Source organism: Pseudomonas sp. 05N431 (assembly GCF_056397005.1).
In genome coordinates, this window is the sequence record NZ_JBFTMN010000019.1 from 1 (window position 1) to 57,003 (window position 57,003).

Annotated in this window: 53 protein-coding genes and 1 pseudogene; 30 read left to right on the forward strand and 24 right to left on the reverse strand. The window is 59.4% G+C overall.

The window, feature by feature from the left end:
• Positions 1–318 precede the first annotated feature (318 nt).
• The 6 genes from msrQ to AC1DIG_RS24685 all read right to left on the reverse strand — a co-directional run bounded on the left by msrQ (position 319) and on the right by AC1DIG_RS24685 (position 6,301).
• A complete protein-coding gene (gene msrQ, locus AC1DIG_RS24660; RefSeq protein ID WP_477769407.1) occupies positions 319–939 on the reverse strand; it encodes a protein-methionine-sulfoxide reductase heme-binding subunit MsrQ in 621 nt (206 codons plus the stop codon).
• Positions 939–1,952 (reverse strand): protein-methionine-sulfoxide reductase catalytic subunit MsrP, encoded by a 1,014-nt coding sequence (msrP, locus tag AC1DIG_RS24665; protein WP_477769408.1) that lies wholly within the window; start codon positions 1,950–1,952, stop codon positions 939–941. The genes msrQ and msrP overlap by 1 nt, the downstream gene beginning before the upstream one ends.
• Before the next feature lie 63 nt (positions 1,953–2,015).
• Complete coding sequence (gene pssA / locus AC1DIG_RS24670) at positions 2,016–2,873, reverse strand: CDP-diacylglycerol--serine O-phosphatidyltransferase (protein ID WP_054595577.1); 858 nt, start codon at positions 2,871–2,873, stop codon at positions 2,016–2,018.
• 144 nt (positions 2,874–3,017) lie between these two features.
• The gene (ilvC, locus tag AC1DIG_RS24675; protein ID WP_003185459.1) at positions 3,018–4,034 is read right to left on the reverse strand and encodes a ketol-acid reductoisomerase; all 1,017 of its coding nucleotides are present in this window, start codon (positions 4,032–4,034) and stop codon (positions 3,018–3,020) included.
• A gap of 48 nt (positions 4,035–4,082) precedes the next feature.
• Positions 4,083–4,574 carry an acetolactate synthase small subunit gene (ilvN, locus tag AC1DIG_RS24680; protein ID WP_003176102.1) on the reverse strand — a complete coding sequence of 164 codons (492 nt, stop codon included), beginning with the start codon at positions 4,572–4,574 and terminating at the stop codon, positions 4,083–4,085.
• Positions 4,575–4,576: 2 nt separating this feature from the next.
• A complete protein-coding gene (locus tag AC1DIG_RS24685) occupies positions 4,577–6,301 on the reverse strand; it encodes an acetolactate synthase 3 large subunit (protein ID WP_477769409.1) in 1,725 nt (574 codons plus the stop codon).
• Between the two features lie 399 nt (positions 6,302–6,700).
• Between AC1DIG_RS24685 and AC1DIG_RS24690 the strand changes: the two genes are divergently transcribed.
• A complete protein-coding gene (locus AC1DIG_RS24690) occupies positions 6,701–7,123 on the forward strand; it encodes a DUF4124 domain-containing protein (protein ID WP_477769410.1) in 423 nt (140 codons plus the stop codon).
• A gap of 18 nt (positions 7,124–7,141) precedes the next feature.
• Here AC1DIG_RS24690 and AC1DIG_RS24695 read toward each other — a convergent pair whose 3' ends face one another.
• The 3 genes from AC1DIG_RS24695 to mrcB are packed head-to-tail and all read right to left on the reverse strand — an operon-like array spanning position 7,142 to position 10,575.
• Positions 7,142–7,477 (reverse strand): YqcC family protein, encoded by a 336-nt coding sequence (locus AC1DIG_RS24695; RefSeq protein ID WP_477769411.1) that lies wholly within the window; start codon positions 7,475–7,477, stop codon positions 7,142–7,144.
• On the reverse strand, positions 7,477–8,235 hold the full coding sequence (locus AC1DIG_RS24700) for a tetratricopeptide repeat protein (RefSeq protein ID WP_477769412.1): 759 nt from the start codon (positions 8,233–8,235) through the stop codon (positions 7,477–7,479). Before AC1DIG_RS24700 ends, AC1DIG_RS24695 begins: the two co-directional genes overlap by 1 nt.
• A 15-nt stretch (positions 8,236–8,250) precedes the next feature.
• Positions 8,251–10,575, reverse strand: a complete 2,325-nt coding sequence (gene mrcB / locus AC1DIG_RS24705) for a penicillin-binding protein 1B (protein ID WP_477769413.1) — start codon at positions 10,573–10,575, stop codon at positions 8,251–8,253.
• A 117-nt stretch (positions 10,576–10,692) separates the two neighbouring features.
• Between mrcB and AC1DIG_RS24710 the strand changes: the two genes are divergently transcribed.
• From AC1DIG_RS24710 to AC1DIG_RS24720, 3 genes are all read left to right on the forward strand, one after another.
• On the forward strand, positions 10,693–12,249 hold the full coding sequence (locus tag AC1DIG_RS24710) for a bifunctional aminoglycoside phosphotransferase/ATP-binding protein (RefSeq protein ID WP_477769414.1): 1,557 nt from the start codon (positions 10,693–10,695) through the stop codon (positions 12,247–12,249).
• A gap of 92 nt (positions 12,250–12,341) precedes the next feature.
• Positions 12,342–12,686 carry a pentapeptide repeat-containing protein gene (locus tag AC1DIG_RS24715; protein ID WP_427534208.1) on the forward strand — a complete coding sequence of 115 codons (345 nt, stop codon included), beginning with the start codon at positions 12,342–12,344 and terminating at the stop codon, positions 12,684–12,686.
• A gap of 223 nt (positions 12,687–12,909) precedes the next feature.
• A complete protein-coding gene (locus AC1DIG_RS24720; RefSeq protein ID WP_019691679.1) occupies positions 12,910–13,182 on the forward strand; it encodes a TfoX/Sxy family protein in 273 nt (90 codons plus the stop codon).
• 255 nt (positions 13,183–13,437) lie between these two features.
• Here AC1DIG_RS24720 and AC1DIG_RS24725 read toward each other — a convergent pair whose 3' ends face one another.
• From AC1DIG_RS24725 to AC1DIG_RS24740, 4 genes are read right to left on the reverse strand one after another with little or no spacing between them, the layout of a single operon-like run.
• Complete coding sequence (locus AC1DIG_RS24725; RefSeq protein ID WP_477769415.1) at positions 13,438–14,289, reverse strand: ChaN family lipoprotein; 852 nt, start codon at positions 14,287–14,289, stop codon at positions 13,438–13,440.
• A 9-nt stretch (positions 14,290–14,298) separates the two neighbouring features.
• Positions 14,299–15,066 (reverse strand): heme ABC transporter ATP-binding protein, encoded by a 768-nt coding sequence (locus tag AC1DIG_RS24730; protein ID WP_477769416.1) that lies wholly within the window; start codon positions 15,064–15,066, stop codon positions 14,299–14,301.
• Positions 15,066–16,049, reverse strand: a complete 984-nt coding sequence (locus AC1DIG_RS24735; protein WP_427534221.1) for a FecCD family ABC transporter permease — start codon at positions 16,047–16,049, stop codon at positions 15,066–15,068. Before AC1DIG_RS24735 ends, AC1DIG_RS24730 begins: the two co-directional genes overlap by 1 nt.
• A 50-nt stretch (positions 16,050–16,099) precedes the next feature.
• On the reverse strand, positions 16,100–16,987 hold the full coding sequence (locus tag AC1DIG_RS24740; protein ID WP_477769417.1) for a heme/hemin ABC transporter substrate-binding protein: 888 nt from the start codon (positions 16,985–16,987) through the stop codon (positions 16,100–16,102).
• A 185-nt stretch (positions 16,988–17,172) separates the two neighbouring features.
• On the opposite strand from AC1DIG_RS24740, the gene AC1DIG_RS24745 reads away from it, so the two are divergent.
• The gene (locus tag AC1DIG_RS24745) at positions 17,173–17,490 is read left to right on the forward strand and encodes a Rieske (2Fe-2S) protein (protein ID WP_477769418.1); all 318 of its coding nucleotides are present in this window, start codon (positions 17,173–17,175) and stop codon (positions 17,488–17,490) included.
• A 2-nt stretch (positions 17,491–17,492) separates the two neighbouring features.
• Here AC1DIG_RS24745 and sfsA read toward each other — a convergent pair whose 3' ends face one another.
• Both sfsA and AC1DIG_RS24755 read right to left on the reverse strand, forming a co-directional pair.
• The gene (gene sfsA, locus AC1DIG_RS24750) at positions 17,493–18,206 is read right to left on the reverse strand and encodes a DNA/RNA nuclease SfsA (RefSeq protein WP_477769419.1); all 714 of its coding nucleotides are present in this window, start codon (positions 18,204–18,206) and stop codon (positions 17,493–17,495) included.
• On the reverse strand, positions 18,206–19,378 hold the full coding sequence (locus AC1DIG_RS24755) for a pyridoxal phosphate-dependent aminotransferase (RefSeq protein ID WP_477769420.1): 1,173 nt from the start codon (positions 19,376–19,378) through the stop codon (positions 18,206–18,208). The genes sfsA and AC1DIG_RS24755 overlap by 1 nt, the downstream gene beginning before the upstream one ends.
• Positions 19,379–19,709: 331 nt before the next feature.
• Between AC1DIG_RS24755 and dksA the strand changes: the two genes are divergently transcribed.
• The 16 genes from dksA (at position 19,710) to AC1DIG_RS24835 (ending at position 40,573) form a co-directional block, all read left to right on the forward strand.
• Positions 19,710–20,153 (forward strand): RNA polymerase-binding protein DksA, encoded by a 444-nt coding sequence (gene dksA / locus AC1DIG_RS24760; RefSeq protein WP_427534217.1) that lies wholly within the window; start codon positions 19,710–19,712, stop codon positions 20,151–20,153.
• A 99-nt stretch (positions 20,154–20,252) separates the two neighbouring features.
• On the forward strand, positions 20,253–21,149 hold the full coding sequence (gene gluQRS / locus AC1DIG_RS24765) for a tRNA glutamyl-Q(34) synthetase GluQRS (RefSeq protein WP_477769421.1): 897 nt from the start codon (positions 20,253–20,255) through the stop codon (positions 21,147–21,149).
• Positions 21,150–21,226: 77 nt separating this feature from the next.
• The gene (locus tag AC1DIG_RS24770) at positions 21,227–21,403 is read left to right on the forward strand and encodes a hypothetical protein (RefSeq protein ID WP_003176118.1); all 177 of its coding nucleotides are present in this window, start codon (positions 21,227–21,229) and stop codon (positions 21,401–21,403) included.
• Positions 21,387–24,341 (forward strand): sensor histidine kinase, encoded by a 2,955-nt coding sequence (locus AC1DIG_RS24775; protein WP_477769422.1) that lies wholly within the window; start codon positions 21,387–21,389, stop codon positions 24,339–24,341. Before AC1DIG_RS24770 ends, AC1DIG_RS24775 begins: the two co-directional genes overlap by 17 nt.
• A gap of 22 nt (positions 24,342–24,363) precedes the next feature.
• Positions 24,364–25,800, forward strand: a complete 1,437-nt coding sequence (locus AC1DIG_RS24780) for a sigma-54-dependent transcriptional regulator (protein ID WP_477769423.1) — start codon at positions 24,364–24,366, stop codon at positions 25,798–25,800.
• Between the two features lie 735 nt (positions 25,801–26,535).
• Positions 26,536–27,939 (forward strand): polynucleotide adenylyltransferase PcnB, encoded by a 1,404-nt coding sequence (locus tag AC1DIG_RS24785; protein ID WP_103320123.1) that lies wholly within the window; start codon positions 26,536–26,538, stop codon positions 27,937–27,939.
• Positions 27,940–27,943: 4 nt separating this feature from the next.
• Positions 27,944–28,429, forward strand: coding sequence for a 2-amino-4-hydroxy-6-hydroxymethyldihydropteridine diphosphokinase (folK, locus tag AC1DIG_RS24790; protein WP_477769424.1), 486 nt, complete (start codon positions 27,944–27,946; stop codon positions 28,427–28,429).
• Positions 28,430–28,791: 362 nt separating this feature from the next.
• Complete coding sequence (gene panB / locus AC1DIG_RS24795) at positions 28,792–29,592, forward strand: 3-methyl-2-oxobutanoate hydroxymethyltransferase (protein ID WP_054595557.1); 801 nt, start codon at positions 28,792–28,794, stop codon at positions 29,590–29,592.
• Complete coding sequence (panC, locus tag AC1DIG_RS24800) at positions 29,589–30,449, forward strand: pantoate--beta-alanine ligase (protein WP_477769425.1); 861 nt, start codon at positions 29,589–29,591, stop codon at positions 30,447–30,449. The genes panB and panC overlap by 4 nt, the downstream gene beginning before the upstream one ends.
• 214 nt (positions 30,450–30,663) lie before the next feature.
• The gene (gene panD / locus AC1DIG_RS24805) at positions 30,664–31,044 is read left to right on the forward strand and encodes an aspartate 1-decarboxylase (protein WP_003228271.1); all 381 of its coding nucleotides are present in this window, start codon (positions 30,664–30,666) and stop codon (positions 31,042–31,044) included.
• Between the two features lie 245 nt (positions 31,045–31,289).
• On the forward strand, positions 31,290–32,954 hold the full coding sequence (gene pgi / locus AC1DIG_RS24810) for a glucose-6-phosphate isomerase (RefSeq protein ID WP_477769426.1): 1,665 nt from the start codon (positions 31,290–31,292) through the stop codon (positions 32,952–32,954).
• A gap of 203 nt (positions 32,955–33,157) precedes the next feature.
• Complete coding sequence (gene acs, locus AC1DIG_RS24815; RefSeq protein ID WP_477769427.1) at positions 33,158–35,095, forward strand: acetate--CoA ligase; 1,938 nt, start codon at positions 33,158–33,160, stop codon at positions 35,093–35,095.
• Between the two features lie 63 nt (positions 35,096–35,158).
• Entirely contained in the window at positions 35,159–36,031 is an 873-nt protein-coding gene (locus AC1DIG_RS24820) for an oxygenase MpaB family protein (RefSeq protein ID WP_477769428.1), read from the forward strand.
• Positions 36,032–36,205: 174 nt separating this feature from the next.
• Positions 36,206–37,222, forward strand: coding sequence for a class I SAM-dependent rRNA methyltransferase (locus AC1DIG_RS24825; protein WP_477769429.1), 1,017 nt, complete (start codon positions 36,206–36,208; stop codon positions 37,220–37,222).
• A 106-nt stretch (positions 37,223–37,328) separates the two neighbouring features.
• Positions 37,329–40,271 carry a DUF748 domain-containing protein gene (locus AC1DIG_RS24830; RefSeq protein ID WP_477769430.1) on the forward strand — a complete coding sequence of 981 codons (2,943 nt, stop codon included), beginning with the start codon at positions 37,329–37,331 and terminating at the stop codon, positions 40,269–40,271.
• A 2-nt stretch (positions 40,272–40,273) separates the two neighbouring features.
• Positions 40,274–40,573: a DUF2845 domain-containing protein gene (locus tag AC1DIG_RS24835; protein ID WP_477769431.1), complete on the forward strand. Its 300-nt coding sequence runs from the start codon at positions 40,274–40,276 to the stop codon at positions 40,571–40,573.
• 185 nt (positions 40,574–40,758) lie between these two features.
• Here the strand turns inward: AC1DIG_RS24835 and AC1DIG_RS24840 are convergent, their stop codons facing one another.
• Both AC1DIG_RS24840 and AC1DIG_RS24845 read right to left on the reverse strand, forming a co-directional pair.
• Positions 40,759–41,115: a BON domain-containing protein gene (locus tag AC1DIG_RS24840; RefSeq protein ID WP_019691657.1), complete on the reverse strand. Its 357-nt coding sequence runs from the start codon at positions 41,113–41,115 to the stop codon at positions 40,759–40,761.
• Positions 41,116–41,389: 274 nt separating this feature from the next.
• Positions 41,390–41,806 carry a pilin gene (locus tag AC1DIG_RS24845; protein WP_477769432.1) on the reverse strand — a complete coding sequence of 139 codons (417 nt, stop codon included), beginning with the start codon at positions 41,804–41,806 and terminating at the stop codon, positions 41,390–41,392.
• Positions 41,807–42,032: 226 nt separating this feature from the next.
• Here AC1DIG_RS24845 and pilB point away from each other — a divergent pair, with 226 nt between their 5' ends.
• From pilB to yacG, 5 genes are read left to right on the forward strand one after another with little or no spacing between them, the layout of a single operon-like run.
• Positions 42,033–43,733 carry a type IV-A pilus assembly ATPase PilB gene (gene pilB, locus AC1DIG_RS24850; protein WP_477769433.1) on the forward strand — a complete coding sequence of 567 codons (1,701 nt, stop codon included), beginning with the start codon at positions 42,033–42,035 and terminating at the stop codon, positions 43,731–43,733.
• A gap of 3 nt (positions 43,734–43,736) precedes the next feature.
• On the forward strand, positions 43,737–44,954 hold the full coding sequence (locus tag AC1DIG_RS24855; protein ID WP_477769434.1) for a type II secretion system F family protein: 1,218 nt from the start codon (positions 43,737–43,739) through the stop codon (positions 44,952–44,954).
• Positions 44,955–44,956: 2 nt separating this feature from the next.
• Positions 44,957–45,829 carry a prepilin peptidase gene (locus AC1DIG_RS24860; RefSeq protein ID WP_477769435.1) on the forward strand — a complete coding sequence of 291 codons (873 nt, stop codon included), beginning with the start codon at positions 44,957–44,959 and terminating at the stop codon, positions 45,827–45,829.
• Entirely contained in the window at positions 45,826–46,449 is a 624-nt protein-coding gene (gene coaE, locus AC1DIG_RS24865; RefSeq protein ID WP_427532277.1) for a dephospho-CoA kinase, read from the forward strand. Before AC1DIG_RS24860 ends, coaE begins: the two co-directional genes overlap by 4 nt.
• Positions 46,446–46,646, forward strand: coding sequence for a DNA gyrase inhibitor YacG (yacG, locus tag AC1DIG_RS24870; RefSeq protein WP_477769436.1), 201 nt, complete (start codon positions 46,446–46,448; stop codon positions 46,644–46,646). The genes coaE and yacG overlap by 4 nt, the downstream gene beginning before the upstream one ends.
• Before the next feature lie 9 nt (positions 46,647–46,655).
• On the opposite strand, the gene AC1DIG_RS24875 is transcribed toward yacG, so the two are convergent.
• From AC1DIG_RS24875 to AC1DIG_RS24885, 3 genes are all read right to left on the reverse strand, one after another.
• Positions 46,656–46,871, reverse strand: a complete 216-nt coding sequence (locus AC1DIG_RS24875; protein ID WP_054595542.1) for a hypothetical protein — start codon at positions 46,869–46,871, stop codon at positions 46,656–46,658.
• A gap of 63 nt (positions 46,872–46,934) precedes the next feature.
• The gene (locus tag AC1DIG_RS24880; protein WP_477769437.1) at positions 46,935–47,621 is read right to left on the reverse strand and encodes an energy-coupling factor ABC transporter permease; all 687 of its coding nucleotides are present in this window, start codon (positions 47,619–47,621) and stop codon (positions 46,935–46,937) included.
• A gap of 130 nt (positions 47,622–47,751) precedes the next feature.
• A complete protein-coding gene (locus AC1DIG_RS24885) occupies positions 47,752–48,684 on the reverse strand; it encodes a LysR family transcriptional regulator (protein WP_477769438.1) in 933 nt (310 codons plus the stop codon).
• Between the two features lie 121 nt (positions 48,685–48,805).
• On the opposite strand from AC1DIG_RS24885, the gene AC1DIG_RS24890 reads away from it, so the two are divergent.
• Positions 48,806–49,045 (forward strand): DUF2790 domain-containing protein, encoded by a 240-nt coding sequence (locus AC1DIG_RS24890; protein ID WP_477769439.1) that lies wholly within the window; start codon positions 48,806–48,808, stop codon positions 49,043–49,045.
• Positions 49,046–49,065: 20 nt separating this feature from the next.
• On the opposite strand, the pseudogene AC1DIG_RS24895 reads toward AC1DIG_RS24890, so the two are convergent.
• From AC1DIG_RS24895 to AC1DIG_RS24905, 3 genes and pseudogenes are all read right to left on the reverse strand, one after another.
• Positions 49,066–49,458: pseudogene (locus AC1DIG_RS24895) on the reverse strand (methyl-accepting chemotaxis protein); the annotation flags it as partial.
• 494 nt (positions 49,459–49,952) lie between these two features.
• Positions 49,953–51,221: an OprD family porin gene (locus tag AC1DIG_RS24900; RefSeq protein ID WP_477769440.1), complete on the reverse strand. Its 1,269-nt coding sequence runs from the start codon at positions 51,219–51,221 to the stop codon at positions 49,953–49,955.
• 74 nt (positions 51,222–51,295) lie between these two features.
• Positions 51,296–52,639, reverse strand: coding sequence for an aromatic acid/H+ symport family MFS transporter (locus AC1DIG_RS24905; RefSeq protein ID WP_477769441.1), 1,344 nt, complete (start codon positions 52,637–52,639; stop codon positions 51,296–51,298).
• 250 nt (positions 52,640–52,889) lie between these two features.
• On the opposite strand from AC1DIG_RS24905, the gene AC1DIG_RS24910 reads away from it, so the two are divergent.
• The 3 genes from AC1DIG_RS24910 (at position 52,890) to AC1DIG_RS24920 (ending at position 55,125) form a co-directional block, all read left to right on the forward strand.
• Positions 52,890–53,516 (forward strand): DUF1780 domain-containing protein, encoded by a 627-nt coding sequence (locus tag AC1DIG_RS24910; RefSeq protein WP_477769442.1) that lies wholly within the window; start codon positions 52,890–52,892, stop codon positions 53,514–53,516.
• A gap of 76 nt (positions 53,517–53,592) precedes the next feature.
• A complete protein-coding gene (locus tag AC1DIG_RS24915; RefSeq protein ID WP_054595534.1) occupies positions 53,593–53,766 on the forward strand; it encodes a DUF3094 family protein in 174 nt (57 codons plus the stop codon).
• A gap of 60 nt (positions 53,767–53,826) precedes the next feature.
• Entirely contained in the window at positions 53,827–55,125 is a 1,299-nt protein-coding gene (locus AC1DIG_RS24920) for an NAD(P)/FAD-dependent oxidoreductase (protein ID WP_477769443.1), read from the forward strand.
• Positions 55,126–55,244: 119 nt separating this feature from the next.
• On the opposite strand, the gene AC1DIG_RS24925 is transcribed toward AC1DIG_RS24920, so the two are convergent.
• Positions 55,245–56,870, reverse strand: coding sequence for a methyl-accepting chemotaxis protein (locus AC1DIG_RS24925; protein WP_477769444.1), 1,626 nt, complete (start codon positions 56,868–56,870; stop codon positions 55,245–55,247).
• Positions 56,871–57,003: the final 133 nt, after the last annotated feature.

Below are 57,003 nucleotides of genomic sequence, written 5' to 3' on the forward strand. Positions count from 1 at the left end.
TGGTTATTTTCAGAAGTTTTCAAAGTTTCCTTTGCAACTTCAACCACTTGCGCTTCCGATCTCTCGTTAGCGGGAGGCGAATTCTACAGCGTTACTCGCTGCTGTCAACACCTCTTTTTCTCCGCTTTCGACCGAGATGATCGAACCGTTAATAAGGCGAAAACACACTGCCTTACCAACTCCTTCGGACTTCGATGAACTGAAGCGTAACCGCTGTCGAAAACTGCGTAACTCTTTGTTTACCAAGGAGTTTTCTGTTTCGACTGCGCCGGAAGTGGGGCGAATTATAGACTTCCAGAATCTGCCGTCAAGGGTTAATTACGCTTTTGTTGCAGAAGGTGCTTTTCTGGTCATCAAACGAGGGATTCTGCGCATTAGGGATGGTGCTCGCAGCACTAACAGCAGCGCGCCTATAGATGCATAGATCGCCCACTCCTTTAGATCTGCCCGAACTATCCAAAGCATATGCAGCAATGCAAGGCCAAGAATCACATAGACCAAGCGATGCAACTTTTTCCAACGGACACCCAGCCGTCGCTGACTATAACGATTGGATGTAACCGCCAGCGCCAGAAGACCAAGGAATCCCAGACTGCCAACAATAATGTAGGGGCGCTTGCTTAGCTCTACCCCCAACTGAGACCAATCAAGACCGAGGATAAAAACCAGATAGGCGCTCAAATGCAGAACAACATAAGCAAAGCACCACAACCCGAGCTGCCGCCGAACGGCAATCCAACCCGCCCATCCTGCCAGCCTCTGTACAGGCGTCATGCTCAAGGTGATCAATAGCAGGACCAGCGCCCCCAGCCCCAGTCGATCAACCAGTACTTTTCCGGGATCCGGCCCCAAGGCAAAACTCCAGGCTTCATACAGCCAGAGAAACGGCCACACCGCTGCAACTATAAAGACGCTAATGCGCCACGCTGGAAAACGCATCAGTAATTCTTCCGCAGGTCGAGACCGCTATAGAGAGAAGCGACTTCATCCCCGTAGCCATTGAACATCTGCGTGTCACGCACATTAGGCTTCAACAACCCGCTCGGCAAACGCCGCTCCCTGGCCTGAGTCCAACGCGGATGATCAACCGTCGGGTTCACGTTCGCGTAAAAGCCATACTCATCGGACGTGATGCTCTGCCAGGTGGTTTTCGGTTGCTCGCTGAGCAGACTGATACGCACGATGGATTTGACGCTCTTGAACCCGTATTTCCAAGGCACCACCAAACGCAACGGAGCGCCGTTCTGGTTGGGCAGCTCACGGCCATACATGCCAACCGCAAGAATCGCCAACGGATTCATCGCCTCATCCAGACGCAGCCCTTCTACATAGGGCCAGTCGATCAGGGCAAAACCAGAGCGCTGCCCCGACATGGTCTTGGGGTCCTGCAAGGTTTCAAAACGAATGTACTTTGCCTTGGAGGTCGGCTCGACCTGACGGAGCAACGCCGAGATGGGAAAACCGATCCACGGAATTACCATCGACCAGGCTTCTACGCAACGCAGGCGATAGATGCGCTCCTCCAACTGATACGGCTTCATGAAGTCCTCCAGCGCATAACGCCCCGGCTTACTCACCTCGCCATCGACAACCACAGACCACGGCTCGGTTTTCAGCGCGCCAGCGTTTTGCGCGGGATCGCCCTTGTCAGTACCGAACTCATAGAAGTTGTTGTAGTGAGTCGCGTCCTTGAACGGCGTGATCGCCTCATCCTTGACGGTAATCGCCTCCCATTTGGTTGCAGGGAGTTTTTCGGAAAACCAGGAAGGCGCCTTGCCCGGCTCGACATCCGCGTACCGAGCCGCGCTGTCTGCGCTGGCCCAACGCGGCAGGCCGCTGACTGCCATACCGGCGATAGCCCCACCAAGCACACTGCGACGAGTGAGATAGAGAGACTCAGGCGTAACATCCGACTCATGACAGTCGGACGACTTGGGAAACTTGAATAACATGGCAACTCCGCAGAATTGGAGGACAGATGCACCAATAGACTGCGGAGTATGGGGGAAATTACATCACTCGGCGTTTTTGTGCCGACGAAGATGCAACAGGTACTGCACCGGGCCAGAAGCTGCATAGGCGAGGAAAACCAGCAGCAAAATGCGTGGCGGATCACTGAAGACCACCGCAAACACCAGCACCACAGCCAGGATCGCCACGAAAGGTACGCGGCCTTTCAGGTCCAACTCCTTGAAGCTGTTGTACTTGATGTTGCTGACCATCAGCATCCCGGCGGCTGCAACCATCAGCGCAACCAGGAAGGACATCTTGGAGCCCTGAATCCCGTAATCGCTGAATGCCCAGACAATACCTGCAACCACACCCGCCGCAGCCGGACTGGCCAGACCGATGAAGTAGCGCTTGTCTGCAGTGCCTACCTGAGTATTGAAGCGCGCCAGGCGCAATGCCGCGCCCGCGACATAGATGAAGGCAACCATCCAGCCAACCTTGCCCATATCCCCCAGCGCCCAGCCAAATGCCAGCAATGCCGGCGCGACACCAAAGGCGACCATATCCGACAGCGAGTCGTACTCGGCACCGAAGGCGCTTTGGGTATTGGTCATGCGGGCAACCCGGCCATCGAGGCCGTCGAGGACCATGGCGACGAAAATCGCAATCGCCGCGAAAGCAAAATACTTGCTCGCGCTTGCAGCATCACCGGCACTCAAGGCGCTCTGGGCGCTCATCGAGTTGATGATGGAGTAAAACCCTGCGAACAGGTTCGCAGTGGTGAACAGATTCGGCAGAAGATAGATACCACGATGCCGGACTTTACGGCCTTCAGCGTCATGCCCTTCTTCGACATGCTCATCGATGGGTAGCAGGCTTTCGGCGTCAGAGGCCTGGTTTGGCTCTTCGGGACGTTCGCTCATGGACATTACCTTGCAACGGTGTGGAAAGTTTCGACAGGTGTCTGCAACAACGGTTCGGCCGCAAACGATGCAGCTTTATACCAGAACCGACCACTCAAACGAAAAAACGCGGCCTAAGCCGCGTTTTCTGTACAAGCTCGTGACTTAGTTTTTGGCTTTGTCGACGATTTTGTTGGCGCCGATCCACGGCATCATCGAGCGCAGTTGCTCGCCGATGATCTCGATGCCGTGCGCAGCGTTGTTACGACGCTTGGCGGTCATCGAAGGATAGCCGGTAGCACCTTCGCTGATGAACATCTTCGCGTATTCGCCGTCCTGAATACGTTTCAGGGCATTACGCATGGCCTGACGGGATTCAGCGTTGATGACTTCAGGGCCGGTAACGTACTCGCCGTACTCGGCGTTGTTGGAGATCGAGTAGTTCATGTTGGCGATACCGCCTTCGTACATGAGGTCAACGATCAGCTTCAGTTCGTGCAGGCATTCGAAGTAGGCCATTTCTGGCGCGTAGCCAGCTTCAACCAGGGTTTCGAAACCGGCTTTGACCAGCTCAACGGTACCGCCGCACAGAACGGCTTGTTCGCCGAACAGGTCGGTTTCGGTCTCGTCCTTGAAGGTGGTTTCGATGATGCCGGTACGGCCGCCGCCAACGCCAGCAGCGTAGGACAGCGCAACGTTTTTGGCGTTGCCGGAAGCATCCTGATAGATAGCGATCAGGTCAGGGATACCACCGCCTTTGACGAACTCGGAACGCACGGTGTGGCCCGGAGCCTTCGGCGCGATCATGATCACGTCGAGGTCAGCACGTGGCACAACCTGGTTGTAGTGGATCGCGAAGCCGTGGGAGAAGGCCAGAGTGGCGCCTTTCTTGATGTTCGGCTCGATTTCGTTCTTGTACAGGGCAGACTGGAACTCGTCCGGGGTCAGGATCATGACCAGGTCGGCAGCAGCAACAGCGGAAGCAACGTCAGTCACTTTCAGGCCGTGAGCTTCGGCTTTGGCAACAGTGGCCGAACCTTTACGCAGACCGACAGTAACGTCAACGCCGGAGTCTTTCAGGTTGCACGCTTGAGCGTGGCCCTGGGAACCGTAACCGATGATGGCAACTTTCTTGCCCTGGATGATCGACAGGTCGCAGTCTTTATCGTAGAAAACTTTCATGAATTTCCCCTATATATCCAGGCCGTTCAGGCCATTCGCTAATTTGGTTTAGATGCTGAGTACTTTGTCGCCACGGGCAATCCCGGTGACGCCACTGCGTACGGTTTCCAGAATCGAGGCAGTGCCGATCGACTGAATGAAACTGTCGAGCTTGTCGCTGGTACCGGTCAATTGAACGGTATACACGCTGGCACTGACATCGACGATCTGTCCACGATAAATATCGGTAGTGCGTTTGATCTCGGCGCGCTGGGCGCCGGTGGCCTTGACCTTGACCAGCATCAGTTCACGCTCGATGTGAGCGCTTTCCGACAGGTCGACCAGCTTGACCACTTCGATCAGCTTGTTCAGGTTTTTGGTGATCTGCTCGATGACTTCATCGTGGCCAACAGTGGTCAACGTCAGACGCGACAGGGTCGGGTCTTCGGTAGGTGCCACGGTCAGGCTTTCGATGTTGTAGTTGCGCTGCGAGAACAGGCCGACTACACGAGACAGAGCGCCCGGTTCGTTTTCCAGAAGCAAGGAAATAATATGCCGCATGATTACGTACGCTCCGTCTTGCTCAGCCACATATCGCGCATGGAGCCGTCTTTGATCTGCATCGGATAGACGTGCTCGCTGGTGTCGACCGAAATATCGAGCACCACCAAGCGATCTTTCATCGCGAACGCTTCCTCCATCTTCGACTTCAAATCCTTCGAGTCGGTAATGCGCACGCCGACGTGACCATAGGCCTCTGCCAGCTTGACGAAGTCAGGCAGCGACTCCATGTAGGAGTGCGAGTGACGACTGCCGTAACTCATGTCTTGCCACTGGCGAACCATACCCAGAACACCGTTGTTCAGGATGACGATTTTGACCGGCAAGCCATATTGCAGACAGGTGGACAGTTCCTGAATGTTCATCTGGATACTGCCCTCGCCCGTCACGCAGACGACGTCGGCATCCGGGAAGCTCAGCTTGATGCCCATGGCCGCCGGAAAACCGAAGCCCATGGTGCCCAGGCCACCGGAGTTGATCCAGCGGTTCGGCTTGTTGAACTTGTAGTACTGCGCCGCGAACATCTGGTGCTGCCCCACATCAGAGGCCACAAAGGCATCGCCCTTGGTTACTTCGCACAGGGTTTCGATCACGGTCTGCGGCTTGATGACGCTGCCATCGCCCTTGTCGTAAGGGAACAGGCCGCGATCACCGCGCCACTCATCAACTTGCTTCCACCAACTGGCAACGGACTCCTTGTTCGGGGTCTCGCCGATTTCCTTGAGGATCGCGACCATTTCGGTCAGGACGCTCTCAACCGGGCCAACGATAGGCACGTCTGCCTTGATGGTCTTGGAAATCGAAGCCGGGTCGATGTCGATGTGAATGATCTTGGCATTCGGACAGAACTTGGCCGGGCCGTTGATCACGCGGTCATCAAAACGCGCGCCGACAGCGAGAATCACGTCAGCATGGTGCATGGCCAGGTTAGCGGTGTAGCTACCGTGCATGCCCAGCATGCCGATGAACTGACGATCGGTGCCAGGGTAAGCACCCAGCCCCATCAGGGTATTGGTCACTGGCAGGTTGAGCATTTGCGCCAGCTCGGTCAGAGGCGCGGAGCCACCGCCGAGGATCACGCCGCCGCCCGAATACAGCACTGGACGCTTGGCCGCCAGAAGCATTTCTGCTGCCTTGCGGATTTGCCCGGAGTGACCGCGAACAGCCGGGCTGTAGGAACGCAGCTTGGCTTTTTTCGGGAAGACGTATTCGAATTTCTCGGCCGGATTGGTCATGTCTTTCGGGATATCGACAACGACAGGACCAGGACGACCGGATTGCGCCAGGTAGAACGCTTTCTTCATGACTTCCGGAATTTCCGACGCGTGCTTGATCATGAAGCTGTGCTTCACGATCGGCCGGGAGATACCGATCATGTCGGTTTCCTGGAATGCATCGGTGCCCACCATGCTGCTAGGCACCTGGCCGGAAATAACCACCATCGGAATGGAGTCCATGTAGGCCGTGGCAATACCGGTGATGGCGTTGGTTGCGCCCGGGCCAGAGGTCACCAGTACTACGCCGGCTTTACCGGTAGCACGGGCATAGCCGTCAGCCATATGGGTCGCAGCCTGTTCGTGACGAACCAGGATGTGGGTCACTTCCGGTTCTTTGAACAGGGCATCGTATACATGAAGGAGAGCACCACCTGGGTACCCGTAGATATATTTGACGCCTTCGTCACGCAAAAAGCGGACGAGCATCTCACCGCCAGATAAAAGCTCCACGTTGTTCACCTCTAAAACGCCAGAATACCGCCCACATAAAGGGGACGGGTCTTAATAGGTTTACTTCTCGGCAGAGCATGAGCGACGGTGGTCGCCGACTACGTCAGCACTGACTGAGCAAGTATTGGGATCGTCCCAAGTGTTGCGGGGCTTTCCCACCCAGCGCGAGGTAACGCGTTGCGGGTGTAACAGGTCGGCGCGGATGTGCGCCTCATGATCTGCCGAGTGGGTCTGCTTCTGGCAGTCCCTCTACAGCGGACTTTGGATTCTTCTGTTTCGCCCTCTGCAAGTCAAGCCGTCAATGTGCTTTATTCGAACTAAGCGCATGAGAACGCAAGAAAAAACCTTTAAACAGCAGGTGTGTTAGCTTCAATTGCGCACCCACGACAAGGAAACGGCATGAGAACGTTCTTCTTCACGGCCAGTCTGCTGATCAGCCTGAGCCCTTTGTGCATGGCCAGTCCGATCTACAAATGGATCGATGGCCAAGGTGTCACCCATTTCGATGCACAGCCGCCCCAGGGCCAGGAAGCCACCACTATGGTGAAACCCACCCTGCCCGCCGGCAAACCGACCGCGCCACCACGCAGTAGCGCGATAGGCGATCAACAGGTCATCGACAGCACAGTGAAAAAGCAGATCGCCGAGCGGCAAGCCCAGCTCAAGACGTTCTGCGAACAGGCACGAACGAACCTGGCTCAACTGCAGAACAATCCGAGATTACGCGAGGAAGTCGATGGTGAGATGCGTCGCCTGACAGACCAACAGCGTCAGGAACGCATCACCGAAACACAAAAACAGATCAAGGATAACTGCCAGTAGGCGCTGGCAGTTTCCGGCTTAGCGGGAGGCCGTGATGAGCTGATCGAACTCTTTGAGCAAGGCTTGCAACTGCTGATCCTTGCCCTGGACATTACGCGAAGCAAAGACCATCTCGGCCATTTCCTGAATGCCCGAGGCATTCGGCAGCGGCAGATTGTTCTCAAGGATGATCTTCATGCGTGGCAGGAAGATCCATTGCAGCCACTGCTCGAAATCCAGCGTGTCGACGGAAAATGGCTCGACACTGGCCAGCGCTTCAGCGCTTGGCGCAACCTCGTCCCACCAGCCCTGAAGACGCAACTCGCGCTCGATCAGCAGCAGCTGTTCAGCAATCTTTGGAAAACGGACATCCATCAAAGCGAAACCTTGGCCTTTTGACGAGCCTGCGCCGCGCCTGCGGAGTCGCCCTGTTTCTCACGCGCCTGGGCGATCAGCTCCCACAGGCTTGCCTGCAGATCCGGACGCCCATTGGCAAACGTCAAACCGCGACGAGCGAACTGCTCGGCTTGCGCTGCATCACCCTGGGCCAAGCGCACCTGCGCCAGACGATAAAGCACTTGCGGCTCACGTGGAGCAACCCGCTGAGCACGCTCGAGGCTGGAGGATGCGCCATTCAGATCACCGCTGGCCTGTTGTTGCTGAGCGGTGGTCAGCAAGGCCAACACCGGACCGTCCAGTTGCTCGTCGGCGGACAAACCGCCAGCGCTGCTGGAGGGAGGAATTCCACTCGGCGTCGAGGGCATGCTGTAGTTACCCTGATTGATCGGTGCCGACTGGAGCGGTCCGCTGTCGACCGGACCCGGTGTAATCGGACCGGAGCTGATCGGGCCTGGACTGATCGGTTGAGTGCTGATTGGCGTCGACGTCGTCGCGCCACCGCCCGGGATCATCACCACTACGCCAGTGTCACCCTGCGGGATCGCCTGAGTCTGGGCTTGTGCCGGACGCTTCACGGTTGTTTTGCGGAAACCGCCATTGGCAGAGATCCGCTCACTGTTGGATACGGCCGTACCGGAGTCGACCACTGGAATCGAGCCGTGCTGCACACTGGAGCAGCCACTGAGCAAAGCCAGAGCTGTCACCGTAACCGCTGGAATAAACCACTTGTTCACTTGAAACCCTCTCGCTTAATTCATCCAGCCCTTGACCCAATCCATCACCGATTCGCCTGGCGAGGGGCCTAAACCACCGCACGCAGCGCCAGGAGGCGGTTCGCTGCCGCGAATATACGGCATCTGCACTGCGCCTGGGCAGTTGGCTTCAGAACCCTGCCCGGTGCGCGAGTCGACCCAGGCCTGAACGATATTATCCGGCTGCGGCATATCCAGCGGCAACGGGTCGGCCTTGCGCATGAAACTGGTCCAGACTTGCAATGCGCCCGTGGCACCGGTGAACGGCGTCTTGCCGTTGTCATCGCGCCCCAGCCAGACCACTGCCAGCAGATCCTGGCTGAAACCGGCGAACCAGCTGTCTCGCGAGTCGTTACTGGTACCGGTTTTACCCGCCAGCGTCAGCGTCTTGGGCAGCACGTTGTAAACCGAGCTGCCGGTACCTTCACGCATCACACGCTGCATGGCGCTCTGGATCAGGTAGATGGAAGCCGGATCGAAACGCTGCTGAATCTGGAACGGATAACGTTTGAGCGGCTGACCTTCGGCGGTCAGTACGCTGCGAATCCCGCGCATCGGCGTGTTGAAACCGCCGTTGGCCAGGGTCTGGTACATGGTTGCCACTTCTATCGGCGTCATGCCACCCGCCCCCAGCAACATTGACGGGAAGGCCGGAAACTCGCGAGTGATACCCAGACGCCCAAGGGTTTTCAGGACGTTCGGTACACCGACTTCCAGCCCCAGACGCGCAGTCGACAGGTTGTAGGAATGCGCCAGCCCCTGGTAGAGGAAAACCGTACCGTGGGAGCGACGATCATAGTTCTGCGGTTTCCAGATCTGACCATCTGCGCCTTTGACCGAGAAGGATTCATCGGACAGCCAACTGGTCAAGGTGTACTGGCTCGGCTTTTCAAGCGCGGTCAGGTACACCGCCGGCTTGATCAGGGAACCGATTGGCCGCACGGCATCCAGCGCGCGGTTGAAACCGGCAAAGCTGGCCTGACGGCTGCCAATCATCGCCTGGACTTCGCCGGTTTCAGGGTTGGTCACGACCATCGCGGCTTCAACGTCTTCCGAACCTTTGCGGCCGGCAAGGCGCTTGAAGGTATCGTTAACCGAGGCTTCGGCCTTCATCTGCAGGATCGGGTCGAAACTGGTGAAGATCCGCAGACCTTCTTCGGTCAAGTCTTCGTCGCGGTAGTCTTCGCGCAACTGACGCTTGACCAGATCGAGGAAGCCCGGGAACGAACTGTCTGCGAGGCTGCCGCGCTTGGTCACGCCCAGCGGCATTTTCTTCGCCGCGGCGACTTGCTCGGCAGTAGCGACACCTTGCTGTTCCAGCAGATCGAGCACCAGATTGCGTCGTTCAAGCGCGCGCTCCGGGTAGCGACGCGGGTTGTAGTAGGACGGTCCTTTGACCATGCCGACCAGCAACGCGACTTGATGCAACTTGAGTTCGGACAGCGGCTGGCTGAAGAAGAACTGGCTGGCCAGACCGAAACCGTGCACGGCGCGCTGGCCGTCCTGACCGATGAACACTTCATTGAGGTAAGCCTCAAGAATGTCCGGCTTGCTGTAGTGCAACTCGAGCAGCATCGCCATCATCGCTTCAGTCAGCTTGCGGCTCAGGCTGCGTTCGTTGGTCAGGTAGAAGTTCTTGACCAGCTGCTGCGTCAACGTACTACCGCCCTGACGCATTTGCCCGGCCGATGTGTTGACCCAAACGGCCCGCATGATCGACTTCGGCGACACACCGAAGTGGTGATAGAAGTCGCGGTCTTCCACCGCCACCAGCGTATCGAGCAGATACGGCGGCACCTGATCGATCTTGATCAGGATGCGGTCCTCAAGGTTTTTCGGGTAAAGGCCACCGATCAACAGCGGCTCAAGGCGCACCACCGACAATTTTGAACCGTTGGTCGACGACAGCTCGGCGACGTAATCGCCAGAGAAACGCACGCGCACCGGTTGAGCCTGCTCCAGCCCCTCATAGAACTGGAACCCACGGGTGTTCAAATCGACGGTATTGCCGTTGACCGATGCCGCGCCCGGTCCATTGGCCACGCTTTCACGGCGATAACCCAGGGCGTCGAGTTCGATGAGAAAGTCATCCTTGCTCAGCTTTTGTCCGACGAACAGCTCGAGCGGACGCGCATAAACCTTGGCCGGAATGGTCCAGCGCTTGCCGGAGAACTTCTCCTGAACCACGGCATCAAGGTAAACCGCGAAGCCTGCCAGCACTACGAGGCCGACCAGACTGAGCTTGAGCGCCCAGCCTAACCAGGGGCGCAGGCCGCTAGAAGGAGGTTTTTTAGGGGAACGAGGGGATCGGGTACGAGTCATGGCGGCGGATTATACGCACTTTATTCCTGATCAACATGAGCCCCGCGAGGTTTGCGTTAGTCCGGCTTGCCGCCATAATGTTGCCCTTGAATTTTCCCAGACTCTGAAGGATCACCTGTGAGCCAGTCCCTGATCGCTGCCCTGCAAAATCCGGCCCTCTACCCGCATCCTGTAGAGGGATTCCAGGTCATCGAGACGCACATCTCCTGGGTGCTGCTCACTGGCCCCTATGCTTATAAAGTGAAGAAGCCGGTCAATTTCGGCTTCCTCGACTTCACCAGTCTCGAATCGCGCGAACATTTCTGCGGCGAAGAGCTGCGCCTGAACCAGCGCCTGACCAACGATTTGTACCTTGAGGTGTTGCCGATCACCGGCAGCGTTGAAGCGCCGCAATTCGGCGGCACCGGCCCGGTGCTCGATTACGCGCTGAAAATGCGCCAGTTCCCGCAAAGCCAGTTGCTCAGCACCCTGCAAGCCAATGGCGAACTGACAACTGCGCACATCGACGAGATGGCCAACCAGATCGCCCGGTTCCACCTCAGCGCCCCGAAGGTTCCGGCAGCTCACGAAGCCGGCACCCCTGAAAGCGTCATGGCACCGGTGCGGCAGAACTTCGAACAAATTCGGCCGTTCCTCAGCGATAAAGCCGACCTGCTGCAACTTGATGCCCTGCAAGCCTGGGCCGAAAGCAGTTTCGAACGCCTGAAACCACTGCTGGCACAACGAAAAGCTGAAGGTTTCATCCGCGAATGCCACGGTGATATCCATTTGGGCAACGCCACCGTGATCGACGGCAACGTGGTTATTTTCGACTGCATCGAGTTCAACGAGCCGTTCCGTTTCACCGACGTCTATGCCGACACCGGTTTCCTGGCGATGGACCTCGAAGACCGCGGCCTGAAAAGCCTGGCTCGGCGCTTCATGAGCCAATACCTGGAGCTGACCGGCGATTATCAGGGCCTTGAGCTGCTGAACTTCTATAAAGCCTACCGCGCACTGGTTCGCGCCAAGGTCGCCCTGTTCAGCATGCCCGCCGAGGCCGATCCGGTACAACGCGCCACGACCCTGCGCCAGTACCGCAACTACGCCAACCTGGCGGAAAGTTACAGCACCATTCCATCGCGCTTCATGGCGATCACCCACGGCGTTTCCGCCGTCGGCAAGAGCCACGTAGCCATGCGCCTGGTAGAAGCACTGGGGGCGATTCGCCTGCGTTCCGATGTCGAGCGCAAGCGTCTGTTCGGCGAGCAACAGGTGCCAAACGACCCGCAAGCCGGTATCTACAGCGCCGATGCCAGTGCCGCCACTTATACCCGCCTGCATGAAATCGCTGGCGTGATTCTGCGCGCCGGTTTCCCGGTGATCATCGACGCGACTTACCTCAAGCGTGAACAACGCGACAGCGCGGCGAAAATCGCCGAAGCGACCGGTGCGCCGTTCCTGATCCTCGATTGCAATGCGCCACAAGCCGTGATCGAGAGCTGGCTCGCGCAGCGTCAGGCAGACAAAAACGATCCGTCCGACGCCAACCTGGCCATTATCGCCGCCCAACAAGCCAATCGCGAGCCACTGACTCCGGCAGAGATTCTCTGCAGCAAACGCGTTCAGACCAATGAAAGCGGGACCCTCGACACTGTGATCGCGCAGATTCGTCAGCGTCTGCCAGGGCTGTAAGAAACTATATGCAGGCGCGAAGCCCTGACCGGCTTCACGCCTGCAAAATAGTGGCACTATACTGGCGTCATAAAACCAACAGGTGACACCTTATGAGCCAGCCGAAACTTCTCGACACCCCGCTATACGCCCTGCTGCACAAAGACGACATCGAAGGCTTCAATCGCGAAAGGCCCAAGTCCGGGCCTATCGATATGGTGGGTGGCGACTTTCGTGGCCTCGACCTGCGCGAGCTGAACGCCGAAGGTATTGATTTCAGCGATGCCTACTTCCGCTCTGCCGACCTGCGCGGCATTGATTTTCGTGATTCGTCCCTGGAAGGCGCGAGCCTGGCCCACGCACAAATCTCCGGCGCTTACTTTCCCTCCGAGCTGAGCGCTGACGAAATTCTCATGTCGATGAATTTCGGCACTCGCCTGCGCTACCGCACCCGCTAACACCTGCCGTCACCTGAAGTCCGGTGCCCCTGCTGCGCGCCGGACTGCATGCCTGACTCCCAAGTTCTTTCCTGCCGCCGCTACCGCCCTTTCCAGAACTATCTGGTAGAACGCCTTAGAAGCTTTTGCGTTCAAACTGACCAAACAACCACGCTTTTCCTACTGACCGCTACACTCCTGTGAGGCTTGCCCACGCACTCTTCGGCTGTCGCAAGGAGGCTTGATGAATGATGAACTGCAACACCTGAAAAACCTTGGCAAGACATCGGCGCAATGGCTGCATGCCGTGGGCATCCACAGCGCCTCGGACTTGCGCCGCCTGGGCGCTGTAGATGCTTATCGGGCGGTACGCACTCGCGGGTTTCGCGCCTCGAAGGTGTTGTTGTATGCGATTGAGGGGGCGCTGATGGATGTGCACTGGAACGATATCCCCGCTGATCGCAAGGAAGCACTCAATAAACAGCTTGAAGCCATTTCGTCACGTCACAAGGTCTAAAGCCCAGCATTTACAGGCAATCCAGACAAGTGTTCGGCAAAAGAGCAAAGAATTCAGAAAACAGCGATTGACTTACAAATGAGAATCGTTATGATTATCACAACTGGTCGCGAGATCAGCTGATCTTCTGAAAGACCATTGGTTCGGACTCTCAGATTATCTCCTCATCAGGCTAATCACGGTTATTTGACCCGGCTCTTGCCGGGTCTTTTTTTACCTGTCGAAAAGTACTTCGCGAAATGCGCCGACTGCTTGTTACTGACGCATTTGCGCGCAATAGTCCTGCACGGGTCGGGCGGTCGTGTACCAGACGTAATCCGCCGATGCCGACGTGACCACAGCCCCCTTCTCCGCCAGCATCACCACCACGGGCGCCGAATGCTCGCCAAGATCCTGCACATGCAGCGGTACGCCAATGTCCAGCCGCGCGTGATAAGCGCCGGCAAACAACAATGCCGGCGCGGGCGCTGCCAGCAGTTGTTCGGCCATCTGCCGATCACGTTGTTGCTGAACCGCGAGCATGGCCGGCATCCGGCTTTCGGGTAACAACCCGCAATGAGACTCGCGGATTTGCGCCAGCAGCTCATTCCTGACCGCTGGCGCATTCGACCGGGTTCCGCTTACGGCCGGCGCTTGCTTGTACATACGCCGAACGTCAGCCGAGTCCAGATTCGCCGCCAGTAACGGATAGGGCTGAGCCAGGGCAAAGCGCACAATCGGCCCATACAGATTCCAGTCCCAACCCGATTGCCAGGCCAACGCCGCCGGCAAATCGGCAGGCCAGCGAGCGGTGTCCAACGCATGGATTTCATCGACACGCGCCTGCTGATCCGGCGTCAGCATTTCCAGCAGCACGCTGCCCTGAGTCCGGCGCTGGGCCAGTGCCTGCAATAACCACAGTTGCGCGTGATGATGATCAGGATTGTCATGCTGCTCGCCAACGATCAGCCGTGGCGCCCCGGCCAACCGATCGACCAGCGCTTGCGCACTCAGACGCTGACCGCTACGCAGATCGCGAATCACACCGACTGGTTGATCCACGGCACTGGGTGCCATGTTTTGGCATGACACCAGTAACAACAGCGCCAGAATCAATATCCCACGCATGAGCTCACCTCAACGGGCGATAATCAGCGGATGCCCGCGCTCCGGGTGCGGCTGCACCAACACATCCAGCCCGAACACGGCTTTGAGCGGCTCCGGCCGCAGCACCTGCTGCGGTGTGTCCAACGCGTGCGGACGGCCACCTTCGAGCAGCAGAATACGATCACAGTAACGCGCCGCCAGATTCAGGTCATGCAGAATCACCAGCACCGCCGCACCGCGATCAGCGAACTCACGAATCGCCTGCAAGGTGGTGTGCTGATGCAGTGGATCGAGCATCGACGTCGGCTCGTCGAGCAACAAGGTTTGCCCGGCCTCCCCCGGCCAAAGCTGCGCCAGCACCCGCGCCAGGTGCACACGCTGGCGTTCACCACCGGACAGGGCGAGGTAGCTGCGGCCACTCAAATGCCCGACATCGGCGGCCTGCAAGGCAGCAGCGACAATTTCGTCATCGCGCACCCGGCCTGTTTGATGGGGCAAACGGCCCATACCGACCACTTCCTCGACGCGGAACGCAAAATCCAGGGTCGAGGTCTGCGGCAATACTGCCAGGCGTTGCGCCCGTTGTGCGCCATCCCACTGGCTCAGCTCACGCTGATCGAGCCAGACACGACCATGGTCAGGACGCAACTCACCACACAACGCACCGAGCAAGGTGCTTTTGCCTGCGCCGTTGGGACCCAGCACACCGAGGACTTCACCCGGTTTGAGCTGAAGATCAATGTCTGCCAGGACGATTTTCTTGCCGCGGCAGATCTGCAGGTTTTCCACTCGCAGCATCAGGCGCGACCTCGTAACAGCAAATATAGAAAGAACGGTGCGCCGATAAACGCGGTGACGATGCCAATCGGCAACTCCGCCGGGGCCAGCGCCAAGCGCGCCACCAGATCGGCAAACAGCAACAGGCTGGCGCCCGCCAGGACTGAAGCCGGTAACAGCACGCGATGATCGGGCCCCGCCAACAGTCGCACCAGATGTGGCACCACCAACCCGACAAAACCGATCATCCCCGCCGCCGCAACAGCAGCGCCGACGCCCAGCGCGGTACAAAACACCAGCTCACGCTTGAGCCCTTCGACGTTGATCCCCAAATGACTGGCCTCGGACTCACCGAGCAACAACGCATTCAACGCCTTGGCCCGGCGCGGCAACCACAGCGCTACCGCGGCGCTCACCAGCAACAATGGCCAGAGTCGCGCATAGCTGGCGCCATTGAGGCTGCCCAGGTTCCAGAAAGTCAGCGTACGCAAGGTCGCGTCGTCCGCCAGATAGGTGAACAAACCCACCGCCGAACTGGCCAGCGCCGTCAGGGCGATGCCCGCCAGCAACATGGTTGCCACGTTGGTCTGGCCGTTACGCCGACCGAGACGGTAAACCAGCGCCGTCACCCCGAGCCCACCCAGAAACGCACACAGCGATAACAGATAAGGTCCGATCGCCTCAGGCAAACCGCCAAACAGTGCGCCGCCAACAATCGCAATCGCCGCACCCAGCGCGGCACCACTGGAGACACCGACCAACCCCGGATCCGCCAACGGGTTGCGGAACAAGCCCTGCATCGCCACGCCCGACAACGCCAACACCCCGCCCACCGCCAAACCGAGCAAGGTACGCGGCAAACGAATCTGCCCCAGAATCAGTTCGGCCTGCTCCAGCCCTTCAGCAGGAATCGGCAATCCAATCATCCGCATCGCCGCACGCAACGTATCGAGCAGAGGCAAGCTGACCGGGCCGAGGGCCAATGACAGCCAGATCGCCAACAAACACAACAGGCTAAGCCCAATGAACAACGAACGGGGTTTGACCAGAGTACTCATGGGGCGATGTTTGCCTTGGCCGATTCAGCGGGATAGAACCCGGCGGACAACTTCACCAGGTTTTCCGGCAAGCGTGGCCCCAAGCCGCCAACCAACAGCGTCGGGTCCAACTCGAACACCCGCCCGGCCTTGGCCGCCGGCGTCGACGCGAGTATCGGGTTTTCCTTGAACAACGCGGAGCGCGCGGCGTCACCGGTCAGCGCCCGGTCGGCAAATACCAGCACGTCTGGCGTCAGACCCGCGAGGGACTCAACGGAAAAAGGCTTGTAACCGGTATGGGTCGCCAGGTTATGCCCACCCGCCTGTTGCAACAGCCAATCGGCGGCGGTGTCTTTGCCGGCGATCAGCGGTTTGCCACCAGCGTGCCCCAGCAGCAGCAACACGCCCGGTGCTTTTTGTTTGGTCTGGGCTTGGCTGACCCAGGCTTTCTGTTGTTCAAGTTGCTGTTGATACCCCTGGAACAACGCCGTGGCCTGCGGCTCGCTACCGAGCAATTTACCCAGGTGCTGCAAGTTGCCTTGCAGGGTTGTCAGGTCAGGTTGCGCAGAGAACAGCTCAACCTGCACCCCGGCACCGCGAATCTGCGACAACACTGGCGGCGGGCCCATTTCTTCGGTGCCAATGAGAAGCTGCGGACGCAAACTCAGAATGCCCTCTGCCGACAATTGCCGCTGATAACCGATACTCGGCAAGGCCTTGAGCGATTCGGGATGCTGGCTGGTGCTGTCGACACCGACCAGTTTCGACTCGCCGCCCAACGCACTCACCCACTCCGACAATGCCCCGCCGGCACTGACCCAGCGTTGCGGCAATTCGGTCGCTTGAGCCCCATGGTTGACCAAAAGTCCGACACAGAGCGCAATAGCGCTGGTACTCAGGCGCATAACAGGGTTTCCTTTGAGGAGTTTTCCCGCAGGATCAAGGCGTCGTCAGCTACGCAGCCACCACGGGCGAAACACCCATTTGATAATTGTTTGCATTTGCACGTCAAGCGCAGACACATTTGCTAACCAGTGAGCGCACACGCATCACCGCCAGAGGCCTGAGCCTTTGGCACTTGAGGATAGTCATGAAGTTTCTTTGCTCCAGCGCCGAGCTGGTCGATGCCAGCAGCCGTGGTTTCGAGATCGACGGCCAGAAGTTGTTTGCCGTACGCCGTGAAGGCCGGGTCTACGTGTACGAAAATCGCTGCCCGCATCGCGGCGTCGGCCTTGAATGGCAGCCGGACCAGTTTCTCGACCCCAGCGCCAGCCTGATCCAGTGCGCCACCCATGGCGCACTGTTTCTGATCGAAAGCGGTGAATGCGTGGCCGGGCCCTGTGCCGGGCAGTCCCTCAGTGCCCTGGCGTGCCGCGAAGACAGCCAGGGCATCTGGGTTCAACCTTAGGCTTAGGCGCCGAGCAACACCTCCAGACGACGGTCGACGCGCACCTCATGCGCGGTCAGGCTCACACCGTACGCCAACACTTCAACCCCGGCCGCTTTCGCTTCACGCAACGCGGCCGCGTAACCCGGATCGATCTCCTCGGCCGGGCGCACCGAGTCAATGCCGGTCAGATTGACGCAATACAACTGCACCGCACGAATACCGTCCCGCGCCAGGCACGCCAGCTCGCGCAAGTGCTTGGCACCGCGCTGAGTCACCGCGTCCGGAAACGCCGCGACCGCTGAGCCGTCGAAGCCCAGCGTGACGCTTTTGACTTCGACGAAGGCCGGGCCACTCGGGTAATCGAGGCGAAAATCGATGCGGCTGTTTTCCTGACCATACGGCACTTCACGCTTGAGCCCGGTAAAGCCATTGAGCTCGCTGATCAAACCGCCACGTAGCGCTTCTTCAATCAAGGTATTGGCCCGCGCGGTGTTCACGCAGGCCAGCCGCCCTTGCGGGGTTTCACTGATCTCCCAGGTACCGGGCAACTTGCGTTTCGGATCGTTGGAACGGCTGAACCAGACCTGCCCGCCTTCGACCATGCAATTGAACATCGACCCGGTGTTGGGACAGTGAATGGTCAGCAACTCGCCGCCAACGGTTTCGATATCGGCGAGAAAACGCTTGTAGCGACGAATCAGCCGACCTTCTTCGAGAGGAGGATTGAAATGCATCAGCCTTGCCAACTCCGCAGGCCACGGGCAATCCGCTGAACCGCTTCCTGCAAACGTGGCAGGCTCTGGGTGTAGGCGAACCGTACGTGATGACCGGCCTGATACCGACCAAAATCCAGACCCGGGGTGAAGGCAACGTGTTCGGTTTCCAGGAAGTGCCGGCAGAAGGCAAATGCATCACCACCAAAGGCACTGATGTCGGCATACAGATAGAAGGCGCCTTCCGGCTCCACGGCGATCCCGAAACCCAACTCGCGCAAGGCTGGCAACAGGAAGTCACGCCGACGCCCGAACTCGGCCCGGCGTTCTTCGAGAATACTGATGGTGCCCGGCTCGAAACAGGCCAGCGCCGCGTGCTGGGCCATGCTCGGCGCGCTGATGTAAAGGTTCTGCGCGAGTTTTTCCAACTCACCGACAGCCGCTTCCGGGGCCACCAGCCAACCAAGGCGCCAGCCAGTCATGCCGAAGTATTTGGAGAAACTGTTCAGCACAAAAGCGCTGTCATCGACTTCCAGCACACTGGCAGCGTCGGTGCCGTAGGTCAGGCCGTGATAGATCTCGTCCACCACCAGATGACCGTGGCGCTCTTTGATTGCCGCAGACAGCCCGGCCAGTTCATCGCGGGTCAGGATGGTCCCGGTCGGGTTGGCCGGTGAAGCGACCAGTGCGCCAACGCTGTCGTGGTCCCAGTAACGCTCGACCAGGCCTGGCGTCAGTTGATAGCGCACGTCCGGGCCAACCGGCACCAGTTGCGCCGCACCTTCCACCAGCCGCAGGAAATGCCGGTTGCACGGGTAACCCGGGTCGGCCAGCAGCCAGTGTTTACCGGGGTCGACCAGCAGGGCGCTGGCCAACAGCAACGCGCCAGAACCGCCCGGCGTGATCAGGATACGCTGCGGATCGATGTTCAACCCGTAACGTTGTTGATAGAAGCCCGAAATGGCTTCACGCAGCTCTGGAATGCCGCGAGCCGCGGTGTAACGGGTTTTCCCCGCCGTCAGCGCCGCCTGGCCGGCCTTGATGATCGGTTCGGCAGTGGTGAAGTCCGGTTCGCCGATTTCCAGGTGAATCACGTCGTGCCCGGCCGCTTGCAATTCATTGGCGCGCGCCAGCAATGCCATGACATGGAAAGGTTCGATAGCGCGGCTGCGCGCACTGTAGGGCTGAGCCATTAGCCTTCCTTCAACGGGGAAAAGAATTGATTCTACCCAAGCCCGGGAACGAGCGAGAACCTAAAGCGGTCACAACCGAAAGTTCACCCGTAAAAGAGCTGATACAGATGGCTCAGGATTGACTAAAATCAATATCTGATCAGGCCTCCAGACCCGCCAGACAAGGCTTTGCAAACATTTGCAAGCCTTGCGGACCGCAGCCTCGACATCCGGGAGTAGCGCGCTCCGATTTGATCTGGTAAGTTCGCCCGCTTGCAGCCGCAGGGCCGGCAGGTGTCGGTGATGGAGCAATCCTGCGCAATGGATTACAAGAGTAGAGGCGGTCCATTTCATGCCCACCCAAGCAAAGCAACAGCAGAACCAGTCGATCAGCGGCTTCGAACCCTACAAAGAAGTGAAGGGCGAGGAGTACATGGGCCAGTCCATGCGCGCGCACTTCACCAAGATCCTGAACAAGTGGAAACAGGACTTGATGCAGGAAGTCGACCGCACTGTTGATCACATGAAGGACGAAGCAGCGAACTTCCCCGACCCGGCCGACCGTGCCAGCCAGGAAGAAGAATTCAGCCTCGAACTGCGTGCCCGCGACCGCGAGCGCAAGCTGATCAAGAAAATCGACAAGACCCTGCAACTGATCGAAGACGAAGAATACGGCTGGTGCGAGTCCTGCGGTGTCGAGATCGGCGTCAAACGCCTGGAAGCCCGCCCTACCGCTGACATGTGCGTCGACTGCAAGACCCTTGCAGAAATCAAGGAAAAGCAAGTCGGCAAGTAAGCGTCGGCTTGAACGGCATCATCCTGAACAAAAAGCGGAGCGTGCGAACGCTCCGTTTTTGTTTCTGACTGTTTTGTTCTTTCAATTAACATCGCGCCTATGACTGCCATTAAATCCCCCGCCTACATCGGGCGCTTTGCTCCCACCCCCAGCGGGCACCTGCACTTCGGCTCGCTGGTCGCGGCATTGGCCTCATACCTTGACGCCCGCTCGGTCGGCGGGCGCTGGCTGTTGCGCATGGAAGACCTCGACCCGCCCCGGGAGGAACCCGGCGCCCAGGCGGCGATCCTCAAGGCACTGGAAAGCTACGGTTTCGAATGGGACGGCGAAATGGTCCGCCAGAGCGACCGTCACGACGCCTATGCGCAGGTGTTGAATCAACTGTTCAACCATGGCCTGGCCTACGCCTGCACCTGCTCGCGGAAAAAACTGGCGCCTTATCACGGGATTTATCCGGGCCTGTGCCGCAACGCCGGTCATGCCAGCGAAGACGCCGCAATCCGCTTGCGCGTCCCGGAACTGGAATATCACTTCACCGACCGCGTGCAAGGCGAGTACCGCCAGCACCTGGGCCGCGAGGTCGGCGACTTCGTGATCCGTCGGCGCGACGGGCTCTATGCCTATCAACTGGCAGTGGTGCTCGACGACGCCTGGCAAGGCATCACCGATATTGTCCGCGGTGCCGACTTGCTCGACTCCACCCCACGCCAGTTGTACCTGCAAGAACTGCTCGGCCTGCCGCAACCGCGCTATCTGCACCTGCCTCTGATTACCCAGCCGGACGGCAACAAGCTCGGCAAGTCCTATCGCTCACCGCCATTGACCGAAGATCAGGCCACGCCCCTGTTACTGCGTGCCCTGCGCGCACTGGGACAAAAACCTGGCCGCGAACTCGACGACGCCAGCCCCGGGGAGGTACTGAACTGGGGCATCAGGCACTGGGATGCGACGTTAATCCCGCGCACACTGACACTGCCCGAAGCGCAATTACGCTGACTAAGCTTGCAGGTTGGCGCCCATCCGTTACCATCGCCGCACGTTTTCGGGCACGCGCACAATAAAGAGAGGCCGGGATGTACATCTATCGCTTGGTCCTGCTCCTGGTAGTGGGGATCTATCTGTTCTCCCCAGCCATCATGGACTGGTGGATCGACGCCACTGGCGCCTGGTATCGCCCGTATCTGCTGTGGCTGATTCTGATCGTCGTGACCTTCATCCTGCAGAGCCAAAAAGATGCCGATGAGCTTTAGCCTGACCCAGATGATCCTGATCAGTGCCGCCTACCTGGCGGTGCTGTTTGGTGTTGCCTGGATCAGTGAACGCGGAATGATCCCGCGAGCGATCATTCGCCACCCGCTGACCTACACTTTGTCATTGGGTGTCTACGCCAGCGCCTGGGCGTTCTACGGCACGGTCGGCCTGGCCTATCAATACGGTTACGGCTTCCTGTCGAGTTACCTCGGGGTCTCCGGGGCGTTTCTGCTGGCGCCGGTGTTGCTCTACCCGATTCTGAAGATCACCCGCACCTATCAGCTTTCCTCTCTGGCCGACCTGTTTGCGTTTCGCTTCCGCAGCACCTGGGCCGGCGCGCTGACCACGATTTTCATGCTGATCGGCGTGCTGCCGTTGCTGGCCCTGCAGATTCAAGCCGTGGCCGACTCGATCGGCATCCTCACCCATGAGCCGGTGCAGCATCGGGTCGCCCTGAGTTTTTGTGCGCTGATCACCCTGTTCACGATTTTCTTCGGCTCGCGGCATATTGCGACCCGGGAGAAACACGAAGGCCTGGTATTCGCGATTGCCTTTGAATCGGTGATCAAGCTGATCGCCATTGGCGGCGTCGGGCTTTACGCCTTGTACGGCGTGTTCGACGGTCCGCAACAGCTGGAACTCTGGTTGCTGCAAAACCAGACCGCCCTCGCCGCACTGCACACGCCGCTGCAAGAAGGTCCATGGCGCACGTTGCTGCTGGTGTTCTTCGCCTCGGCGATCGTGATGCCGCACATGTACCACATGACGTTCACCGAAAACCTCAACCCGCGCTCGCTGGTCAGTGCGAGCTGGGGCTTGCCGCTGTTCCTCCTGCTGATGAGCCTGGCCGTACCGCTGATTCTCTGGGCCGGCCTGAAACTGGGTGCCACCACCAACCCGGAATACTTCACCCTCGGCATCGGCATCGCCGCCAACAGCAAGGCCCTGGCGCTGCTGGCCTACGTCGGTGGTTTGTCAGCCGCCAGCGGCCTGATCATCGTCACCACCCTGGCACTGTCCGGGATGGCCCTGAACCATCTGGTGCTGCCGCTTTATCAGCCGCCTGCCGAAGGCAACATCTACCGCTGGCTGAAATGGACCCGCCGCGCCTTGATCGTCGCGATCATCATGGCCGGCTATGGTTTCTACCTGCTGCTGGGCGCTGAGCAAGACCTGGCCAACCTGGGCATCGTCGCGTTCGTTGCCACCCTGCAGTTTTTGCCTGGCGTACTGTCCGTCCTGTATTGGCCGACCGCCAACCGTCGCGGTTTCATCGCCGGGTTGCTGGCGGGGATTCTGGTCTGGCTGGTGACTATGCTGTTGCCGCTGGTCGGCAACCTGCAGGGTTTCTATATCCCGCTGCTGAACATGATCTACGTGCTCGACGACACCAGTTGGCACATGGCGGCAATCGCGTCGCTGGCGGCCAACGTGCTGATGTTCACGCTGATCTCGCTGTTCACCAACGCCAGTTCCGAAGAGGCCAGCGCCGCCGAAGCCTGCGCCGTGGACAACGTGCGCCGCCCGCAACGCCGCGAACTGCACGCCGCGTCCCCCCAGGAATTCGCCACCCAACTGGCCAAACCGCTCGGTGCCAAGGCGGCACAAAAGGAAGTCGAACAGGCCCTGCGCGACCTCTATCTGCCGTTCGACGAGCGCCGCCCGTACGCCTTGCGCCGACTGCGTGACCGAATCGAAGCCAACCTCTCCGGCCTGATGGGCCCGAGCGTTGCGCAAGACATGGTCGAAACCTTCCTGCCGTACAAGGCTGGCGGTGAAAACTACGTCACCGAAGACATTCACTTCATCGAAAGCCGCCTCGAGGACTATCACTCGCGCCTCACCGGCCTTGCCGCCGAACTCGATGCCCTGCGCCGCTACCACCGCCAGACCTTGCAAGAGTTGCCGATGGGTGTTTGCTCGCTGGCCAAGGATCAGGAAATCCTCATGTGGAACAAAGCCATGGAGGAGTTGACCGGGATCGCCGCACAGCGCGTGGTCGGTTCACGCCTGGGCACCCTCGGCGAGCCGTGGAAAGAACTGCTGCAAGGCTTCATCAATCTTCCGGACGAGCATTTGCACAAACAGCACCTGGCCCTTGACGGTCAGACGCGCTGGCTGAACCTGCACAAAGCGGCGATCGACGAACCGCTCGCGCCTGGTAACAGTGGCCTGGTATTGCTGGTCGAAGACCTGACAGAAACCCAGATGCTCGAAGACAAACTGGTGCACTCCGAACGCTTGGCGAGTATCGGTCGACTGGCGGCCGGCGTGGCCCACGAAATTGGCAATCCGATCACTGGCATCGCGTGTCTGGCGCAGAACCTGCGCGAAGAGCGTGAAGAAGACAGCGAACTGAAGGAAATCAGCGGGCAAATCCTCGAACAGACCAAGCGCGTGTCACGCATCGTCCAGTCGCTGATGAGCTTCGCCCATGCCGGCAGCCACCAGCATAATGACGAACCGGTCTGTCTGGCCGAGGTGGCCCAGGATGCCATTGGTCTGCTAGCGCTGAACCGCCGCAACTTCGAAGTGCAGTTCTTTAACCTGTGCGATCCCGAGCATTGGGTCGATGGCGATCCGCAGCGACTCGCCCAGGTGTTGATCAACCTGCTGTCCAACGCCCGCGACGCATCGCCGGCCGGCAGTGCGGTTCGAGTAAAAAGTGAAGCCAACGAACACACGATCGACCTGATCGTGGAAGACGAGGGCAGCGGTATCCCGTCGAGCATCATGGACCGATTGTTCGAACCCTTCTTCACCACCAAGGATCCTGGCGAAGGCACCGGTCTGGGCCTTGCACTGGTCTATTCCATCGTTGAAGAGCATTATGGACAAATCACCATCGACAGCCCGGCTGACACACAAAGCCAACGCGGCACCCGTATCCGGGTGACCTTACCGCGTCATGTCGAAGCGACGTCCGCTGTGAACTGAGACCGTCGAGAGAATCGAATCAATGCCGCACATTTTGATCGTCGAAGACGAAACAATTATCCGCTCCGCCTTGCGCCGCCTGCTGGAACGTAACCAGTACCAGGTCAGCGAAGCCGGTTCAGTGCAGGAAGCACAAGAACGCTTCAGCATTCCCACGTTCGACCTGATTGTCAGTGACCTGCGCCTGCCTGGCGCACCGGGCACCGAACTGATCAAGCTGGGCCAGGGCAAGCCAGTGCTGATCATGACGAGCTACGCCAGCCTGCGCTCGGCAGTCGACTCAATGAAGATGGGCGCGGTGGACTACATCGCCAAGCCTTTCGACCACGACGAGATGCTCCAGGCCGTCGCGCGCATCCTGCGTGACCGGCAATCGGCGCAAAGCTCCGCAGGCGAACCTGCGGTCGGCAAGGCAGCCAACGGCTCGGCGAAGTCCGCTATCGATAACAGCAATGGCGAAATCGGTATCATCGGCTCGTGCCCACCGATGCAGGATCTGTACGGCAAAATCCGTAAAGTGGCCCCTACCGATTCCAATGTGCTGATTCAGGGCGAATCCGGTACCGGTAAAGAACTGGTGGCCCGCGCCCTGCACAATCTGTCCAAACGCGCCAAGGCGCCGATGATTTCGGTGAACTGCGCAGCCATCCCGGAAAGCCTGATCGAGTCCGAGCTGTTCGGCCACGAGAAAGGCGCGTTTACCGGCGCCAGTGCCGGGCGCGCGGGTCTGGTTGAAGCAGCCGACGGCGGCACCTTGTTCCTTGATGAGATCGGCGAACTGCCACTTGAAGCCCAGGCGCGCCTGCTGCGCGTGCTGCAAGAAGGTGAAATCCGCCGCGTGGGCTCGGTGCAATCGCAGAAGGTCGACGTCCGCCTGATCGCTGCGACTCACCGTGACCTGAAGAGCCTGGCCAAGATCGGCCAGTTCCGTGAAGACTTGTATTACCGTCTCCACGTTATCGCCCTGAAGCTGCCGGCCCTGCGTGAGCGTGGCGCGGACGTCAACGAAATCGCCAATGCTTTCCTCGCCCGCCAGAGCGCGCGCGTGAATCGCACCGACCTGAAATTCGCTCCGGACGCCGAACAGGCGATTCGTCATTACTCCTGGCCGGGTAACGTGCGCGAACTGGAAAACGCCGTCGAGCGTGCCGTCATCCTGTGTGAGAGCCCGGAAATTTCTGCCGAGTTGCTGGGCATCGATATCGAGCTCAGCGACCTTGAAGATGACGAGTTCATAGGCCTGGCACCGCAACAGGGCAGCACCGGTAACACCAGCCACGAGCCCACCGAAGACCTGTCACTGGAAGACTATTTCCAGCACTTCGTCCTCGAACACCAGGACCACATGACCGAAACCGAGCTGGCTCGCAAACTCGGCGTCAGTCGCAAATGCCTGTGGGAGCGCCGTCAGCGTCTGGGCATCCCGCGGCGCAAGACGGGCGTGACCAGCGAAAGCTGAACGTCAGCTGTCGAGTGTGCGAGTAACACATGACAGTGTGAAAAAACTGTTACCGCAGCTTTTACTCGTAACAGAAGCCGGGGCTTACAGTAACGAAGCCCCGGCTTTTTTTGGCCTTGAAAAAAGCGATTCAGACACCTAACCCCTTGTTTTACTGGGGCTCGCAAAAGTTGGCACGGCACCTGCTATATGTTTGGTACAAGAACAATAACAAGCAATGCACAAGACAATAAAAATAAGACGAATCGACTCACGCACAACAAAAACAAGACGGCGAGAGGCGTAGCTAACTGATTCTTTTGGAGAGGCGTTGTATTTGGGGCTTGCCCCGCAACCAGGCCGAGAACAACAAAAACTGCCCTAAGGCAGAGCCTGAACTGGTTGGATCGCACAGATCATTGCAGCACAGCGACCAAAGCAATCCGTTTGCTCTTGGCTCCCGATTGGGAGGGTCATGAAGGAAACCTTCATGACAAGGGCGCGACACAAAAACAAGAAGCCCGAAACCAAAAATAAAAATAGAGCATGCAACTACTTCTTGGGGAGCTTCGGCTCCCCTTGTGGTTTCTGGCGTTTGGCCCTTGTAGCTTGTAGCAGCTGCCTCGCATAGCTCGACAGCTGCTACAGAGACCTTGCGCAGCTTCCTACACCATCCCCCGACTAAATGCTAGAATCCCCGCCCATCATGCGGTCATTCTTCGTTTTGGCCGAACATTCCTTCAAACAGTGCATCCCATGCTGAAGAAGCTGTTCCAGTCATTCCGTTCTCCCTTGCGTCGTACGCAACACATTCGCAGCACGCCTGAAGTGCTCAACAGCAGCCAACACTCGCTGCAACGGGCTCAGTTCAGCCGTTATGCGGTGAACATCGTCGAACGCCTGCAGAGCGCCGGCTACCAGGCTTACCTGGTCGGTGGCTGTGTGCGCGACATGCTGCTCAACATCACACCCAAGGATTTCGACGTCGCCACCAGCGCCACGCCGGAACAGGTTCGCGCCGAGTTTCGCAATGCGCGGATCATCGGGCGCCGATTCAAACTGGTGCACATCCATTTTGGTCGCGAAATCATTGAAGTCGCGACCTTCCGCGCCAATCACCCGCAAAACGACGAAGAGGAAGACAGCAACCAGTCCTCGCGCAACGAAAGCGGGCGCATTCTGCGCGACAACGTTTACGGCACCCTGGAAGAAGACGCGCAACGCCGCGACTTCACCATCAACGCCCTGTATTACGATCCGGTCAGCGAGCGCATTCTCGACTACGCCAACGGCGTACACGACATCCGCAATCACCTGATCCGCCTGATCGGCGACCCGACCCAGCGTTACCAGGAAGACCCGGTGCGGATGCTCCGTGCGGTGCGTTTCGCCGCCAAACTGGACTTTGGTATCGAGAAACACAGCGCCTTGCCAATTCGCGGCCTGGCACCGATGCTGCGCGAGATCCCGTCGGCGCGCTTGTTCGAAGAAGTGTTGAAGCTGTTCCTTTCGGGTCATGCCGCTGACACCTTCGAGATGCTGGTCGACCTGCAATTGTTCGATCCACTGTTCCCGGCCAGCGCCGAAGCGCTGGAGCACAATCCGACTTACACCCACACCCTGATCAGCGAAGCGCTAATCAACACCGACCTGCGGATCAAGCAGAACAAGCCGGTGACGCCCGCGTTCCTGTTCGCCGCCCTGCTTTGGCCAGCCTTGCCGGCCCGCGTACTGCGCTTGCAGGATCGTGGCATGCCGCCAATTCCGGCCATGCAGGAAGCTGCTCACGAACTGATCAGCGAGCAATGTCAGCGGATTGCGATTCCAAAGCGCTTCACCATGCCGATCCGCGAGATCTGGGACATGCAGGAGCGCCTGCCACGCCGCAGTGGCAAACGTGCCGACCTGTTGCTGGACAACCCGCGATTCCGTGCCGGTTACGACTTCCTGCTACTGCGTGAAAGCGCTGGCGAACAGACCAATGGTCTGGGCGAATGGTGGACGGACTATCAGGACGGTAACGAAAGCGAACGCCGCGACATGATCCGCGACCTCAGTGGCAAGGACGACGGTGCCAGCGGTGCGCCGCGTAAACGTCGTCGCAGCGGTGGTGCCAAGCGCAAACGCGCCGCTGGCGTACCGAGTGCGTCAGGCGAGTAAGTCGATGGAACGCATTTACATTGGCATGGGCAGCAACCTCGCCGCCCCCGCGGAACAATTGCGCAGCGCCGTCGAAGCGCTCGCGCAGTTACCCAAGACAGCTCTGGTGGGGGTTTCGTCCTTCTATCAAAGCGACTCCTTGCTGCCGGGCCAGCCGCGATATACCAACGCGGTGGCCGCGCTCGACAGCACGCTGACGCCGCTTGAGCTGCTCGATGCGCTGCAAGCCATCGAAATCGACCAGGGTCGCGAGCGTCATGAACGCTGGGGCCCGCGCACCCTGGATCTGGATATCCTGCTGTTCGGCGATCGGCTGATCGACGAGCCCCGCCTCAAAGTCCCCCATTACCACATGCAGGCCCGAGCCTTTGTGCTCTACCCGTTGGCCGAACTGGCGCCAGCTGACCTGCAACTGGCCGACGGTCGTCACCTGCGCGAACTGCTCGCTGCATGTCCGTTCGTCGGGCTGGAACGCCTCCCTCCGGGTTGACGAAGATCCCCTGTGGGAGCGAGCTTGCTCGCGATAGCGGACTATCAGCCAACGTTTTCGATGAATGTTCAGCCGCCATCGCGAGCAAGCCCGCTCCCACATTGGTTTGTGTTGATCCTGAATAACCTGCTGAATCGCATCAGTAACGCCGGTAACACCAACGGCGTAACATTGCGGTAACACATCCAATTGACTTCCCGAGTTCTCCTCACGACTATAGGCGTCCCGCTGCCGCCAACCCGGCACTACAGGGCGCAATCCAGGCTTTTAAAGCACGACACAAGACCGTGCGCCTGAGTAAATGAAGAATCACGCGCGTTACTCGCAGTAGTTTTCCAAGCGCCTGAATGAGGATTCCTTACATGCCAGCTATCACCTTGACCACACTGCAGAGCCTCAAGCAAAAGGGTGAAAAAATCACCATGCTGACCTGCTACGACGCCACCTTCGCCCACGCTTGCAATGAGGCGGGTGTTGAAGTGTTGCTGGTGGGCGACTCCCTTGGCATGGTGTTGCAAGGACACGACAGCACCCTGCCGGTGACCAACGCCGAAATGGCTTACCACGTCGCCGCGGTCAAGCGTGGCAACACCGACGCCTTGATCCTCGCTGACCTGCCGTTCATGGCGTATGCCACCATCGAGCAAACGATGACCAACAGTGCCCAGTTGATGCAGGCTGGCGCACACATGGTCAAGGTCGAAGGCGCGCTGTGGCTCGCCGAGTCGATTCGTCTACTGGCCGAACGCGGTATCCCGGTGTGCGCGCACATGGGTCTGACGCCGCAGTCGGTGAACATTCTCGGCGGCTATAAAGTTCAGGGCCGCAATGAAAACCAGGCCCGGCAGATGCGTGCCGACGCGATTGCCCTGGAACAGGCTGGCGCGGCGATGCTGTTGCTCGAGTGTGTACCGAGCGAGCTGGCCCACGAAATCACCCAAGCGGTGAAGATTCCGGTGATCGGCATCGGCGCCGGCAATGCCACCGATGGCCAGGTGCTGGTACTGCACGACATGCTCGGCCTGTCCCTCAGCGGCCGCGCACCGAAATTCGTGAAGAATTTCATGGCCGGCCAAGACAGCATTCACGCCGCCCTGAGCGCTTACGTCGCTGAAGTCAAAGCCGCAACCTTCCCTGGTGCCGAACACGGATTCTCTGCATGAACACTGTCAAAACCGTACGCGAACTGCGTGCCGCCGTAGCCCGCGCTCGAGGCGAAGGCAAACGTATCGGCTTCGTACCGACCATGGGCAACCTACACAGCGGTCACATCGCACTGGTCACCAAAGCCGCCCAACGAGCGGACTTTGTGGTCGCAAGCATTTTCGTCAACCCACTGCAATTTGGCGCAGGCGAAGACCTCGACAAGTATCCGCGGACCCTGGCCGCCGATCAGGAGAAACTGCTGCAAGCCGGCTGTCACCTGCTGTTCGCCCCAACCGTCGAGGAAATGTACCCGGACGGCATGGCCGGCCAGACCCGCGTCAGCGTTCCACTGCTTTCTGAAGGCCTGTGTGGCGCCAGCCGCCCCGGGCATTTCGAAGGCGTGGCGACCGTGGTCAGCAAGTTGTTCAACATGGTTCAGCCAGACCTCGCGATCTTCGGTCAGAAGGACTTCCAGCAACTGGCGGTGATTCGCGCGCTGGTGCATGACCTGAACATGCCGATCCAGATCATTGGCGAGCCCACCGTACGAGCGGCCGACGGCCTGGCGCTGTCCTCGCGCAATGGTTTCCTCAGCGAAGAACAGCGGGCCGCCGCGCCCGTGGTGTATCGCACACTGAGCGACATCGCCGAAGCCATCAAACAGGGCGAACGCGATTACCCGGCACTGCTGGCCCGGAAGATCGAGCAGCTCCAGGACGCCGGTTTACGTCCTGATTACCTGGAAATCCGCCACGCGCTGACCCTGCGTCCAGCAACCGCGGATGACCGTGACCTGGTGATCCTGGCCGCCGCCTTCCTGGGCACGACCCGATTGATCGACAACCTGCACCTGAACCTCGACGCCCCCGCTTAACCACCGCAATCCCCCTGTGGGAGCGAGCTTGCTCGCGATGGCGTACTGACAGTCAACATTTCTGTCGGGTGTTGAATCGCTATCGCGAGCAAGCTCGCTCCCACAGTAGAACGGTGTTGATTTTGTAGATTGCAGTCGGTTTCTCACGTCGTATTGCCGGCCTCAAAGGCTTCGGGCAAACTGCCGCGGTTCGGATCAGCCCAAGGAAACATTCATGCACGCCATCATGCTCAAGGCGAAGCTGCATCGCGCCGAAGTTACCCACGCAGTGCTCGACTACGAAGGCTCTTGCGCCATCGACGGCGAATGGCTGGACCTGTCCGGGATCCGTGAGTACGAACAGATCCAGATCTACAACGTCGACAACGGCGAACGCTTCACCACTTACGCCATCCGTGGCGAAGAAGGCTCGCGCATGATCTCGGTCAACGGCGCCGCCGCACACAAGGCCAAGGTCGGTGATCGGGTGATCATCTGCGCCTACGCTCATTACAGCGAAGCCGAACTGCTCAATTTCAAACCGCGCATGCTCTACATGGCCCCCGGCAACGAGTTGAGCCATACCAGCAATGCCATCCCGGTTCAGGTCGCCTGAGCCCTCCCCCATACTCCGAACACTGAAAGCCCGCCTGCCTGGCTACCTGATGTGCCGGTACAAAAAAGTACCGGTCACAGGTCAGACAAAGCCAAGACAGATCACACCGCGAGGTTTACTGTAATCGCCCTGCGCTATTTAATCGTTTATTCGCAGTTCAACCGGAGGGTGCCTGTCATCAAACAGGACATTTCGGTTTTTTCAGTGTCCTAAAGGCAGTCCAAGTAAAAAGGAAACCCGCAGCGATGGCGTACTACCGCACTCCTCATGACGTTACCGCTCTGCCAGCCTGGCAGGCGCTGAATGATCACCGCCAAGCCATGCAGGATTTCAGCATGCGCGAAGCGTTCAATGCCGACCCGCAGCGTTTCACCCAGTTCACCCTGAGCAGCTGCGGGCTATTTCTTGATTACTCGAAAAACCTGATCAACACCGAAACCCGCAATCTGCTGGTGGGCCTGGCGAACGAAGTCGGCTTGCAGGACGCGATCAAGGCGTTGTTCAACGGCGAAATCGTCAATGCCTCCGAAGGCCGTCCGGCGCTGCATACGGCCCTCCGCCGCCCGGTGGGCGACAAACTGTCGGTCAATGGCGTCAACGTCATGCCTGACGTGCACAAAGTGCTGAACCAGATCACCGAGCTGGTCGGGCGCATCCACGACGGCCTGTGGCGCGGTTACACCGAGAAGCCGATCACTGACGTTGTGAACATCGGTATCGGTGGTTCGTTCCTCGGCCCTGAACTGGTGTCCGAAGCACTGTTGTCCTACGCCCAGAAAGGTGTGCGCTGCCATTACCTGGCGAACATCGACGGCAGCGAATTCCATGAGTTGTCGGCAAAGATTCGTGCCGAAACCACACTGTTCATCGTTTCCTCGAAATCCTTCAACACCCTCGAAACCCTGAAAAACGCCCAGGCCGCTCGCGCCTGGTATCTGGCTCAGGGCGGCTCCGAAGCCGAGCTGTATCGCCACTTCATCGCCGTTTCGAGTAACAACGCTGCGGCCGTGGCTTTCGGGATTCGCGAAGAGAACATCTTCCCGATGTGGGACTGGGTTGGCGGGCGTTACTCGCTGTGGTCGGCCATCGGTTTGCCGATTGCCCTGGCCATCGGCATGTCGAACTTCAAGGAACTGCTGTCCGGCGCCTACACCATGGACCAGCACTTCCAGAGCGCGCCATTCGAACAGAACATGCCGGTGCTGCTGGCACTGCTGGGTGTCTGGTACGGCAACTTCTGGGGCGCACAAAGCCACGCGATCCTGCCGTACGACCACTACCTGCGCAACATCACCAAGCACTTGCAGCAACTGGACATGGAATCCAACGGCAAGAGCGTACGTCAGGACGGCACGCCGGTTTCCACCGATACCGGTCCGGTCATCTGGGGCGGCGTCGGTTGCAACGGTCAACACGCCTATCACCAGTTGCTGCACCAGGGCACCCAGCTGATTCCGGCCGACTTCATCGTGCCGATCGTCAGCTTCAACCCGGTTGCCGACCACCACCAGTGGCTGTACGCCAACTGCCTGTCGCAAAGCCAGGCGCTGATGCTCGGCAAGACCCGCGCGGAGGCGGAAGTCGAGCTGCGTGAAAAAGGCATGGCCGAAGACCAGGTGCAAAAACTCGCACCGCACAAGGTGATCCCGGGCAACCGCCCGAGCAACACCCTGGTGGTCGAGCGCATCAGCCCGCGTCGTCTTGGCGCGCTGGTCGCGATGTACGAGCACAAGGTGTTCGTGCAGAGCGTGATCTGGGGCATCAACGCCTTCGACCAATGGGGCGTGGAGCTGGGCAAGGAGCTGGGCAAAGGCGTCTACAGCCGCCTGGTCGGCAGCGAAGAAACCCCGGCCGAAGACGCTTCGACCCAGGGCCTGATCAACTACTTCCGCGGTCGTCACCGCGGGTGATCTGATCCTCGCCCCACAGGTCTGCACTGACCCTGTGGGAGCGAGCTTGCTCGCGATAGCGGTCTGACAGTCGACATTTTCCTCGAATATCAAACCGTCATCGCGAGCAAGCTCGCTCCCACATTGGTTTCCTGTACGACTTGAACCCGATAGTCACTCGGCGCATCTTTATCACTTGTGCAATACAAGCATAAGGAACCGCCATGTTCGATATCAGCACGTTCCCCAAAGCCGATGCCGTCCGCCAGGCTGCGCAACTGAGTCAGGACGACTACCAGCGCCTGTACCGCCAATCCATCGAGCAACCCGACATTTTCTGGGCCGAACAGGCCAAGCGTTTTCTCGATTGGTCGAGCCCTTGGCAAAGCGTCCGGCAATCGAATATCAAAACCGGCGCGGCACACTGGTTTGCCGGTGCTCAACTCAACGTCAGCCATAACTGCATCGACCGCCACCTCGCCCAACGCGGCGAACAGACCGCGATCATCTGGGAAGGCGACGACCCGGCCGAATCGCTGCACATCACCTACCAAAAACTTCATCACTGCGTTTGCCGTCTGGCCAACGTGCTGAAAAGCCGTGGCGTAAAAAAAGGCGACCGGGTGTGCATCTACATGCCAATGATCCCGGAAGCCGCCTACGCGATGCTCGCCTGCGCACGCATTGGCGCCGTGCACTCGGTGGTCTTTGGCGGGTTTTCCCCCGACTCCCTGCGTGACCGGATCCTCGACGCGGACTGCCGCACGGTGATCACCGCCGATGAAGGGGTACGTGGCGGTAAATATGTACCGCTCAAACAGAACGTCGACAAAGCCCTGCTCAGTTGCCCGGCCGTCAGCACCGTGGTGGTGGTCGAACACACTCAGGGCGAAGTCAATTGGGTCGAGGGCCGCGACCTCTGGTATCACCAGGCCCTGCGCGACGTCAGCGACGACTGCCCGCCAGAGCCGATGGACGCCGAAGACCCGCTGTTCATCCTTTACACCTCCGGCAGTACCGGTAAACCCAAAGGCGTGCTGCACACCACTGGCGGCTATCTGCTGCAAGCGGCGATGACCTTCAAGTACGTGTTCGACTACCGCGACGGCGAAGTCTTCTGGTGCACCGCCGACGTCGGCTGGGTCACCGGCCACAGCTACATCGTCTATGGGCCGCTGGCCAATGGCGCGACCACCCTGATTTTCGAGGGCGTGCCAAGCTACCCGAACAGCTCGCGGTTCTGGCAGGTCATCGACAAGCATCAGGTGAACATCTTCTACACCGCACCCACCGCCTTGCGGGCCCTGATGCGCGAAGGCCTGGAGCCGTTGAAAGACAGCTCGCGCGCCAGTTTGCGGCTGCTGGGCAGCGTCGGCGAGCCGATCAACCCGGAAGCCTGGGACTGGTATTTCAACGCGGTCGGCGAGCAGCGCTGCCCGATTGTCGACACCTGGTGGCAGACCGAAACCGGCGGCATCATGCTCAGCCCGCTGGTCAGCTCACAACGAATCAAACCCGGTTGCGCGACCCAACCGATGTTCGGCGTGCAACCGGTATTGCTCGATGAGCACGGCAAGGAAATCAGCGGCGCCGGCAGTGGCGTACTGGCGATCAAGGCCAGCTGGCCGGGGCAAATCCGCAGCGTCTACGGCGACCCGCAACGGATGGTCGACACCTATTTCAAACCCTATGCCGGTTACTACTTCACCGGTGACGGCGCGCGACGCGATGAAGATGGCGATTACTGGATCACCGGACGCATCGATGATGTGATCAACGTCTCCGGGCACCGCATCGGCACCGCCGAAGTTGAAAGCGCACTGGTGCTGCATGACAGCATCGCCGAGGCTGCGGTGGTCGGTTATCCCCACGACCTCAAGGGTCAGGGCATCTACGCCTTTGTCACACCGATGAACGGCATCGAACCCAGCGACGCATTGAAGAAAGAACTGCTGGCCCACGTCAGCCAGGAAATCGGCAGTTTCGCCAAACCCGATCTGATCCAATGGGCACCGGCCTTGCCGAAAACCCGTTCGGGCAAGATCATGCGGCGCATCCTGCGCAAGATCGCCTGCAATGAGCTCGACAGCCTGGGTGACACTTCGACCCTGGCCGACCCCAGTGTGGTCGCAGGGCTGATCGACAAGCGCCTGAACCAATGATCTGTTCACCCAAGCGCGGCCGCTGGCCGCGCACTTTTTAAATGCCGTAGCCACAGAGTTGTCATGGAATTCATCCGTAGCCGTATCGAAACCCAGATCATGAGCCTGTCCGGCCTTTCGCTGGGCAAGCTCGACCTGGAAAACCCCAAGGGCGATCCCGGGCTCTTCGGCCCCGATTCGGTGAGCTGGCAAGTGCATGGCGACTTCAGCAGTATGCTCATCGGCGGCATCAGCGCCTTGATGCTGCAAGCCCTGCACCCGCTGGCGCTGGCCGGGGTCTGGGACCACTCGAACTTCCGTGAAGACATGCTCGGCCGACTGCGCCGCACCGGGCAGTTCATCTCCGGCACCACCTTCGGTTCGCGTCAGGACGCCGAGTGGCTGATCGAGAAAGTGCGCACCATTCACCTGCAAGTGGTCGGTACCGCACCCGATGGGCGCCCTTACGCCGCCAGCGATCCGGAGCTGCTGACCTGGGTCCATGTGGCCGAGGTCAGCAACTTCCTCGCTGCGCATTTGCGCTACCGCAATCCGGATCTTTCACCCACCGATCAGGATCGCTACTACAGCGAGATCGCCTTGGTCGCCAAGCGACTGGGCGCCCGCGATGTTCCGCGCTCACGGCGGGAAATCAGCGAGTACCTTGAGCGAGTTCGCCCACAACTGCTGTGCGATGAACGCAGCCGCGAAGTGCTGCGGTTGCTCCTCGCTGCACCGTCACCCAGCCGTCTGGCCAGGCCCTTTGGTGGGCTGATGATGCAAGCGGGCATCGACCTGCTGCCCGACTGGGCCAGTGACATGCTCGGTGTCCACCAGAATCCGCTGCAACGCAAACTGATTCGCGCCAGCGTCAATCGCAGTGCACCGATGCTGCGCTGGGCGGTGCGCAATGGTTCGGTGCAGCGGGCCAAGCGGCGGATGGGCCTGCCAGGCTGAAAAAGAGCTTAAGAGCATCGCGAGCAAGCTCGCTCCCACACTGGATTGTGTTGTACGCAAAATATAGAACCAACAAAGATCTCCTGTGGGAGCGAGCTTGCTCGCGATGGCAGCACCTCGGTCCCGCGCCAAGCTGTTAAACTCTCGCGCCAAATTCCCCAGCAAGGCGCGTCCATGTCTTCCTTGAATCAGGCGCTGTGCGCCGCCCTCGATCATCGCCAAGACTTGCTCGCTACTCTGCACTCGCAAGGCACCGACTGCTATCGGCTGTTTCATGGCAGCCAGGAAGGTGCCGGCGGCCTGACTGTCGACCGTTACGGCCCGCAACTGCTGGTCCAGAGCTTTCACCAGTCGCTGGAACGCGATGACTTGCTCGCGCTGCACGCGATCATCAACCAGCATCTCGGCCTGGACACCCTGCTGGTCTATAACGACCGCTCGCGGGGTAACTCGCGCATCGATCGCGAAGACACGGTCTACCGCGCCGATGAGGCCGCACTTGCCGACATGGTCGGCCACGAATGGGGCCTGAACTACCGGGTCCGTGCTCGCCACGCCGGGCAGGACCCGCTGCTGTTTCTCGACCTGCGCAACGCCCGCGGCTGGGTCAAGGACCACAGCGCCGGCAAAAGCGTGCTGAACCTGTTCGCCTACACCTGCGGCGTCGGCCTTTGCGCCGCGGCTGGTGGGGCACGCGAGGTGTGCAATCTGGATTTCGCCGAGGGCAACCTGGCCGTCGGCCGCGAGAACGGCCAGCTCAACCCGCAACTGCCGACCATGCAGTTCGTACAGTCCGATTACTTCCCGGCCATCCGCCAACTCGCCGGCCTGCCGATCAGTCAGCGCCGCGGGCAGAAACTGCCCAGTTACCCGCGCCTGGAACAGCGTCAATACGACCTGGTCCTGCTTGATCCGCCAGCCTGGGCCAAGAGTGCATTCGGCACCGTCGATCTGTTGCGCGACTATCAGAGCCTGCTCAAGCCGGCGCTGTTGACCACCGCCGAGGACGGCGTGCTGATCTGCTGTAACAACCTGGCAAAAGTCAGCATGAATGACTGGCGTGAGCAGGTGCTGCGCTGTGCAGAAAAAGCCGGGCGCCCGGTGCGTGACTGGAAAGTGCTGACACCCGGCAGCGACTTTCCGTCGATGGATCAGCAGCCGCCGCTGAAAACCCTGATCCTGCAACTCTGAGCTCTCTCGAAAAAACCAGACAATTGCTGTTCAAGGTGATTGCTTCGGAACCAGAATCGCATGCCATACTCCAAGGCACTCCCGATTCCGATAGTTGAAGCCGAACATGCCCAAAGGATTGATTCGCGCCATCGGCGCCTTGTTGATTGCCGTCGCCCTTTACAGCTTGTTGGGGTTTCTGATTTTACCGGGCATCGCCTTGCGGATCGCCAATCAACAATTGGCCAACTACGCGGCGGTGCCTGCGCACATTCAACGGATCGAACTCAATCCTTTCAGTCTTGAACTGACCGTGTGGGGCCTGAACATCGGCGAGCCGGGTAAGGAACAGATCGCCTTCGAGCGCCTGTACGCCAACCTGCAGATCGATAGCCTCTGGACCCGCGCACTGCACCTGATTGATGTACAGCTGGACAAGCCGAAAACCGAGATTCTGTTCAACAAGGACGGCAGCCTGAACCTCACGCAATTGTTCAAGTTGCCAGCCAGTGAGCCGACGCCCACTGACCCGAACGCCAAACCCTTCCCACTGCGCATCGACCACATCAATCTGGCCGGTGGTAATGTGCACTTCCAGGACCTGCGCCCGAGCGAGCCGATCGAATTCCTGTACGACACGCTCAATCTGGAGTTGAACAACCTCAGTACCCTGCCCGACGACAACGCCGCCATGACCCTCGTCGCAGCTGGCCCGGCGGGTGGCCGGATCGACTGGACCGGCCACATCAGCCTGGTGCCCATCAGCTCCGAAGGCACACTGAAAGTCACCGACGGCAAAATGAAATCCTGGTGGCCTTACGTGCGTGACGCATTGCCGCTGGTGCTCGAAGACGGAACGCTGAACCTGAGCACCGATTACAAGTTCAACCTGACGCAGGGAACCGAACTGCTGCTGAACAACGCCTCGGTCAGCGTTGCTCCGTTCGCCATCAAGGCCCCGGATGGCCGGCCGCTGGTGCGCCTCGAACGTCTGGACGTCAGCGAGACCACGGTCGATCTGGTCAAGCAACAAGTGATCGTCGGCAAGATCCGCAGCCAGAAGCTCGAAACCTGGGCCGCCCGTGAAGCCGATGGCCAGCTCGACTGGCAGAAACTCTTCGCCAGCCAACCGGCCAAACCGGCCACAAAACCCGAGTCAACCAAGGCCCCGGCGGCGGCCGACTCACCGCAACCAAAACCCGATCCAGCAGTGCCGAGCAAGCCTTGGCAAGTGCTGCTCAAGGATGTCGAGCTGCGCAACTATCAAGTGCACTTGGCCGACCGTCAGGCCCAACCGGCGGTGGCACTGGAGCTCGGCCCGCTAAACGTCGACGTGAAGAATTTCGATAGCCTCAATGGCTCGCCGTTCTCCCTCAAAGTCGATACCGGCCTGGGCAAGCAGGGCAAGATTCTTGCGGACGGCGAGGTCAACCTTGCGCCGATCAGCGCCAAGCTCAAGGTCCAGACCAAAGACATCGACCTGCGCGTCGCCCAGTCCTATATCAATCCGTTCATTCGTCTGGAGTTGCGCTCCGGGATGCTCGGCAGTGACCTGGCGGTTGACCTGAAAAGCACCGACCCATTGGCGTTCAGCGTCACCGGCCGCGCTCAGGTCGATCAACTGCACACCCTCGACACCCTGAAAACCCGCGACTTCCTCAAGTGGCAGCAAGTGGTGGTCGAAGGCCTGAATTACCAACACGGCGACAGCCTGTCGATCGACAAGATCAACCTGCAACAGCCGTATGTGCGCTTCATGATCAACGATGACCGCACCACCAACATCAATGACCTGCTGATCCCGCAATCGCCCGACAACGGCAGTAAAACCGCCGCCGCGAAACCTGCTGCAAGCAAAGACAAGCCACTGGGTATCCACATCGGCGCGATTGCGATCAACGACGGTTCGGCGAACTTCGCCGACTTCAGCCTGACACCAAACTTCGCCACCGCGGTTCAACAGCTCAACGGCCAGATCGGCACTATCGACAGCCGCCAGGTCAAACCCGCCGCCGTCGACATCAAAGGCAAAGTCGACCGCTACGCCCCGGTGACTATCAAGGGCAGTGTCACCCCGTTCGACCCGATGACCGCGCTGGATATCGCCACCAGTTTCAAACGCGTTGAACTGACCACTCTGACTCCCTACTCCGGCAAATTCGCCGGCTATCGGATTCGCAAAGGCCGGCTCAATCTCGACCTGCACTACCAGATCGTCAAAGGCCAGTTGAAAGCCGAAAACAAGGTGGTGGTGGAGCAACTGCAATTGGGCGAAAAAGTCGACAGCCCGGACGCCGTGAGCCTGCCGCTGAAGCTGGCCATCGCCTTGCTCAAGGACAGCGATGGCAAAATCTCTATTGATCTGCCGATAACAGGCGATCTGAACAACCCGCAATTCAGCATCATGCCGATCATCTGGCAAACCCTGCGCAACCTGATCGTGCGCGCGGCCGAGGCGCCCTTCAAGCTCATTGGCGGGCTGGTCAACGGCAGTGGGGCCGAGGACCTGGGCAGCGTGTCGTTCGCACCCGGCTCAAGCGAGCTGGGCAAGAACGCCGAGTCGGCGCTCGATACCCTGGCCAAAGCGCTCAAGGAACGTCCGGCCCTGCGCCTGGAAATCGAAGGCACCGCCGCCGAGAAAAGCGATGGTCCCTTGATTGCCGAACAGCGGCTGGAACGTGAATACCAGTACAACTACTACAAAATGCTCCAGCGTCGCGGCGACAAAGTCCCTGCGCAAGCCTCGTTGCTGGAAGTCCCGGAGAAAGAAAAAGGTCCGTTGCTGGAAGCCATCTACCGCACGCGCCTGAAAACCCAGCCACCGGCCGAATGGACGCAATTGGGCAAAGAGGAACGCACCGCCAAACTGCGCGAAGGCGTGATCAAGTTCTGGTCTTCAGACACTGCGCTGCTACGCCAACTGGGTCAGGATCGCGCCAGCACCATCAAGGACTACCTGGTCGACAAAGCCCAGCTGGCCGATGACCGGGTGTATTTCGTTGACGCTAACCTGGGCGAGCCCGAAAGCGATGGCCGAGTCGTCACGCCCATGCACCTGGACGCGGAGTAAGCATGAATAGCCGATTGCTGATCAGCCTGGCACTGGCGTTCTTCGCCAGCCAGGTGCAGGCCCAGACCGATACCTTGCGCTGCGGCAGTCAGTTGATCAGCCTCGGCGATCGCACAGGTGAAGTACTGCACAAATGTGGCGAGCCGGTTGCGCGTGATGCGCTGGGCTACAAACGCAGCGCCAATCGCCGGGAAGAAGTCCCGGTTGAGGAATGGACCTACGGTCCGAACAGCGGCATGTACCAATACCTGCGCTTTGAAGGCAACCGCCTCGTACGGATCACCAGCAAACGCGGTAGCTGAAGTTACGACTATCCCATGTGCCAATGTGCCAATGTGCCAATGTGGGAGCGAGCTTGCTCGCGATAGCTGACCAACATTCAACATAGAGGTTGAATGGAGAGTTGCCATCGCGAGCAAGCTCGCTCCCACATGGGTTCTACAGCGCTCTCAAGATTCCCTTCTCCCGGCTCAGGAAACCCTGGTTCTTACTGGGTCATCAGGCCATCAGCCGATACGGCTTTGACGCCTTTGATTTTCTTGGTGATAGCGACGGCCATATCTTTCTGAGACTTGGTCACGGCTACTTTCGACGATAGAGAAACTACGCCTTTGTTGGTTTCGACTTTGATGTCGGTGCCAGGAATCCCCTTCTCGGTGACCAGATCGCTTTTCACTTTAGTGGTGATCCAGGTATCGGAAGTCGCTTCCTCGGCCTTGGTCATTTCACCGGCAGCCACCACCATCGGCGACTGTGTGGTTTGAGTGGTCTGCGCAAATGCAGCGTTGGCCATGGTCAGGGTCAGAACGGTTGCAGCGGCGGCAGCGATAGCGAACGTCTTCATACGAGTAACTCCTGTTCTTCCAGAAAGTCTGCTGCATGCCTTCTCAGCAGGGTTAACAGAGATAGTGCGAAGCCTGTGCCAACTTCCCGCAACCAAATAAGTCTATACAAATCAATAAATTACAAAAAAATCAAACCCCTGGAATCATGCAAAATGCATGACCCGGGCATTGTCGACATGCAAGTTGCGGGTTTTATCGATTGACCGCGGGCCCATCGAACAGTGAAAAAAAATGCCTCGCGTCCGTAGAGGCGAGGCATTGATTGATGCGAGATCAGGCGCCAGTGCAACCCTTCGGCGCGTAGTCCTGCAAGGCAGTGGTCGCGCAGGACCAGCCGTTTGTAGCATCACGAGTCAGAGTGATGGTTTTACTCAACACAGGCGCTGGCGCATTCACCAGCGTGCACACAATGGTGCCGGCCCCTGTGGCTGCAGTGCCTGTCACCACCAGAGTGCAATTGCTGGTCGCCGCAGCGCCGCCAGGCCCCACGTTCGCCGTGGTCGGCGCAGTCCCTTGATTGATCACATCCTCATACGGAACCTTCATCGCCGAAATCTCGGCCAGTCCGGCGGTGAGCTTGGCCCGCGCCTGATACTTGGAATACATCGGCAACGCGAACGTCGCCAGAATGCCGATGATCGCCACCACGATCAGCAGCTCGATGAGGGTAAAACCTTTTTGATTATTCATATGAACAGGCTCCTTGCATGAGGCGAAATCTCATGTCCTGAACCAGTCACAGCACAGCACGTGCCAAAACCAGCGCCCCCTGTTTACAGGGTGTCAGATCGGTAAATGTCCGGCACCTACCCCGAGGAACCGCACTATCTGACATTTTTTGTCACCTCAAGAGTGCTGGTGGGGTTCCATCCGTTGACTAGGCTATAAGTCTGAACTGTCCGTGGCTGGTATTCGAATGAATGACATCAACCTCAGCGGCCTGGCCAAGCAATTGGTGCTGGCCGAACTGCTCACTGACCAAAGCGCGCATCAGGCGGATCAGCAAGCCCACCGCAATCGCATTTCCCTGGTCAGCTATCTGGTACAGAACAAACTGGTGAGCAGTCGCCAGGTTGCGGAAATTGCCTCAGAGCATTTCGGCGTCGCCTTCCTCGACCTCAACTGTCTCGACAAAGACTCCCAGCCCAAAGACCTGGTCAGCGAAAAGCTGATTCGCCAGCACCACGCCCTGCCGCTCTGGCGGCGCGGCAATAAACTGTTCGTGGGCATTTCCGACCCGAGCAATCAACAGGCGATCAACGACATCCAGTTCAGCACCGGCCTCACCACCGAAGCGATCCTGGTCGAAGACGACAAGCTCAGCGACGCCATCGACAAATTCTTCGACAGCCACAGCACGGGCCTGGAAGACATGGCCGATGTCGATCTCGACGGTCTGGACATCGAAGCCGTCGACGACCAGCGCCAGGACGCTGTCACCGGCCAGGACTCCGACGATGCCCCGGTGGTGCGCTTCGTCAACAAGATGCTGCTGGACGCAATCAAGGGCGGCTCCTCGGACCTGCATTTCGAACCCTACGAAAAAACCTATCGGGTGCGGGTACGGACCGACGGCATGCTGCGCGAAGTCGCCAGACCGCCGATTCAACTGGCCAACCGCATCGCCGCACGCCTGAAAGTGATGGCCAGCCTGGACATTTCGGAGCGCCGAAAACCCCAGGATGGGCGGCTCAAGATGCGCCTGTCGAAAAGCAAATCCATCGATTTTCGGGTCAACACCCTGCCAACGTTGTGGGGCGAAAAAATCGTGATCCGGATTCTCGACCCCTCCAGCGCACAGATGGGTATCGATGCGCTGGGTTACGAGCCCGCCCAGAAAGACCTGTACATGGCGGCGCTCAAGCAACCTCAGGGGCTGATTCTGGTCACCGGACCGACCGGCTCGGGGAAAACCGTGTCGCTGTACACCGGGCTGAATATCCTCAATACCGTCGACATCAATATCTCTACCGCCGAAGACCCGGTGGAGATCAACATGGAAGGCATCAACCAGGTCAACGTCAATCCCAGGCAGGGCCTGGATTTCGCTCAGGCGCTACGCTCATTTCTGCGCCAGGACCCGGACGTGATCATGGTCGGCGAGATCCGCGACCTGGAAACCGCCGAAATTGCGATCAAGGCTGCGCAAACCGGGCACCTGGTGCTTTCCACCCTGCACACCAACAGCGCGGCTGAAACCCTGACCCGCCTGCACAACATGGGCATCCCGGGGTTCAACATCGCCACCGCCGTGCACTTGATCATTGCCCAGCGCCTGGCTCGCAAGCTGTGCAGCCACTGCAAAAAACCCCTCTCGATTCCCGACGAAACACTGATCAAGGAAGGTTTCCCACGGGAACGCATCGGCTCCTTCACGATCTACGAACCCGTCGGTTGCGATCACTGCAACAACGGTTACAAAGGACGAGTCGGTATTTATGAAGTGGTGAAAAACACCCCTGAGCTGCAACGGCTGATCATGGCTGAAGGCAACTCTCTGGAAATCGATACGCAGATGCGCAAGGACGGCTTCAACGACCTGCGCACCTCGGGCCTGCTCAAGGCCATGCAGGGCGTCACCAGCCTTGAAGAAATCAACCGGGTCACCAAGGATTGAGTCATGGCGGTCAAAGCAATCAAGGTCAATCTGTACGCCTGGGAAGGCACCGACAAGAAAGGCAGCAAAATAGCCGGCGAGCTCAGCGGTCATAACCCGGCCTTGATCAAGGCGCAGCTACGCAAACAAGGCATCAACCCGAGCAAAGTGCGGAAAAAAAACACCTCGCTGTTCGGTTCCGGCAAACGTATCACGGCGCTGGACATTGCCCTCTTCACCCGGCAAATGGCGACCATGATGAAAGCCGGCGTGCCCTTGCTACAGTCGTTTGACATCATCAGCGAAGGCTTCGATAACCTGAACATGCGCAAGCTGGTGGAAGAGGTGAAACAGGAAGTCGCCGCCGGCAACAGTTTCGCCGCCGCGCTGCGTAAAAAACCGCAGTACTTCGATGAACTCTACTGCAACCTGGTCGACGCGGGCGAGCAGGCCGGCGCCCTCGACACGCTGTTGGAGCGGGTTGCGACCTACAAGGAAAAAAGCGAAAGCCTCAAGGCCAAGATCAAAAAAGCCATGACCTATCCGCTGGCCGTGGTCTTTGTCGCGATCATCGTCACCGGCATTCTGCTGGTCAAAGTGGTCCCGCAGTTTCAGTCGGTGTTTTCCGGATTTGGCGCAGAACTCCCGGCTTTCACCGTGATGGTGATCGGCTTGTCCGAGTTCATGCAGGCATGGTGGTGGCTGTTGCTGGGCGGTCTGATCGTCGGGCTTCTGGGCTTTCGTCATGCGTTTAAACGTTCACAACGTTTTCGTGACTGGCTGGACACTCATCTGCTGAAAATGCCGATCGTCGGCACACTGCTCTACAAATCGGCGGTGGCCCGTTATGCCCGCACATTGTCGACCACCTTCGCCGCGGGCGTACCTTTGGTCGAAGCGCTGGATTCGGTGGCGGGCGCCACTGGCAATATCGTGTTCAAACGGGCGGTCTTGCGCATCAGGCAAGATGTCTCCACAGGCATGCAGTTGAACTTCTCGATGCGCACCAGCGGGGTTTTTCCCAACATGGCAGTTCAAATGGCGGCCATTGGCGAAGAATCCGGCGCACTGGATGACATGCTCGACAAGGTTGCGACCTACTATGAAGCTGAAGTCGACAATATGGTCGACAGCCTGACCAGCCTGTTGGAACCGTTCATTATGGTCGTGCTCGGCGTCATTGTCGGCGGGCTGGTGGTTGCCATGTACCTGCCCATTTTCCAACTCGGCTCGGCGATTTGAACATGCCCTTGAGTGAATTTATGGCCGGTTACCCGCTGGCGTTTGTTGTCACTGCGCTGGTGCTCGGGCTGGTGATCGGCAGTTTTCTCAATGTGGTGGTCTGGCGCCTGCCGAAAATGCTTGAGGGCGACTGGCGGCAACAAGCCCTGGATGTACTGGGTTTACCGCCCGAAGCACCGGGTCCGACCTACAACCTGATGCTGCCGCATTCACACTGCCCGCATTGCGCTCATCGAATCCGCGCTTGGGAAAACATTCCGCTGCTCAGTTACCTGGCACTGCGCGGCCGCTGCTCAAATTGCAAAGCGCCAATCAGCGCCCGCTACCCCTTGACCGAACTGGCCTGCGGCGTGCTCTCGGCATTCGTCGCCTGGCACTTCGGTTTCGGCTGGCAGGCGGCGTGGGTGCTGGTCTTGAGTTGGGGGTTGCTGGCGATGTGTCTGATCGACGCCGACCACCAATTACTGCCGGATGTGCTGGTATTGCCATTGCTGTGGCTGGGTTTGATCGTCAACAGCTTCGAGCTTTTCGTGCCTTTGCAGGCGGCAATGTGGGGCGCCGTGGCCGGCTACCTGCTGCTGTGGTCGGTGTATTGGCTGTTCAAACTGATGACCGGCAAGGAAGGTATCGGTCACGGCGACTTCAAGCTCCTGGCGCTGCTCGGGGCCTGGGGCGGTTGGCAGACTCTGCCGCTGACGGTCCTGCTTTCTTCGCTGGTGGGCGCCGTGGGCGGAGTGATTTTGCTGCGCCTGAAAGACGCCAACACCTCGACGCCGATCCCCTTCGGACCCTATCTGGCAATTGCCGGCTGGATTGCCTTGCTCTGGGGTGGTCAAATAACCGGCTTCTATTGGCAGTTTGTCGGTTTCAAATGAATACCCCTGTGGAAAAACCCTGGATTCTCGGCCTGACCGGTGGCATCGGCAGCGGCAAAAGCGCGGCGGCCCAGCACTTCATCGATCTGGGTGTGCATGCGGTGGATGCCGATCATGCCGCACGCTGGGTGGTCGAACCCGGTCGCCCGGCGCTGGCGCAGATTGCCGAGCACTTCGGTGCCGGCGTGCTGCAAGCCGATGGCCAATTGAATCGCGCGGCACTGCGCAAGCTGATCTTTGAAGTCCCCGAAGAACGCCGCTGGCTCGAAGCGTTGCTGCATCCGCTGATCGCTCAGGAAATCGCCGCGCACCTGGCACGCGCACAATCACCTTATGCGATTCTGGTGTCGCCGCTGTTGATCGAGTCCGGGCAGTACAAAATGACCCAGCGAGTGCTGGTGATCGACGCACCGGAACACTTACAGATCGAACGAACCTTGCAGCGCGACCAGACCAGCGAACAGCAGGTCCAGGCGATCCTCAAGGCCCAGTCCAGCCGTCAGGACCGCCTCAGCCATGCCGACGATGTGGTGGTCAACGACCGCGACCTCGCCTGGCTGCACAGCGAGGTCGAACGCCTGCATCACTTTTACCTTACTTTGCGTGGAGGCCAGTCATGAGCCAAACCCCAACCGTCGAATGCCCGACTTGCGGCGCCCCTGTTGAATGGACCCCCGACAACAAATTCCGGCCGTTTTGCTCGGACCGCTGCAAACTGATCGATCTGGGCGCCTGGGCCTCGGAAGAACACAAGATCCCGGTCAGCCCCGACTCTGAAGACGAGTTGTTCTCGGAGGACTTCGACCCGCGCCACTGATCCCCAGCATCAGGGCCGCATGAACCCGTAGTCCTGGCTGTCATCGAGATTCTCCGCCAGAAACTGCAACTCATCGGCCAGATCCTCGACACTGCGTACGCCCTTGCTCTGTTGCACCACCGCACTGAGCAAGGCACGCAGGCTCAACCCCGGTTCAAACCCCGCCTCATGCGCCGACTCCAGACTGTTGCGCAATTCCTGCCTTGCCCATTCGTAAACGCTCATGCCACTGCTCCTGAGGATTTTCCAGAGCATGGAATCGCAGCCGATTCGAGCATTTGATATGGATCAAGGCTTGTCGTCATCCTTCCACGGCGCCGACAAATAACGCGTGCGGTTGAAGGTCTCCAGCCACTCGGGACAGAACACCACCAGCGAACTGATCACCATGCCGTTGATAAACGCCTCGGGGAAAATGATCAGCCACAGGTAACCGACAAAATCCTCCAGCCATTCCGGCATCGCAAAACGCTCGTCGAACCACAACAGCCCCAGCCCCACCAGCAGGCAGAGCAACGCCGAAAGCCCGGCGGCCAAAAAGCCCGAGCAAAAGATATACACAAAGGGATTACGCGGTTGCGCCCGCTCCACCAGGATCGCGCAGCCTTCTGTGACCAGCACCGGCAACAGAATCAGCAATGCGCCATTAACCCCCATTGCGGCCAGGTCTTGACGCCCGAGCAGCACCAGTCCCACCTGCGCCACCAGCCCGCCGACAATCGCCAACGGCCAGTCCAGCAGTAACGTCACCGCCGTCATGCCGATGATGTGATAGGACACGCCGGTGTCGAAGTCCCGGCGCACCAGCCAGAGGACGAACAGCGCGAACACCGTACCGAACAGCAAATGCTGACGCCGACTGTCGGTGAACAACTCGACCCACGGTGCTCGGGCAGCGGCCCAGATCAGCACCGGCACGTAGATCAGCCAGCCGACTGTGAGGGTTTCGGTAGACAGCAGTTCGGCACTGATCATCGCGCCAGGCACTCCCACGCGCACAACGGCACAAAACCCGGTAACCCTGCTGAGCAGATGTTCACTTCAGACTCCTTGTCGAACCGAAACAAGTCCTCAGTCTACACCGCCCTGCGCACGCCCTTCGACCTCAGGCCCAGTGGCGTGGATCGCTCATCACTGCCTCATGCTCGGCGAACAGCCGCGGTAACTCGGCCTTGAGAAAGTCCACCCAGGTTCGGACCTTCGCATCAAGAAAGCGCCGCGACGGGTACAGCGCGTAGACATTGCGCTCACGCGGGCGATAGGTCGGCAGCAGGCGCAGCAACGTACCGTCGCTCAACGGCCGCGTCGCGGTATAAAACGGCAACAGACTGACCCCCATCCCCGCCTCGGAAGCCTTGACCATCGACTCGGCAACATTGCACTGAAACGTCTTCGCCGGGCTGACGGCATGCTCACCCTCCTCGTCATGGAACACCCATTGATCGCTGTACAACGGATCGAGCATGCGCAGGCAGCGATGATCGTTCAGTGCCTGCGGGTTACCTGGCACACCCTGGCGTTGCAGGTAGTCCGGGGAGGCGCACGGCACGCTGTAAATCTGCCCGACGACCTGGGCGACAAACTGCGAGTCGGCCAGCTCATGGGCAATCGAAATCACCACGTCATGGCCTCCTTCCAGCGGATCCGGATTGCGTTGCGACAAGGTCAGCTCGAACACCACATCAGGATAGCGTTCGGTGTATCGAGCGATCAGCGGCGTGATCAGCACACCCAGGCCATGCATGCTGTGAACCCGCAACCGACCGCTGGGCTTGAGATGAGCGCCACGTGCTTCGGCCGTAGCCTCTTCCATCTCTTCGAGTATTTGCCGACTGCGCAGCAAAAAGCGCTCGCCGGCCTCGGTCAGGCTCAAGCGCCGGGTGGTGCGTTGCAGCAGACGCGCCTGCACATGCAGCTCCAGATCCGCGACCAATCGGGACACTTGCGCGGTCGAGAGTTCGAGTGCGTCGGCGGCGGCGGTAAAGCTGCCGCTGTCCACCACGCGGACAAACACCCGCAAGTTGTTGAGCAGATCCATAGGCCCTCCTCAGGCACTGACTGTTGCGTTACACGTAAGGCTGCATCAGGCGTTTGCCCCTTTATCGGTAGCGGGCAAGGCATAGACTTCAAGCATCGGAACCCACACGGAGCACACAAAAATGAAAACCTTGATCAGCCTGTTTCTGACCGTTGTCGCCACTTCCGCCATGGCCGCCGGCAACGAACCCACCACCCCGTACAACCCGGCGCAACCACTGGACATCGCCAAGGTGGTATCAGTGACAAACACCGCCACCGCGTGCGACGTCGTGCCGGCGACCATGGTCTACATCGATCATCAAGGCCAGACCCATCGCGTGACTTACCAGGTCATGGGCAGTTGCACGAGCGACCTGTGATCACTCGCGTAGCGCACGACTCATACGACCATCCGTTTCGCCTGCAAGGCCAGATCATGCAGCCCGGCCAAGCGCGCCATGATGCGCTCGACCACTTCGACCCGGGCCAGCGCACCACTTTGCAGTTCGCCCATCGAGTGCAGCGCCACTTCGGCCTTTTCCAGCCCCAAACGCGTTGAACCGGCCAACTGCTCGATACCTTGGCGCGCATGCTCGGCGGACTGTTCCAGGCCCGTCGCGATCTGCCTGATCTGCGCACTGGAATCCGCCGCCTGACGTGACAAATTGCGCACTTCGTCCGCCACCACTGCAAAGCCTCGGCCATGGCTGCCTGCCCGTGCCGCCTCGATGGCGGCGTTCAACGCCAGCAGATTGGTCTGGCGGGAAATGTCCTGAATGCTGCCGACAATCGCACCGATGCGCATCGACTGACCGCCAAGCTCATCGAACACTTGATCGAGACGCTGCATGTAGAGGTTCAGGTCCCCCAGCACACTGGCTGAAGACTGCATGCTCAGCGCACTCGCCTTCACCCGCTCGCCGGCCGTGCGCGCCAGTTGATTGGCAAAACGCATGTCTTCCTCGGTTTGCAGCACCGACTCGGTCAATTGCTCCAGCGTGAGGTGCACAATCGCACCGGGCCATTCGCGCTCGGGTTGCACTGCCGGGGTCGGGGGCTCGATCAGCACCACGCTCGGCACGGGAACTTCAGACTCAAGCGGCGGCGTCACTGTCACCGGTGGCTGTCGACGATACAGCGCCGCAGCGAACAGCAATGCGAGGTTGATCCCGCCAGCCAGCAGCAGCCGCTCGTTATCGCCCCAGGCCAACATCACAGCGCCCACGCCAGCACTCATCAACAACAAACCCGCACCGATCATGCGCGGCCCGCGTTCTTGCGCGCCCGTCATAGCAGCGTCCAGGTGTAACTGAGGATCAAGCGGTTTTCGTCGATATCACTGCGGTAGTTGGAACGCGCCATGGCGTTGCGCACGCGTATCCCGAGGCCTTTGAGGGTGCCGCTCTGCAGCACATAACCGAGATCGATATCGCGCTCGCGGTCCTTGCCTTCGAAACCCTTGCCGGTGTCGACGTTATTGCCGGTGATGTAACGCACAGTGCTGGTCAGCCCCGGCACCCCGAAGGCGGCGAAGTCGTAGTCATAGCGCGCCTGCCAGGAGCGTTCGTCGGTGTAGGCGAACTCGTAGGTCGGTACCTCGTTGCCCAGCGGCGCGATGTTGGCGAAGACCCGTGGGAAGGCGCTGTCGCCATACATCCCCTGATAACCGACATAGAACGTATGCCCGCCACGCTTGGCCGACAGCAGGGAGAAGAACGCGCGGTTGTCGATGGTACCCAGCAGTTTTTTGCCGTCCTCACGGGAGTCGTAGTAGCCCAGGTTGGCGCCCAGGGTCCAGTCGCCCAACGGTTCGCTGTGCTTGAGACCGAGGAAGCGCTGGTTGTAGATATCTTCCAGTTGCCCGTACCAGACGCTGACCGAGGTACGTTTGTCATTGAAGGCGTAATCGGCGCCCGCAAAGTTGAAACCGTCACTACTGACCTGGCGCTGTGGCACATGGCCGAGCATCGCCTGCATCTTTTGCTCGCCAGATTCATTGCGCAGGCTGGTCGAACTCAGATGCCCAGCCTGCAACGTCAGGCCGTTGATCTCGCTGGAGCTGATGCTCGCCCCTTGGTAGCTCGGCGGCAGCAAGCGAATATCGCTGAAAGCCAGCACCGGCAGGTTGGGTTGCAACTCACCGACCTTCAACTCGGTCCTGGAGTAACGCAGCTTCAACGCGCCGGCCAGACGACTGTAATCATCCGCCGCGCGCCCATCGCTCTGTACCGGCAACAGCCCGGTATTGACCCGGTCCGGACTGCTGTCGAGCTTGAGGCCGAGCAAGCCGATGACATCCACACCGACACCGACGGTGCCTTGGGTGTAACCGGATTTGACGTTAAGGATAAAGCCTTGGGCCCACTCTTCGGCCTTCGACTGTTTGTTGGCCCCGACGATGTCGGAGAAGTCCCGGCTGAAGTAGTAATTGCGCGCCTGCAAGGTGGCGCTGGTGTCTTCGATAAAGCCGCCCTCGGCGGCCATCAGGCCACTGGAAAAAACCGGGACGACCGCCAGGGACACCACTGAACCGAGTGTGGGGAGAGTCTGTTTCATCGTTTTTCTCTTATTGTTATTGATCGACAGGTTGGCGTGCGCCACCCGCAGCATTGCGATGCGGGTGGTGGGAGTCAGACGCTGGTTGGCGCCAGTCTCGAGGTGACGCCTTTGCTGCTGCGCTGGCGGCTGATGGCAAACACGACCATGGCGATGGCGGCGACCGCCCCCGGCAGGGCGAACGCCATGAAGTTCAGTTGCAGCGGCAGACTGATCCCCAGTAACGCACCGCCCAATAGCGGGCCGACGATGGCCCCGTTGCGGCCGATACCCGAGGCCCAGCCCAAACCGGTGGAACGAATGGCCATGGAATAGAACTGCGCGGCGCAGGCGTACAACAGAATCTGCGAGCCGATCGTGGTAGCACCGGCAATCGCAATCAGCAGGTAGAGCACCGGCGTCGGGCTGTTGAAGCCGAGCAAGGTGATCGATACGGCAGCGATGGCGAAGAACACCGCCAAGACCCTCGGCAGGTTGAGTTTGTCACCCAACACGCCGCCGCCGACCGCGCCGAAGATGGCACCGAAGTTCAGTACCAGCAGGAATGACAGACTCGAACCCAGGCTATAACCGGCGTTGGCCATCAGTTTCGGCAGCCAGGAGCTCAAGGCATACACCATCAACAGGCAGCAGAAAAACGCCAGCCACAACATCAACGTGCGCATCGCCCGGCCTTCACGAAACAGCTGTAAAACCGGGGTGCCGCGGCCTTTTACTTCGGTCATGTGCAGTTGATCGGTGGCTTGCGCAACATAAGCCGGGTCAACCCGTTGGAGAACCTTGCGCGCCTGTTCATTGCGGCCCTGACGCAGCATGAAGCCCACCGACTCGGGCAAGAAGTACATGATCAGCGGCAACAACAGCAACGGTACAATCGCCACATAAAACACCGACTGCCAGCCAAAGCTCGGGATCAGCACGATGCCCAGCCCGGCCGAGAGCATGCCGCCCACCGAGTAGCCGCTGAACATGATCGCCACCAGGGTGCTGCGGATTCTTTTCGGCGCGTACTCGTTCATTAGCGCCACCACGTTGGGCATCACCCCGCCAATCCCCAGTCCGGCAATGAACCGGCAAATACCAAATTCAGTGGGGTTGCCGGCAAAACCATTGAGCACGGTAAAACCGCTGAAGAGCATCACGCACAGGGTGATGGCTTTTTTACGGCCGATTTTGTCCGACAGCGGGCCGAAAAACAGTGCCCCGAACATCATGCCAAACAGTGCATAACTGCCTAATGCACCTGCCTGCAGAGGACTCAGCCCCCAGTCCTTCATCAGCATCGGCAGCACCACGCCGTAGATCACCAGATCGTAACCATCGAAGATGATGATCAGGGCACACCAGCACAGCACCCTCCAGTGGAAGCGGTTGAAGCGGGCGTTGTCGATAACTTCATGTACGTCGATCGTGCGCATGGCATCTTTCTCTTGTTGTTATTTTTTTAAGAGCATCGGTAACGCGGTAAGCGTCCGTGCAGCCGAGGGTAGGGATGCCAGGCGCGCAGCAATATCCGCTTTGCGCAGATCGCTATCCGTTTTGTGCAGTGCCCTGAACCGGGCTTTGGAGGAGGATCGCCGGATGAATGCAACGATGAAGACTCGGGAAAGTTTTCCTCTCCGACAAACTGTCTTCTTTGCGATCGCATTTGAACGCTAAGCTTGGCCTATGGATGACTCAGATTATTTGCGCCTGCTGACCATCGCGGCCGAGCAAGCCAACGCGTTCCTTTCCAATGCCCGCAAATGGGAGCGTGAGCGTTGGGTTTGCCAACGCCTGCTGCAAGGCTTGAACATTCCCTACCGTGTCGACGAGTTCAGCCCTGCCGGTGAACCGCCGGACGTACTGTTTCGCGAGGCGAACTTCGAAGTGTTCTTCGTACTCGACGAAGGCCGACGACTCAATGACGAGTGGCGCGACGAATTGCAACGCCGGCGCAGTGCCTTCTCCCTGAGCCAACTGGTGCGCCGCGAAGCCAAGCCCAGGCGTATTCCAGCCAACGAGTTCTTGCTGAGACTGGCACCGACCTTGCGCAAAAAAGCGCACAACTACAAAGAACGTGGCATGGACCTCGGTGAACTGGACATCATCGCTTTCGCCAGCCTCAAGCGCGAAGTGCTCGACCTCAACAGCCACTTTCCACCGCCCACCGAGTACCTGCGCCAGGGGTGGCGCTCGCTGTCACTGGTGGGCCCGACCTTCGCCCGGGTGCTGTTTGCCCATCCCGATGCACCGGACTTTTTACGCGGTAATCTGGGACGCAGCATCCTCTTCGACGTCGGGATCAGCCTGTGAACCCACGACAGCAATTGTTGGCGCCCCCGCTGTAGCTTCTATACATTTAGCAACGTCTACCTGACGAGGCCCTATTATGACCAGCCGCCTGAAACCCGACGACCAGCAGCATGTCGAAGAGTATCTGCAACTGTCCCAGAACCGAGTCGAGCGCCGGCCTTTCCGGCCGTGGATGCTCCTCGTGGTGGTATTGGCAGTGACCATTGGCCTGGGCCTTGTGAGCCGACTTATCAGTTACCTGACGCTATGAGCTGCGTGGCGCTCGCTCGGGTAATTGCACCGATTTCCTTTAGCCTTGCGAGATATCCCCATGACTCATCGTATTGTCATCGTTGGCGGCGGCGCCGGCGGTCTGGAGTTGGCTACCCGTCTGGGTAAGACTCTGGGCAAGCGTGGCACGGCCAGTGTGATGCTGGTCGACGCGAACCTGACGCACATCTGGAAACCGCTGTTGCATGAAGTGGCGGCCGGTTCCCTGAACTCTTCCGAAGACGAACTCAACTATGTCGCCCAGGCAAAATGGAACCACTTCGAGTTCCAGCTGGGGCGCATGAGCGGGCTCGATCGCGCCCAGAAGAAAATCCAGCTGGCGGCTACCTACGATGAAAATGGCCTGGAACTGGTGCCGGCACGCGAGGTGGCTTACGACTCGCTGGTGATTTCGGTCGGTAGCACCACCAACGATTTCGGCACTCAGGGTGCGGCGCAACACTGCCTGTTCCTCGATACCCGCAAACAGGCCGAGCGCTTCCACCAGCAGTTGCTCAACCACTACCTGCGCGCCCACGCCGGGCAATCCGATGCGGTGCAACAGATCAGCGTGGCCATCGTCGGCGCGGGCGCCACCGGCGTTGAACTGGCAGCGGAACTGCACAATGCGGCCCACGAACTGGCGGCGTACGGCCTGGACCGGATTCTGCCGGAAAACATGCACATCACCCTGATCGAAGCCGGCCCACGGGTGCTACCTGCGCTGCCGGAGCGGATCGGTGGCCCTGTGCATAAAACCCTGGAGAAACTCGGGGTCAAGGTGCTGACCAACGCAGCAGTCAGTGAAGTCACTGCCGATGCGCTGATCACTGCCAGCGGCCAGGAGATCAAGGCCAGCCTGAAAGTCTGGGCTGCCGGGATCCGCGCACCGGGTTTCCTCAAAGACATCGATGGCCTGGAAACCAACCGGATCAACCAGCTGCAAGTGCTGCCGACCCTGCAAACCACCCGCGACGAAAACATTTTCGCCTTCGGTGACTGCGCGGCCTGCCCGCAACCGGGCACCGATCGCAACGTACCGCCACGTGCGCAAGCCGCACACCAACAAGCCTCGCTGCTGGCCAAATCGTTGAAACTGCGCATCGAAGGCAAGCCGTTGCCGACGTACAAGTACACCGATTACGGTTCCCTGATCTCGCTGTCGCGTTTTTCGGCTGTGGGTAACTTGATGGGCAACCTGACCGGTAGCGTAATGCTCGAAGGCTGGCTGGCGCGGATGTTTTACGTGTCGTTGTACCGCATGCACCAGGTCGCGCTTTACGGCCCGTTCCGCACGGCGATGCTGATGCTGGGGAGCAAGATTGGCCGCGGCACTGAACCACGTCTGAAGCTGCACTGACAAAGCCAATAATGTGGGAGCGAGCTTGCTCGCGATAGCGGACTATCAGTTAACCCAAGTGTTGACTGACCTGCCGCCATCGCGAGCAAGCTCGCTCCCACATTTTTTATCGCTCAAATTTACACCTGAAAGCGCCGCACCATTCCCTGCAACGCGTTGGCCAGTTTCGACAGTTCATGGCTGGAAGCGCTGGTCTGATCCGCACCCGCCGCAGAACGCACCGACAAATCCCGGATGTTCAGCAGATTTCGATCCACTTCCCGCGCCACTTGCGCCTGCTCTTCAGCCGCACTGGCGATCACCAGATTGCGCTCGTGAATTTCATGTACCGACGCGGTGATGGTTTGCAGGGCTTCGCCCGCCCGCTCGGCCAGTAGCCGCGTACTGGTGGCACGGGAGGCGCTGGCCTGCATCGACTCGAGCGCCAGGCTCGAGCCATTGCGCATGCCCTGCACCATCTGCTCGATTTCCTGGGTCGACTGTTGCGTGCGATGCGCAAGCGCGCGTACTTCATCGGCCACTACCGCAAAGCCTCGCCCACTCTCCCCCGCCCGTGCAGCTTCGATCGCTGCATTGAGCGCCAACAAGTTGGTTTGCTCGGCAATGGCGCGAATCACATCCAGCACCTTGCCGATGTCTTGCGATTGGTTGGCCAACGACTGCACCAGTTCACCGGTATGCTGCACATCGCTGGCCAGGGCGCTGATGGCACTCGCGGTTTCACTGACCCGCTCCTGACCCAGATGCGCCGACTCACTGGACTGGCGGGTCGCATCGGAAGTCGACACCGCGTTGCGCGCAACTTCTTCCACGGCGGTGGTCATTTCGTTGACGGCGGTCGCCGCCTGTTCGATCTCGTTATTCTGCTGCTGCAGGCCCTGAGTGCTGTCGAGCGTTACCGCGTTCAACTCATCCGCTGCCGTGGCCAATTGCGTGGCCGAAGCGCTGATGCCTTGCAGGGTTTCCCGCAGGTTCTGCTGCATGGTCGCCAGCGCCTTGAGCAATCGGCTGACTTCGTCGTTGCCTTGGGTTTCGATCGGCTGGGTCAGGTCACCCCGCGCCACGTTTTCGGCTGCATTCAGGGCTTCGCTCAGAGGGCGCACGATGCTGCGGGTCAGCAACATGGCGAGTCCGATGGTTGCCAGAGCGGCCAGACCGATGAACAGGCTGACAATCAGGCGCGAGGTTTGGTAATGCGCTGCGGAGTTCTGGCTTTCAGTGGCGACCTGTTTGGCGAACAGTTCTGCCAGGTCATTGAGCTGCTTGCCGGAACCGTCGACCACGGTTTTCATGTCGACCAGCAGCAGCTTGGTCAGCTCGTCACGCCGACCTTGCTCGGCCAGGACAAAGGACTGGGCGATGCCCGAACGATAGGCAGTGAAGGTATTTTTGAACTGGTCATACAACCCTTTGCCTTCGGCAGTGGTGACCAGCTTGTCATAGGCGGCGATCTTGTCGCTCAGTTCCTTGTCGCGGGTGTCCATCTGGCTGCGGTACTGCGCAATGTTCTTCAGATCCGGATCCAGGGCCATGCGCAGGGAAATGGTACGGATGCGCAACATGATCTCGCGGATCTCGTCGCCGCCACGAATGCTCGGCAGCCACTGGTTCTCTACCGCGACCTCACTGTCGCGAATGCTCGACATCTGTCCCAGTGCGAACACGCCGAGCAAGGCAACCAGCACCGCAATAAGGGCAAACCCCAACGCTGCACGAGGAGCGATATTCAACTGACGAAGCAACATAACGAGCGCCCTTTTTCTTGTTGTGGCTTGAGTAAAGGGGCGTTACTGCCGCAGTCCCCCGTCAGCTCGTTATCGGCAGGTTGTACGATGACTTGAAGACAACAGGCATTTTTCAGCAGGCAAAAAAAATCCC

Bases quoted from the DNA above. Each gene is read 5' to 3' on its own strand.
- AC1DIG_RS24785 (WP_103320123.1), top strand. From the start codon at position 26,536: ATGCTGAAGAAGCTGTTCCAGTCATTCCGTTCTCCCTTGCGTCGTACG.
- AC1DIG_RS24840 (WP_019691657.1), bottom strand. From the start codon at position 41,115: ATGAAGACGTTCGCTATCGCTGCCGCCGCTGCAACCGTTCTGACCCTG.
- pssA (WP_054595577.1), bottom strand. From the start codon at position 2,873: ATGAGCGAACGTCCCGAAGAGCCAAACCAGGCCTCTGACGCCGAAAGC.
- yacG (WP_477769436.1), top strand. From the start codon at position 46,446: ATGAGCCAAACCCCAACCGTCGAATGCCCGACTTGCGGCGCCCCTGTT.
- ilvC (WP_003185459.1), bottom strand. From the start codon at position 4,034: ATGAAAGTTTTCTACGATAAAGACTGCGACCTGTCGATCATCCAGGGC.
- pgi (WP_477769426.1), top strand. From the start codon at position 31,290: ATGGCGTACTACCGCACTCCTCATGACGTTACCGCTCTGCCAGCCTGG.
- panC (WP_477769425.1), top strand. From the start codon at position 29,589: ATGAACACTGTCAAAACCGTACGCGAACTGCGTGCCGCCGTAGCCCGC.
- AC1DIG_RS24745 (WP_477769418.1), top strand. From the start codon at position 17,173: ATGAAGTTTCTTTGCTCCAGCGCCGAGCTGGTCGATGCCAGCAGCCGT.
- panD (WP_003228271.1), top strand. From the start codon at position 30,664: ATGCACGCCATCATGCTCAAGGCGAAGCTGCATCGCGCCGAAGTTACC.
- AC1DIG_RS24880 (WP_477769437.1), bottom strand. From the start codon at position 47,621: ATGATCAGTGCCGAACTGCTGTCTACCGAAACCCTCACAGTCGGCTGG.
- ilvN (WP_003176102.1), bottom strand. From the start codon at position 4,574: ATGCGGCATATTATTTCCTTGCTTCTGGAAAACGAACCGGGCGCTCTG.
- AC1DIG_RS24905 (WP_477769441.1), bottom strand. From the start codon at position 52,639: ATGCGCACGATCGACGTACATGAAGTTATCGACAACGCCCGCTTCAAC.
- AC1DIG_RS24695 (WP_477769411.1), bottom strand. From the start codon at position 7,477: ATGGATGTCCGTTTTCCAAAGATTGCTGAACAGCTGCTGCTGATCGAG.
- AC1DIG_RS24720 (WP_019691679.1), top strand. From the start codon at position 12,910: ATGAATGATGAACTGCAACACCTGAAAAACCTTGGCAAGACATCGGCG.
- dksA (WP_427534217.1), top strand. From the start codon at position 19,710: ATGCCCACCCAAGCAAAGCAACAGCAGAACCAGTCGATCAGCGGCTTC.
- AC1DIG_RS24830 (WP_477769430.1), top strand. From the start codon at position 37,329: ATGCCCAAAGGATTGATTCGCGCCATCGGCGCCTTGTTGATTGCCGTC.
- AC1DIG_RS24920 (WP_477769443.1), top strand. From the start codon at position 53,827: ATGACTCATCGTATTGTCATCGTTGGCGGCGGCGCCGGCGGTCTGGAG.
- AC1DIG_RS24825 (WP_477769429.1), top strand. From the start codon at position 36,206: ATGTCTTCCTTGAATCAGGCGCTGTGCGCCGCCCTCGATCATCGCCAA.
- sfsA (WP_477769419.1), bottom strand. From the start codon at position 18,206: ATGCATTTCAATCCTCCTCTCGAAGAAGGTCGGCTGATTCGTCGCTAC.
- coaE (WP_427532277.1), top strand. From the start codon at position 45,826: ATGAATACCCCTGTGGAAAAACCCTGGATTCTCGGCCTGACCGGTGGC.
- AC1DIG_RS24845 (WP_477769432.1), bottom strand. From the start codon at position 41,806: ATGAATAATCAAAAAGGTTTTACCCTCATCGAGCTGCTGATCGTGGTG.
- AC1DIG_RS24775 (WP_477769422.1), top strand. From the start codon at position 21,387: ATGCCGATGAGCTTTAGCCTGACCCAGATGATCCTGATCAGTGCCGCC.
- AC1DIG_RS24885 (WP_477769438.1), bottom strand. From the start codon at position 48,684: ATGGATCTGCTCAACAACTTGCGGGTGTTTGTCCGCGTGGTGGACAGC.
- folK (WP_477769424.1), top strand. From the start codon at position 27,944: ATGGAACGCATTTACATTGGCATGGGCAGCAACCTCGCCGCCCCCGCG.
- AC1DIG_RS24835 (WP_477769431.1), top strand. From the start codon at position 40,274: ATGAATAGCCGATTGCTGATCAGCCTGGCACTGGCGTTCTTCGCCAGC.
- AC1DIG_RS24855 (WP_477769434.1), top strand. From the start codon at position 43,737: ATGGCGGTCAAAGCAATCAAGGTCAATCTGTACGCCTGGGAAGGCACC.
- AC1DIG_RS24875 (WP_054595542.1), bottom strand. From the start codon at position 46,871: ATGAGCGTTTACGAATGGGCAAGGCAGGAATTGCGCAACAGTCTGGAG.
- msrP (WP_477769408.1), bottom strand. From the start codon at position 1,952: ATGTTATTCAAGTTTCCCAAGTCGTCCGACTGTCATGAGTCGGATGTT.
- AC1DIG_RS24915 (WP_054595534.1), top strand. From the start codon at position 53,593: ATGACCAGCCGCCTGAAACCCGACGACCAGCAGCATGTCGAAGAGTAT.
- acs (WP_477769427.1), top strand. From the start codon at position 33,158: ATGTTCGATATCAGCACGTTCCCCAAAGCCGATGCCGTCCGCCAGGCT.
- panB (WP_054595557.1), top strand. From the start codon at position 28,792: ATGCCAGCTATCACCTTGACCACACTGCAGAGCCTCAAGCAAAAGGGT.
- AC1DIG_RS24690 (WP_477769410.1), top strand. From the start codon at position 6,701: ATGAGAACGTTCTTCTTCACGGCCAGTCTGCTGATCAGCCTGAGCCCT.
- AC1DIG_RS24860 (WP_477769435.1), top strand. From the start codon at position 44,957: ATGCCCTTGAGTGAATTTATGGCCGGTTACCCGCTGGCGTTTGTTGTC.
- AC1DIG_RS24740 (WP_477769417.1), bottom strand. From the start codon at position 16,987: ATGCGCCTGAGTACCAGCGCTATTGCGCTCTGTGTCGGACTTTTGGTC.
- AC1DIG_RS24890 (WP_477769439.1), top strand. From the start codon at position 48,806: ATGAAAACCTTGATCAGCCTGTTTCTGACCGTTGTCGCCACTTCCGCC.
- AC1DIG_RS24725 (WP_477769415.1), bottom strand. From the start codon at position 14,289: ATGCGTGGGATATTGATTCTGGCGCTGTTGTTACTGGTGTCATGCCAA.
- msrQ (WP_477769407.1), bottom strand. From the start codon at position 939: ATGCGTTTTCCAGCGTGGCGCATTAGCGTCTTTATAGTTGCAGCGGTG.
- AC1DIG_RS24900 (WP_477769440.1), bottom strand. From the start codon at position 51,221: ATGAAACAGACTCTCCCCACACTCGGTTCAGTGGTGTCCCTGGCGGTC.
- AC1DIG_RS24780 (WP_477769423.1), top strand. From the start codon at position 24,364: ATGCCGCACATTTTGATCGTCGAAGACGAAACAATTATCCGCTCCGCC.
- AC1DIG_RS24755 (WP_477769420.1), bottom strand. From the start codon at position 19,378: ATGGCTCAGCCCTACAGTGCGCGCAGCCGCGCTATCGAACCTTTCCAT.
- AC1DIG_RS24925 (WP_477769444.1), bottom strand. From the start codon at position 56,870: ATGTTGCTTCGTCAGTTGAATATCGCTCCTCGTGCAGCGTTGGGGTTT.
- AC1DIG_RS24770 (WP_003176118.1), top strand. From the start codon at position 21,227: ATGTACATCTATCGCTTGGTCCTGCTCCTGGTAGTGGGGATCTATCTG.
- pilB (WP_477769433.1), top strand. From the start codon at position 42,033: ATGAATGACATCAACCTCAGCGGCCTGGCCAAGCAATTGGTGCTGGCC.
- AC1DIG_RS24820 (WP_477769428.1), top strand. From the start codon at position 35,159: ATGGAATTCATCCGTAGCCGTATCGAAACCCAGATCATGAGCCTGTCC.
- mrcB (WP_477769413.1), bottom strand. From the start codon at position 10,575: ATGACTCGTACCCGATCCCCTCGTTCCCCTAAAAAACCTCCTTCTAGC.
- AC1DIG_RS24715 (WP_427534208.1), top strand. From the start codon at position 12,342: ATGAGCCAGCCGAAACTTCTCGACACCCCGCTATACGCCCTGCTGCAC.
- AC1DIG_RS24910 (WP_477769442.1), top strand. From the start codon at position 52,890: ATGGATGACTCAGATTATTTGCGCCTGCTGACCATCGCGGCCGAGCAA.
- gluQRS (WP_477769421.1), top strand. From the start codon at position 20,253: ATGACTGCCATTAAATCCCCCGCCTACATCGGGCGCTTTGCTCCCACC.
- AC1DIG_RS24730 (WP_477769416.1), bottom strand. From the start codon at position 15,066: ATGCTGCGAGTGGAAAACCTGCAGATCTGCCGCGGCAAGAAAATCGTC.